Raw genomic sequence first — 56731 nt, 5'->3', positions numbered from 1 at the left:
ACGGCTCGCAGTCGGTCGAGGGCCTGGTCGTGGACACCGAGCTGCGCTGGGCGTTCGTCCAGCGGCTGGCGGCGGTCGGCCGGTTCGACGAGACGGAGATCGCGGGCGAGTACGAGCGCGACAGGACGGCCGCCGGTGAGCGGCACGCCGCGACCGCGCGGGCGGCGCGCCCGACCGAGGAGGCCAAGGCGGAGGCCTGGGCGTCGGTGGTCGACTCCGACAAGCTGCCCAACGCCCTTCAGGAGGCCGTGATCGTCGGCTTCGTGCAGACCGACCAGCGTGAGCTGCTCGCCGCCTACGCCGAGCGGTTCTTCGACTCGGTGAAGGGCGTGTGGGACTCCCGTTCGCACGAGATGGCCCAGCAGATCGCGGTCGGCCTCTACCCGTCGCTCCAGGTCTCCCGGGACACCCTGGACCGTACGGACGCCTGGCTGGCCTCCGCCGAGCCGGGCGCGGCACTGCGCCGTCTGGTCTCGGAGTCCCGCTCGGGTGTCGAGCGGGCGCTGAAGGCGCAGGCCGCGGACGCCGCCGCGTCCGTCTGACGCACGCCGGACAGCCGCCGAGGGGCGGGCGACCGACACGGTCGCCCGCCCCTCGCGCGTGTCCTCACGCGTGTGCCCTCCCTGCCGCCCGCGCCCCTCGCGCGTGACCTCACGGCCGCTCGGCGCACACCCGTCGGCCGATGTCGAGCATCGTGCGCACATGCAGGCCCGTCTGGGCCGACACCGGCACCCAGCGGGGGCTGTAGGCCTTCTCCAGTTCCCGGCACCACTCGCGGACCAGGTCGCCGAGCGCCTCGGCGGTGCCGGGGTCGGTGCCGGCCAGGGCGCGGCGCATCATGGCCGCCGCGCGCAGCGGGATGCGGCGGGCGGCGATGCCGAGGGTGGCGTAGTGGCCCCGGGACCCGGAGCGTTCCTCCGCGGCCCAGGTGGCGGCGACCGAGGGCGCCACGTCGACCAGTTCCAGGGCGGCGTCCCGCAGCGGGGCCAGTCCCTCCGGCACGGCCCGGGTGTCCGCCCGCCCGTCCAGTACGGCGGCCAGCTCGCGGTTGCGGGCCAGCAGGAGCCCGCCGATCCCGGCGACGGCCCGCTCGGGGTCGGTGGCGGGGCGGGGATCGGCGACCGCGGCGACACCCCAGGCGGGTGCCTCGATCAGGGTGGTGAGGGTGCCGTGGCGGCGCGGGTACAGCCAGGTGCTCTCGGCGACGAAGCCGCTCGGGTCGCGCTCGCTGCCCGCCCGGCCGTCGGGCAGCAGCAGCAGGCCCGGCCGGTCCGGCCGCCAGTCGGGGCCGTCGCAGGGGTGGTCGTCGAGGGGCACGTCCAGCAGGGCGGCGCTGCGGCGGAAGGCCTCTCCGGCGCCGGGCAGCGGGCGCGTCATCATCGCGAAGGCGCCGCCGAACTCGATGCCGTGCAGCGTGAACTGGGCGGCCGGGCGCAGCTCGTCGAGCAGCCGGACCAGGGTCGCCGACTCGGGCATCGGCGGGCGGCCCTCGCCGAGGGCGGGCAGGGATTCGGGCTGCCGGGCGAACGCGGGCCGGTACAGCCGCAGATGGCACTCCTCCAGGGACGGCGCCGGCTCCTCGGGCTGCCAGCCCTCGTTCAGCCGGGCGCCGTCGGGGTCGAGGCAGAGCAGGAAGTGCCAGGCGCAGCCGAGCCGGCGCAGCAGCTGGGGCCGGCGCGCGAACACGGTGGCCAGGCGGAGCGCGGAGGCGCCGCCCACGGGCTCGTTGGCGTGCGCGCCCGCGACGGTGAGCATGTGCCGGTCGCCGTGGCCGGCGCTCAGCAGCCACAGCGGGCGGCCGGCGCGGCTCGCTCCGGCCGCCCGCAGGCTGATCGCCCCGGGCGCCGCGGCGGCCAGCGCGCGGGCCTGCCGCTCCAGGTCGACGACGGTGGGATACGACGAGGTCCGCACGCCGGGGCTCCGCTCAGGCACCCTGGGAGTTGCTGTCCCCCGTGGTCTCCTTCTTGTCCAGCGGGCGGATGACGATCTTCTCGGCCATGTGAGACTCCCCTCCATCAACGCGCGGACGACACAACGGACTTGGCTGAACAAAAGCCTCTACACGGGCTTCTTGCCAAGAGTCACGCGGGTGAACAACAGTGTCAAGGGCAGGTGTTCACGCCAGTCCGGCGCATACGACCACGGGGGTGGTGACCGCGTGACATCCGAGACGGCGTCCTTACGGCGGCCCCGCGTCAAACCCGAGCACCGGCCCTACCGCACCGTCGACGGCCATGTCCGGATCGGCGGTGTCGTGTTCGGCATCGGGGCGGAGATCGCCGATCCGCACGGCTGGGTCTGGCGGCTGATGGAGGTGATGGACGGCTCCCGGGACCCCTCCGGGGTGGTCGCCGAGGTGGTGGCCGGGCATCCGGGGGTGAGCGGGGACGACGTGTTCCGGGCGATGGCCGATCTGCGGGCGGCCGGGTTCGTGGAGGACGCGGCCGCGCCGGTGCCGGTGTCCGACCGGGAGCGCGAGCGCTACAGCCGGGGCGTGCCGCTGCTGCGCTGGATGGACCTGGGGCCGCGGGCCAGCGCCTGGGACGCGCAACTGGCCCTCGGCCGGGCCCGGGTGCTGCTGCTGGGCGTGGGCGGCACCGGCGGGCACGCGGCGCAGTGTCTGGTCGCCTCCGGGGTGGGGCACGTGCACTGCGTCGACCCGGACGTGGTGGAGCTGTCCAACCTCAACCGGCAGCCGCTGTTCCGGGAGGCGGACATCGGCCGGCCCAAGGTGGACGCGGCGCTGGCCGCCCTGCGGGCGCTGAACTCGGACGTGACGGTGACGGGCGAGCGCGCCGAGGTGCGCGGCCCGGACGGGCTGCGGGTGCTGCTCGGCCGGGCCCGTCCCGATCTGCTGGTGCTGGCCGCCGACCGCCCGGCCGATCTGCGCCGCTGGGCCAACCGGGGCTGTCTCGCGCTGGGCCTGCCCTGGGTGGACGCCGGCTACCGCGGCCCGCTGGTGACGGCCGGGGTGTACGCCCCCGGGCGGGGCGCCTGCTGGGAGTGTCTGCGCGAGGGCGAGGCGGCCCGGCGTGACCTCCGGCTCGCGCCGGGCCAGGACGAGGAGGTGGCCTCGCCGCGGATGCCCTGGAACCCGGCCACCGCGGTCACCGCGAGCCTGTCGGGGGCCCTGCTCGCCCATGCCGCGCTGGCCCTGCTGACCGGGGTGCCCGTGCTGGAGCCCGGCGTCCGCTTCGGCCTGAACCTGATGGTCCCCGGCGACCCGCTCGTCCAGCGCCACCCCCGCCGCCCGGACTGTCCGGCCTGCGGCGGAGTGTGAGGAACGGAGAGGTGAGGTGCCCGTGTGAGCCGGGTCCGGCTGCGTGAACTGGCCGCGCGGGCCGACGGACCGGAGTGGATCGTGGGGCGCATGGCCACCGGCCGCTTCGTCGCCCTGCCCGAGTCCGGCAAGCGCGCCCTGGACCTGCTCGGCGAGGGGCTGGACAGCGAGGAGGCGGCGCGGCGGCTGCTGGCGGAGACCGGGCAGGACCTCGACGTGGCGGACTTCGTCGACGCGCTCGTCGGCCTCGGCTTCGTCGCCGAGCTGGACGGCCGCCCGGTGCCGGAGCCCGGCCCGCCGAAACCGACGCTGGCCCGGCTGCGGCCCCGCCATGTGCGCTTCACGCTCAGCCCGGTCCTGCCCGTACTGGTCGGGCTGCTGATCGGCGCCGCCCTGCTGGCCCGGCCCGATGTCGCCCTCGGCTACCGCACGCTGCTGTGGAGCGGCCACGGCAGTCTGGTCGTCGCGTTCGGGGCGGCCGCGGGCTGGGCGCTGCTGTTCCTCCACGAGTGCGCGCATCTGGTCACCGCGCGGGCGACCGGGGTACCTGCCCGGATGCGGCTGGGCACCCGGCTGCAGTTCCTGGTGATGCAGACCGACATCAGCGGCATCGAACTGGCACCCCGCCGCCACCGTCTGACGGCGTATCTGGCGGGCATCGCCACCAACCTCTCCGTCGCCGCGGCGGCCGCACTCGCCGCGGGCACGCTGCACGGCACCCCGCACCGGCTGCTGGCCGCTCTGACCGTCCTCGCGCTGCTGCCGCTGCCCTTCCAGCTGATGGTCTTCATGCGCACCGACGTCTACTTCGTCCTCCAGGACCTGCTGCGCTGCCGCGACCTGTACGGCGACGGCAGGGCCTACGCCCGCCACGCCGCCCGGCGGCTGCTGGGCCGCGCGGGCACGGACCCCAGCCGCGCGCTCCCCGCGCACGAGCGGCGCGCGGTCCGGGTCTACGCCGTCGTCCTCGTCACCGGCACCGCGCTGTGCCTGGCCTTCCTCGCCACGGTGACCCTGCCCGCGGACATCACCCTCCTCGCCCGCGCAGCCGACGCGCTCAACCGCCCCGACGCCTCACCGGCGGAACGCCTGGACGCCACTGCGGTCGCCCTCGCGCTGGGCGGCGTACACGTGCTGTGGGCCCGGACGTGGTGGCGGGGGAGACGGGCAAGGCAGGGGGGACGGGCGGGGCGGGGGAAGTGACGGGAGGCGAGAGCCCGAGCGGCGGCGGATCTACCGCCGCACCGCGGAACCCGTCACCTCCGCCGACGCCTTCTCCCCCTTCCCTTCGGCGGACCCGACCGACCGGGTCCTCTCCGGCCCGCGGCCTGCGCCCAGCTGCCCCGCCACCGTCGCGCCGAACGCCAGCGTCATGCCCGCCAGTTGGACCGGGCTCAGCGTCTGGCCGAGCGCGGCCCAGCCGATGACCGCCGCGGTGAGCGGGGAGAGCGGGCCGAGGAAGGTGACCTGGGTGGCGGAGAGCCGGCCGATACCGCGGAACCACAGCCAGTACGACACCGCCGTGTTGCCGAGCGCGAGGTAGAGGTAGCCGCCGACCGCCGGGGCGTCCAGGGCGGGCGGCGCACCCTCGACCAGCAGGGCGAGCGGGGCGATCAGCAGACCGCCCGCGGTGAGCTGCCAGCCGGTCAGGGCGAGCGGGCCGACGCCCTCGGGGCGGCCCCACTTCTTGGTGAGGACCGTGCCCGTGGACATCGACGCCGTGGAGGCGACGGCCGCCAGCACCCCGACGAGGTCCAGCGACCCGGCCGCCTTCAGTACGACCAAGGTGACCCCGGACGCCGCCGCGATCCCGGCGAGCACCGAGCGCAGTGTGGCCCGCTGCCCCAGCAGCAGCGCCGACAGCCCGACCACGAACAGCGGGCCCGCCGAGCCGACCACCGCGGCCGTACCGCCGGGCAGCCGGTACGCCGACAGGAACAGCAGCGGGAAGAACGCCCCGATGTTCAGCGCGCCCAGCACCGCCGACTTCCACCACCAGGCGCCGCGCGGCAGCACCCGGGCGAGGGCCAGCAGGAGCAGCCCGGCGGGCAGCGCCCGCACCAGCCCGGTGAACAGCGGCCGCTCGGCCGGGAGGAACTCGGTGGTGACGGCGTAGGTGGTGCCCCAGGAGACCGGGGCGAGGGCGGTGAGCAGGACGGTCGCGGACCGCTTCATGGCTGGGCCTTTCGCGAAGCCGGGAGGGCGGGAGGAGGCGTGGGGGGGGCGGGCCGCCGGGGTCAGGCCGCCGCGGTGGCGGGCCTGGCGGTCCCGGTGGACTCGGCGGTCGCGTCGGACTCGACGCCGTCGCCGGGCTCCGCGCCGCGGGCGACGGTGACCGGCAGGGGACGTACCGCCTCGGCGGGCAGCCGGTGCTCGACGCGGAGCAGCAGGGCGGCCGCGACGGCGGAGGTGACGATGAGGACGGCCCAGGGCGCGCGGCCGTCGAGCGCGAGCAGCCCGGTGAACAGGGAGGGCGCGACGGCCTTCGCCAGTGACCAGGACATCTGGTACGCCGCCATGTACCGGCCGCGCACCGCCTCGGGCGCCGCGGAGACCGCCAGCACCTCGGCGGCGGGGCTGTGGATCAGCTCGCCGACGGTGTAGAGGACGACGACGGCGATCAGGGCGCCGCCCAGCACCGTGTCGTTCTGCGGCCGGAGCGTGCCCAGCACGATCTGCGCGGCGAACGCGGCGGCGAACAGCGCCCCGCCCAGTGCCGCGGCCCGGGTGCGCCGGGCTCCGGCCCGCCGGACGCGGGAGCCGACGTACACCCCGGCGACCGCGCACAGCACCGTGTTGACGGTGAAGGCGGAGCCGGTCAGAACGGCCGGCCCGGCCAGCCACTGGACGATGAACAGCGGGAACAGCACCGACAGCGCGGAGTAGCTGAGCGCGTTGAGGAAGTTGGCGCCGGTGACGACCAGGAAGGGCCGGTCGGCGAGGACGAGCCGGTATCCGGCCCCGGCCCGGCGCGCGGGGCCCGGCTCGGCGGACCGCACCGGCTTCAGCGGGCGCACCAGCAGCGCGGCGAGTGCGAAGGACAGGGCGTTGCCCCAGGCGGCGTAGGTGTAGCCGGCCGGTCCGGCGAGGGCGAGGACCAGGGTGGCGAGCAGGGCGCCGGCGCCGTTGCCGCCGTTCTGGAGGGCGCGGGTGGCCGCCTGGAGGCGGTCACGGCCCTCACCGCGGGCCACCTCGGCGATCAGCGTCTGGTTCACCGCGGGGAAGGCCCGGTCGGCGGCCGCGGTGACCAGGGCGACCGCGGCGAAGGCGGCGAGCGACTGGGCGAAGGGGTAGAGCGCGAAGCCGACCACCCGGACGCCGTACAGCACGTACAGCACCCGCTTGGCGCCGTACCGGTCGATCGCCGTGCCCGCCACCGGCAGGGCAGCGAGTCCGGCGAGCCCGGTGACCGTGAGGACCACGCCCACGACGGCGAAGGACAGCCCGGTGACGTAGTGGAAGAACACCAGCGTGAACGGGACGTACATGCCCATGCCCACGCCGTTGACGGCGGCGGCGACGGGCAGCGCCCACTCCCCCGGTACGCGCTGGTCCTTCTGACGCATGACGGCCCCCCTGTTGTTTCCGGTGCCCCTCCGGTGGGACGGCTCGCCGGGTGGCGGCGATGGCTCACCAGGAAGTGACTTGGTAGAAAGTAGCTTAGCGTTAAGCAACTTTCCGTCAAGCCACTTTCTTGCGGCCGACCGAACGGAGGCGGATACTCCTGCCATGAACCCCAACCCCGAGTCCCGGGACCGCCAGGGCGATCAGCTGGACCAGGCCGGTCAGGAGCGTCCGGACGCGGTCGACGCGATCATCGGCCAGTGGGCGGACGTGCGGCCCGACCTCGACACCCTGCCGATGGAGGTCTTCGGCCGGATCTACCGGCTCGCCCGTGCGATGGGCGACCGGATGGAGCGGACGTACGGCCGGTTCGGGATCTCCCGCGGCGAGTTCGACGTCCTCGCGACCCTGCGCCGCGCCGGAGAGCCCTACACCCTCTCCCCGCGCCAGCTGTCCTCCACCCTCATGCTCACCACCGGCGGCATGACCGGCCGGCTGGACAAGCTGGAACGGGCGGGCCTGCTGCGCCGCTCCCCCGACCCGCACGACCGCCGCGGCCTCCACGTCACCCTCACCGACGAGGGTCTCGCCCTCATCGACGAGGCGGTCGGCGCCGGGGTGGCCGTCCAGACCGACGGCCTGTCCGAGCTCACCGAGGAGCAGTCCGGACAACTGGCCGACCTGCTGCGCAAGTTGCTCGCGGGCACGTCCGAGCCGGGTCGCTGAGGCCGCGCGCGGGAGGGAGATCATGGCGGACTGGGAGATACGGCGGGCCACGACGGCCGACGTCGGGCCGGTGGCGGAACTGCGGGCCGTCGTCATGCGGCCGGACCTGGAACGGCTCGGGCGTTACGACGACCGACGCGTCCGGCAGCGCCTGCGCGACGCGTTCGAGCCCGCGCACACCTGGGTGATCGAGGTGGCCGGCGCCTTCGCGGGCTGCGTCGCCCTGCGCCCGGCCGACGACGACGCCCACTGGCTGGAGCACTTCTACCTCGACCCCGCCCTGCACGGCCGGGGCGTCGGCACGTCCGTCCTGGCCGCCCTGCTGGAACGCTGCGACACCGACGGAGTCCGGGTCCGGCTGAACGTCCTCAACGGCAGTGCCGCCCGTCGGCTCTACGGGCGGCACGGTTTCGTGGTGGAGAGCGAGGACCCGGTGGACGTCTTCATGGTCCGCGAGCCGGCGGGGGCGGCCGGAGGCTGATCCGGGCGGTCTGGCATCGGCCGGGGCGGGTCGGGGCGGGCACCGGCCCGGGGCGGGGCAGGGCAGGTCGGGGCGGGGCAGGGCAGGTCGCGGGCTCACCCGACGTGGGCGGCGAGGGCGGCCTCGGTCACGGCGGGCGTGGCACCCTCGGCGGCCCAGGCCACATAGCCGTCGGGGCGCACCAGCAGGGTCGTGCGCCGGTCGCCCGCCCAGCGGACGGCGGTGAGGCGGTCCCCGCGCCCGGCGCCCGGGTCGTACGATCCCGGGGCGACCAGCACGAACCGCCCGCCGCGCAGGGCCTCGTAGAGCCGGCCGCCGCCCGCGAGCGCGAGGTCCGGGACGCGGGTGCCGGTCAGCCGGTGGGCACCCTTGGGGGCCGCGTAGCGGTAGCCGACGCCGGTGATCTGCCCGAGGGCCCTGCGGCGGGCCGGGGCGGCCGCACCGAGGAGGGTGGTCAGCCCGGCGCGCAGGGCGAGGGTCCAGGGCCGCTTGGCCATGGCGAGCCGGACGATGCCGCCGCTGCTGCGCAGCACCGCCTTCCCGACGGGGTGGCGCTCGGCCTCGTAGGTGTCGAGGAGTTCGTCGCCCGCGCGCCCGGCGAGGACCTGGGCCAGCTTCCAGCTCAGGTTGGCCGCGTCCTGGAGGCCGGTGTTCATGCCCTGACCGCCTGCCGGGGTGTGCACATGGGCGGCGTCCCCGGCGAGGAAGACCCGGCCGACGCGGTAGTGGGGCGCCTGGCGCTCGTCGCTGTGGAAGCGGGACATCCAGCGGGGGTCGTGCATCCCGAAGTCCCGGCCGAGCGCGAGCCGGGTGATCTCCTCCACCTCCGCCAGCTCCAGCGGCTCGTGGTCGGGGACGTCGCGCCGGCGGTCCCAGCCGATGACGCGGTAGTAGCCGTCCCCGAAGGGCGCGATGAAGGCGAAGACGTCCCCGGCGGTGTTGACGGTGAGCAGCGTCTCCGGCCGCTCGGCCAGCCTGACGTCCGCGAGCACCACGGAACGGATCACCGAGTGCCCCGGGAACGGCAGCCCCACCGCCTCCCGCACCACGCTGCGCATCCCGTCCGCCCCGACGACGTACGCCGCCCGCAGCTCCCCCTCCCCCGCGGCCGTCCGCAGCCGCACGGTCACCCCGTCCGCGTCCTGCTCCAGCCCCGTCACCTCGGTCTCGAACCGGAAGTCGACCCCGGCCTCCTCCGCCCGCCGCCGCAACGACGTCTCGACCTCGTACTGCGGGATCACCAGCAGGTGGTTGAACCGCGAGGGCAGCGTCGACAGGTCCAGCGTCAGCCGGCTGAACAGCCGCAGCCGCTCCAGCCGCTGTCCGGCCTCCTCCAGCTCGTCGGCGAGCCCGCGGGCGTCGAGCTGCTCCAGCGAACGGGCGTGCAGCGCGAAGGCCCGGGACAGATTGCTGATCTTCTCGGGGCGCTTCTCGAGGAGCGTGACGGGGACGCCGGCGGTGGCCAGGTCACCGGCGAGCAGGAGGCCGGTGGGGCCGGAGCCGACGACGACCACGGCGGGGCGCGTGTGACGGGCGGGGCGGGCAGGGCGGATGGGGCCAGTGGTTCCGGTGCCGGTCATGGGAGGCCTCCTGGATGCCTACGCTGGTTGGCCAACATGTGTTGACCAACGCTTGTTGACAAAGGTAGGGAGTGGGGGTGGGGGTTGTCAACGAGTGTTGGCAAACAAGTGTGGACCGATGCGCCGGGCGGGTGGCATGCGGCGGCAAACGAGTGTGAACCGATGCGCGGGCGGCCCGCAGCGGGCAAACGGGCGTGGGCCAACGGGCGTGGACCCTCAAGCGCGAGGGGTCGACCTGCGGGAGCCGGCACAGGTAGGCCGACACGCATAGGCCAACACACGTAGGCCAACAGACCGAGGCCGCCGACAGTCGCGGACCGCCCGACAACCCCGCCAACACCCGTCAACACCCGTAGGCCAACACTTGTAGACCCACACTCGTTGGCCTACGCTCGTTGACATGAACCACGGCACCGCACAGACACCCGACACCACCACGACCGGCAGCGGCAGCGGCGACGGCACCGACGACCCCGCCCCCGCCCGCCGCTCCGACGCCACCCGCGCCGCCATCCTCGAAGCCGCGCGCGAACGCTTCGCGACGGACGGGTACGAGCGGGCCACCATCCGCGCCATCGCCCGTGACGCACGGATCGACCCCTCGATGGTGATGCGCTACTACGGCAACAAGGAGGGCCTGTTCGCCGCGGTCGTCTCGGTCGATCTGCGGCTGCCCGACGTGGGCGCGCTGCCCCGGGAGGACGTCGGCCGGGCCCTGGTGACGCACTTCCTCGGCATGTGGGAGGAGAACGAGGTGCTCACCGCGCTGCTGCGGGTCGGTGCCACGAGCCAGGCGGGGGCGGAGCGGGTGCAGGGCGTGTTCCGCGACCAGTTGCTGCCCGTCGCACGCGCGGTGTGCCCGGACGCCGAGCAGGTGCCCGCCAGGGCCGCCCTCTGCGCCACGCAGTTGCTGGGGCTGGCCCTCACCCGGTACGTCCTGCGGCTGCCGCCGGCCGTGGCGCTGCGTCCGGAGGAGGTCGTGGCGTGGCTGGCGCCGACGGTTCAGCGGTATCTGACGGCCGCGCATCCCTGAACCGGGCCGGTGAAACGCCGAGGGCGCCGGTCCCTGCCGTGTACGGCGGGAGCGGCGCCCTCGGGGAAGAGCCGGGTTCGGGCCGTCAGGCGCCGGCCTTGGCCTTGGGCTTGGTCACCCGGTACGAGGACCGGTCGAGGACCATCACCAGACCGGCGGTGACGGCGAACAGGGCGATCGGGGCGAGCACGAACAGACCCAGCGTCTCGATGACGCTCAGGCCCGTGCCGGGGTCGTCACCGTCGTCGCGGGTCAGCGCGAGGGCGGGGGACGACATGAGCAGCATCATCAGCGTCGTACCGGCGGCCAGGGCGCCGACGCGCAGGGCGTTCTTCTTGTCCACGGTGCAAAAGTAGCGAACGCCGGTCGGGGCCGCGCGCCCGGGGGTCCGTTATGGCGATACCGCACGTCAGCGGGGTCGCTCACGGGCGCCGGCGGACCTGCCGTCCCGCCCCTCCCCGATCCCCGGCCCGCCCTGCCACCAGCGGCCGCGCGGCGGCGGCCCGACGCACGGCACCCCGGCACCCGCTGCCCGGCCCTCAGGGGCCGCCCTCCCGTGTCCCCTCCCGCAGCACCTCCGCCAGCGCCCGCAGCCTGGCGGACGACGTCAGCTCCTCCAGGGTGACGGGCCGGCCCTCGGCGTCGGCGACGGGCAGACGCCAGTTCGGGTACTCGTCCCAGGTGCCGGGGAGGTTCTGCGGGCGGCGGTCTCCGACCGCGTCCGGGAGCCAGGCCCCGACGAGGCGGGCGGGCGTACGCAGCAGAAAGCGATGGACGGCGAGGACCTCCGCCACTTCGGCCACCTCTGCCGCCTCGGCCACCTCGGCCCCGTCGGCCCCGTCGGCCCCAGCCTCGGCCCCGGCCGCTCCGGGCCCCGCGACCCCGTCGAAGGCCCCATCCACCCCCTCGGAGGCCCCAGCCACCTCCTCCGACTCCCCCGCCGTGAAGCCCGTCCCGTCCAGCAGTCCCAGCCGGTGGAGAAGGGCCAGCCATTCGGCTGTGTCGGCGGCGGCCGAGGCGCGTTCCTCGGCGAGCGGACGGGTCAGCAGGCCCAGCCGGTCGCGGAGTTCGACATGCTCGCCGGTGAGCCGGGCCGCGGTGGGCGGGAGGTCGTGGGTGGTGGCCGTGGCCAGACAGTCCGGGCGCCAGGCCGCGGGCGGCAGGGGCAGGCCGTCCCCGTCCCAGTCTCGTTCGAACCACAGCACCGACGTCCCCAGCACCCCGCGCTCGCGCAGCGCCTCGCGGACGCCGGGCTCGACCGTACCGAGGTCCTCCCCGATGACGATCGCGCCCGCCCGCGAGGCCTCCAGGACGAGCACGGCGAGCATGGCCTCGGCGTCGTGGCGGACGTAGGTGCCGTCGGTGGGCGGCAGGCCCTGCGGGACCCACCAGAGCCGGAACAGCCCCATGACATGGTCGATGCGCAGGGCTCCGGCGCTGCGGAACAGGGCCTGGAGCAGGGCCCGGTAGGGTGCGTAACCGGACTCGGCGAGCCGGTCGGGGCGCCAGGGCGGCAGGCCCCAGTCCTGGCCGCGGGCGTTGAAGGCGTCGGGCGGGGCGCCGACCGACATGCCGGTGGCGAAGTGGTCCCGCCCGGCCCAGGCGTCGGCGCCACCGGGGTGCACGCCGACGGCCAGGTCGTGGACGATGCCCACCGGCATCCCGGCCTCGCGGGCGGTGCGCTGCACGGCGACGAGCTGGCTGTCGGTGAGCCAGGCGAGCCAGGTGTGGAAGTCCACACGGTCCGTCAGTCCGGCCCTCGCGCGGGCGGTCTCGGCCGACCGGGGGTCCCGCAGCGGGTCGGGCCACTGCTCCACGTCGCCGCCGTACACCTCGGCGAGCGCGTTCCAGGTGGCGTGGTCCTGAAGGGCGCTGCCGTGGGCGGCGAGGAAGTCCTCGTAGGCCGCGCGGCGTCCGGGGCCGAGCGGTACGGCGCGGACGAGTTCCAGTGCCTCGCGCTTGAGTTCCCACACGGCGTCCCGGTCGATGAGGGCGCCCTTGTCGAGCACGGACTCCCGGAGCCGGGCGGCGCGTTCGAGGAGCCCGGCGACGCGCTCGCGGTCCTCGACGTGGGCGAACTCGGGGACGTTCTCCACGCGCAGATGCACGGGGTCGGGGAAGCGGCGGGAGGAGGGGCGGTAGGGCGAGGGGTCCGTGGGCGTGCCGGGCACCGCGGCGTGCAGTGGGTTGACCTGGACGAACCCGGCGCCGAGCACCCGACCGGCCCAGGCGGCCAGTTCGCCGAGGTCCCCGAGGTCGCCCATGCCCCAGGAGCGGTGGGAGAGCAGGGAGTAGAGCTGGACGAGGAAGCCGTACGACCGCCCGGTCGGGGCGGGCAGCCGGGCGGGGGCCACGACGAGGTGGGCCTCGGCGGTGCGTCCGCCGGGTGCGGTCGCGGTCAGCCGGTGCACTCCGGGCGGCAGGCCCTCGACGGTGGTGCGGGTCGCACCCTGCTCGGTCTCGACGTGCAGCCGGGTCCCCGCGGGCAGTGCGCCCAGCGCGGCCGGCTCGGTCCCCTGCCAGGCCACGACGGTCGGCGGCAGAAGCCGTGCGCCGAGTTCCCGTTCTCGGGCGGCGAGGGCGGCGCGGATCGTCTCGGGCGTGCTCGCGTCGACGCCGAGGGCGGCCAGGACGCGGGTGACGGCGACGGGCGAGGCCGTGACGGTGCGGTCGGGGGCGGGGCGGTAGGACGTGGCGACGCCGTGCAGTTCGGCGAGGCGGGCCAGGTCCGCGGTCGGGGGCCGGTCCGGGCGGGGTGCGGTCATCTACGGCCTCGTCGTGTCGGCGTCCGGGGCGGCGAGCGGCGGCTCGCTGGTGAGGGGTTCGGCGTACGGCAGCGGGGGTTCGCTGGTCAGCGGGGTCTGGGCGTAGGCGCTCTCGGCGGAGCACACGCGCACGCACTCGGCGGTGGGCTCCGCCGGGCGTTTGGAGGGGGCGGGGATCAGCGGGCGGGTCGAGGCGGCCATGAGGGCTCCTTCGTCGGTGGCGGGACGGCCGGACGGCTGGCACGGGACAACACAGCCCTACCCAGTGGGCACGGCGGCAGACGTATCGGAAGACGAATACCGCGTGTCGCCACAATCTCCGTCGACTCCGCACCCGGTCACGCAAGATTCTCCGGCGAGCCGCCGGGCTCCCATGCGACCGCCCGCCGGCCACGCGAGCCGCCTCCAGCGGCGGCCCACCCGCGCCCGCCCGCCAGGTGAGTCACCGGCCCTCCGGCAGCGGGCCCGTCCGCCGCGCGAAGATTCCCGGCGCCGACTATTCGCTCAGCACATGTACTCAGTACATAATGATCGCCATGAGCACCCGCCACATCCTGCTCGGGCTGCTCGCCACGGGTCCCAGCCACGGCTACGACCTCAAGCGACGGCACGACGAACGCTTCCCGCAGGCCCGTCCGCTCGCCTACGGGCAGGTCTACACGACCCTTCAGCGCCTGGTCCGGGACGGACTCGCCGAGGTCGACGGCACCGGCTCCGAGGGCGGACCGGAACGCACCCTGTACCGGGCCACCGAGGACGGCGCCCGCGAACTGACGCGCTGGGCGGCCGAGGTCACCCCGCCCGCGCCCTTCGTGGCCAACGAGATCTTCGCGAAGGTCGTCGTGTCGATCCTGACGTCCGGCGACCCCGAGGCGTATCTGCGCGACCAGCGCGCCGCGCACATCGGCCGTATGCGCGAGCTCACGGCGGTGAAGACCGCCCCCGGCGCGGATCTGTCGACGGTCCTGTCGGCGGACTACGCCCTGACCCATCTCGACGCCGACCTGCGCTGGATGACGACGACCGGCGCCCGGCTCGCCCCCCTCGCCGCGGAGGTGGACACGGTATGACCACCGACACGAGTCCGGACCCGCCGCTCACGGCGTCCGGCCTGGTCAAGACGCACGGCCGGACATGGCCCTGCGCGGCGCCTCGGTCCGGCTCGCGGCCGGGGAGGAGCCGCGGCCCGGCGAGATGAGCGGCGGCCAGGCGCAGCGGGCCGCCCTGCCCGCCCCGCGCAGGCCGGATCACCCGTGGGACCGGGGTGGACGGGGGTCTCCCCGGTCCCCTACGGGGAATGCGAAGGCCCGGATCGTCAGGCTGAGATGCCGTCGATCCGGGCCAGGGCGTCGTCCGCGCCGTACGGCTGGAGGTACGGCAGCCAGCGCGGGTCCCTATGGCCGGTGCCGATGATGCGCCAGGCCAGTCCGGTGGGCGGGGCGGGTTTGTGGCGCAGCCGCCAGCCGATCTCACCGAGGTGACGGTCGGCCTTCACGTGGTTGCAGCGGCGGCAGGACGCCACCACGTTGTCCCAGACGTGCTTGCCCCCGCGGCTGCGCGGGATGACGTGGTCGACGCTGGTTGCGACGCCACCGCAGTACATGCACCGGCCCCCGTCGCGCGCGAACAGCGCCCGGCGGGTAAGAGGAACGGGCCCCCGATAGGGAACCCGGACGAATCGCTTGAGCCGGACCACGCTGGGTGCGGGGACTGTGACGGTCGCGCTGTGCAGAAAGGCGCCGGACTCCTCAAGGCATACGGCCTTGTTCTCCAGGACGAGGACGAGCGCGCGGCGGAGCGGTACGACGCCGAGGGGCTCGTACGACGCGTTGAGGACCAGGACATGCGGCACGGATGCCTCCTTGTACGCCGGCGGCGCGTGGCTCGCGCCGGGACGATCTGCAGTCAGTCTCCCCTCATGCCTGGTGAACGCGCCACCATGTCCCGGTAACGGGCTGGGAGTGTTTTCGACCACATCTCATTCATCCCCGGGATGACGAAGCCGTGATCCCCCCTGTTCATCCCCGGGTTCGTGTCCTTTCTCCCTCTGACACCGCAACGATCCACACACGATGCCCCGATAGTGTGGTGAACCCGCCCTCCGGTGACCCTTTCGTGACCTTGGAATACTTGACCGCCGGCCGGAGGGCGGACCGCACCTGGAGGTACCCGACGTGACGTCCCTGTCCGCCCTGCTCGCCGCCGCGAGCCCGTCCCCGTCGCCGTCGGAGACCGCGCCCGCGGTGCCGTCGATCCAGGACGCCCAGGAGAGCGCGACCCAGGCCGCGAGCTGGGTCGAGCAGAACTGGTCGACCTGGCTGGCGATCGGGCTGCGCGTCCTGCTGATCCTGGTGGTCGCGGCGGTCCTCAGGGTGTTCGTGCGGCGGGCGATCACCAAGCTGATCGACCGGATGAGCCGCACCGCGCAGTCGGTGGACGGGACCGCGATAGGCGGACTGCTGGTCAACGTGGAGCGCCGTCGGCAGCGTTCGCAGGCGATCGGCTCGGTGCTGCGGTCGGTGGCGAGCTTCCTGATCCTCGGCACGGCCGCGCTGATGATCCTGTCGACCTTCGCCATCAACCTGGCCCCGCTGCTGGCCTCGGCGGGTGTCGCGGGTGTGGCGATCGGTTTCGGCGCGCGGAACCTGGTGACCGACTTCCTCTCCGGCGTCTTCATGATCCTCGAGGACCAGTACGGCGTGGGCGACCAGATCGACGCGGGGGTCGCCTCCGGCGAGGTCATCGAGGTGGGCCTGCGGGTGACGAAGCTGCGCGGCGACAACGGCGAGATCTGGTACGTCCGCAACGGCGAGGTCAAGCGGGTCGGCAACCTCTCCCAGGGCTGGGCGACGGCCGGCGTCGACGTCACGGTCCGGCCGAACGAGGACCTGGACCGGGTGAAGACGGTGCTCACCGAGGCCGCCGACCGGATGAGCAAGGAGGAGCCCTGGAACGAGCTGCTGTGGGGCCCGGTGGAGGTCCTCGGCCTCGACAGCGTGCTGCTCGAGTCCATGGTGGTGCGGGTCTCCGCCAAGACGATGCCCGGCAAGGCCCTGAAGATCGAGCGCGAGCTGCGCTGGCGGATCAAGCAGGCCCTGGACGCCGAGGGCATCCGTATCGTCGGCGGTCTGCCGGCCCAGCCCGCGGCCGCGTCGGAGGACGACCCGACGGCCGGCATGGCGGCCCCGTCCGTCTACGCCAACAGCTCGTCCCCGCAGTCGGCGGCGGCGTCCCCGCTGACGCCCCCGAGCACCACGAAGTAGACGCGACCGGAGCGGAACGGTTCAGCACACTCGTTCGAGTGAAGAGACGGGGCATCGGACGCCGACCCGGCGTCGGGTGCCCCGTCGTCACACCGGGGCACCCGACGCGGGCTTAGCCTGGCAGCAGCGTGGCGAGGAGAACGAGCGATGAGCATGCCGCTCCCCTATTGACGCCCCCTTCACGCCCGGCATACGGTCCCAGCATTGATAGGAAACCTTCCTAACAGTGACCCTCCGCGGCAGTGCGCCGCGTGAGAGGCCGGGCGCCCGAAAGGCAGGTGTCGACCATGGCGGGTACAGCCGGTACGCCGGGTACTCCGCGCGTACTGCGTGCCATGAACGACCGGGCCGCCCTGGATCTGCTGCTGGAGCACGGGCCCCTCACCCGGACCCGGATCGGCAAGCTGACCGGGCTGTCGAAGCCGACCGCCTCGCAGCTGCTGGCCCGGCTGGAGGCCGCAGGCCTGGTGCGGGTGACCGGCACCAGCGAGGGCCGCCCGGGCCCCAGCGCCCAGCTGTACGCCGTGAACCCGGCCGCCGCCCACGCCGCCGGGCTGGACGTCACCCCCGAACGCATCCGCGCCGCCGTCGCCGACATCACCGGCCGTACGGTCGGCGAGTTCGAACTGGCCACCCCCCGCCGCTCCGCCCAGGGCGCCGCCCAGCAGGTCACCGCCGCGCTGGACGGGGCCGTGAAGGCGGCCGGGCTGACCCGCGACGACGTCCACCGGCTGGTCGTCGGCACCCCCGGCGCCTTCGACCCCTCCACCGGACGGCTGCGCTACGCCTCCCACCTGCCCGGCTGGCACTCCCCCACGCTGCTCGACGAGATCGCCGCGGCACTGCCGATGCCGCTGGAGTACGAGAACGACGTCAACCTCGCCGCCGTCGCCGAGCAGCGCGGCGGCGCGGCCCGCGGCCACGGCGACTTCGTGCTGCTGTGGAACCAGGAGGGCCTCGGTGCCGCCCTGGTGATCGGCGGCCGGCTGCACCGCGGCTGGACCGGCGGCGCCGGCGAGGTCGGCTTCCTGCCGGTGCCGGGCACCCCTCTGGTCCGCCAGGTCACCAAGGCCAACAGCGGTGGCTACCAGGAGCTGGCCGGTTCCCAGGCGGTTCCGCGGCTCGCCCGCGAGCTCGGCGTCGAGGACGTCCCCGCCGGGCCGCACGCCGACGCCGCCGCGGAGCTTCTCGCCCGCGCGGCCGATCACCCGGGCGGCCCCTACCGACGGCTGCTGGAGACGTACGCGACCCGGCTCGCGACCGGTCTCGCCTCGCTGGTCTCCGTCCTCGACCCCGAGCTCGTCGTCCTCAGCGGCTCCTGTCTGACCGCGGGCGGCGAGGTGCTGCGCGGCCTGGTCCAGACGGAGCTGGCCGAACTGGCCGCCGCCCGGCCCCGGCTGGTCGTCGGCGACGTGACCGAACACCCGGTTCTGCGCGGCGCGCTGGAGAGCGCGCTCGCGACCACCCGCGACGAGGTCTTCGACACCTCTCGCTGACCCCTCGGCCACCCTTTCCGACCGCTTCCCTCCCCCGCACCCTCCCCGCCCCGACCGCCCTTTGGGAGCCTCGCCATGCCCGGAATACCCAGAAGAGTCGCGCTCGCGATGGCCGCGTCCGCGTCCCTCGTCCTTCTCGCCACCGCCTGTACCGGTTCCCCGGACACGGGAGCCTCCGACGACCCCGCGCAGGAGACCACCCTCAACTTCTGGCACGCCTGGAGCGCGCCGTCCGAGGTGAAGGCCGTCAACGACCTGGTGGCCGGCTTCGAGAAGGCGCACCCGAACATCCACGTCAAGGTCACCGGCAACATGACCGACGACAAGATCAACCAGGCGCTGCGGGCGGGGGGTTCCAAGGCGCCCGACGTCATCTCGTCGTTCACCACGAACAACGTGGGCAGGTTCTGCTCCTCGGGCGCGCTGGTCGACCTCGACCCGTTCTTCGAGAAGTCGGACATCGACCCGGCGGCGACGTTCCCGAAGGCCATGAACGAGTACACCCAGTTCGAGGGCAACCGCTGCGCGGTCCCGCTGCTCGGCGACGCCTACGGCCTCTACTACAACAGGACGGCGTTCGAGAAGGCCGGCATCACCGCGCCGCCGAAGACCTGGACCGAGTTCGCGCGGGTCGCCAAGAAGCTGACGATCCCCCGGGGCGGCTCGTACAAGCAGCTCGGCTTCATGCCGAACTACCACGGCTGGGAGACCACCACCGAGCACTACTTCGGGCAGTTCTCCCCCACCTACTTCACCGCCGACGGCAAGTCCAACCTGGCCGGCGACCCCGCCTTCGAGGCCGGGTTCACCATGCAGAAGAAGCTGGTCGACGACCTCGGCGGCTTCGCGAAACTGGAGAAGTACCGCACCGGCCTCGGCGACGAGTGGGGCCCCAAGCACCCCTTCCACACCGGCCAGGTCGCCATGCAGCTCGACGGCGAGTGGCGCCTCGCCATGGCCCTGGACGCGAAGCCCGGCTTCGAGATCGGGGTGGCCCCGCTGCCCGTCCCGGACGACCAGGCCGACCAGTACGGCAAGGGCTACCTCAGCGGCACCATCGCCGGCATCGCCGCCACCAGCCGGAAGCAGAACGCGGCCTGGGAGCTGGTGAAGTACATGACCACCGACACCGACGCGGTGGTGGACTTCTCCAACAACATCCACAACGTGCCCTCCACGCTGGAGGCGCTGAAGTCCCCGAAGCTGAAGTACGACCCGCGCTTCAAGACCTTCCTGGACATCGCCGCGCACCCCGATTCCAGCACCACACCCGCCTCCGTCAACGGCGGTGTGTACCTGGTGACCGTCCAGCAGCTCGGCTACGACTACGAGAGCGGCAGGGTCACCGATCTGAAGGCCGGTCTGAGGAAGGCCGCCGAGCAGATCGACACGGACATCGCGCAGGCGAAGTAAGGGATGAGCACGTACACCCCGGGGGCGAGGCGCCGCCGCGCGGCGCTGCGCACCGCCGCGTTCATGTCGCCCTGGATCATCGGGTTCTCGGTGTTCTTCGCCTACCCGATGATCTCCACGGTCTACTTCTCCTTCATGCGCTACGACGGCTTCCGGCCGCCGGTGTGGAGCGGCACCAAGAACTGGGTCTACGTCTTCGAGCACTACCCGCTGTTCTGGCCCGCCCTGCGCAACACCCTGTGGCTGGTGCTGGTCATGGTGGCTCTGCGGGTCGTGTTCGGGCTGGGCGTCGGCCTGCTGATCACGAGGATCAAGACCGGCACAGGGGTCTTCCGCACCCTGTTCTACCTGCCCTACCTCGCCCCGCCGGTCGCGGCCACGATGGCCTTCGCCTTCCTGCTCAACCCCGGCACCGGGCCGGTCAACTCGGTCCTGGAGGGCATCGGCCTCCCGGCTCCCGGCTGGTTCGGCGACCCCGACTGGTCCAAACCCGCCCTGACCCTGCTGGCGCTGTGGGGCGTCGGCGACCTGATGGTCATCTTCATGGCCGCCCTGCTCGACGTACCGAAGGAGCAGTACGAGGCCGCGGAGCTGGACGGGGCCTCCGCCTGGCAGCGGTTCCGGTTCGTGACGCTGCCGAACATCTCCCCGATCGTGATGTTCGCGGTGGTCACGGGCGTGATCCAGACGATGCAGTACTACACGCAGCCGCTGGTGGCCGGGAAGGTCGCCTCCGGTGTGATCCAGGGCGCGGGCACCCAGTTCGAGCCCGGCTTCCCCGACAAGTCCACCCTCACCCTCCCCCAGCTCGTCTACAACCTCGGCTTCCAGCGCTTCGACTACGGCTCGGCGTGTGTGGTGGCCCTGGTGCTGTTCGCGCTGTCGATGGCGTTCACCGCGCTGCTGATGCGCCGCCGGGGCGGTCTGATCCAGGCAGGTGACCGATGACCCAGGTCCTCGAGAAGACCGTCGGCCCGGCACCCGTCGCGGCGGACGGACGCGTCGCGCGCCGCCGGGCCGCGCTGGAATGGGTGGCGGTGCACTCCCTCGGGGTGGCGGTCGCGCTGTTCTTCACGCTGCCGTTCGTGTTCGTGCTGCTGACCTCGCTGATGAGCGACAGCCAGGCGCTCAGCCGCGACCTCGTCCCGGACACCTGGGAGTGGGCCAACTACCGGAAGGTCCTCGACACCCCCGGCTTCCTGACCTGGTGGCGCAACACCCTGCTGTACGCCGGCCTCGGCACGGTCCTCACCGTCGCCTCGTCCCTCCCGGTGGCCTACGCGCTCGCCAAGTTCCGCTTCCGGGGCCGGAGTCTGTCGCTGATGCTGGTCATCGCGATGATGATGCTGCCCCCGCAGGTCGTGGTGATCCCGATGTACCTGTTCTGGGCGAAGCAGCTCGATCTGTCGGGCACGTTGTGGCCGCTGCTGATCCCGATGGCGTTCGGCGACGCGTTCTCGATCTTCCTGCTGCGGCAGTTCCTGCTGACCATCCCCGACGAGTACCTGGACGCCGCCCGGGTGGACGGCTGCGGCGAACTGCGCACGCTGGTACGGGTGGTGCTGCCGATGGCGAAGCCGGGCATCGCGGCCGTGGCGCTGTTCCAGTTCTTCTACGCCTGGAACGACTACTTCGGGCCGCAGATCTACGCCTCCGAGAACCCCGGCGCCTGGACGCTGTCCTACGGCCTGGAGTCCTTCAAGGGGGCGCACCACACCGACTGGAATCTCACCATGGCCGCCACCGTCCTGGTCATGGCCCCCGTGATCCTCGTGTTCTTCTTCGCCCAGAAGGCGTTCGTCGAGGGTGTCACGCTCACCGGAGTGAAGGGTTAGACACGTGAAACTCACCGTGGTCGGCGGCGGTTCGACCTACACACCCGAACTGATCGACGGCTTCGCCCGTCTGCGCGACACCCTGCCCGTCGAGGAACTGGTGCTGGTCGACCCCGACACCGAACGCCTCGCGCTGGTCGGCGGGCTGGCCGCGCGGATCCTCGCCCGGCAGGGCCACCCCGGCCGGATCGTCACCACCTCCGACCTGGACGCGGGCGTGGACGGCGCGGACGCCGTGCTGCTGCAGCTGCGCGTCGGCGGACAGGCCGCCCGCGAGCGGGACGAGACCTGGCCGCTGGAGTGCGGCTGCGTCGGCCAGGAGACCACTGGCGCGGGCGGCCTCGCCAAGGCGCTGCGCACCGTGCCGGTCGTCCTGGACATCGCCGAGCGGGTTCGCCGCGCCAACCCGGGCGCGTGGATCATCGACTTCACCAACCCGGTCGGCATCGTCACCCGCGCGCTCCTGCAGGCGGGCCACAAGGCGGTCGGGCTGTGCAACGTGGCGATCGGCCTCCAGCGCAAGTTCGCCGCGCTGCTGGAGACCGACCCGGGTGAGATCCACCTCGACCACGTCGGCCTCAACCACCTCACCTGGGAGACCGGGGTGCGCCTCGGCGGGCCCGAGGGCGAGGACGTGCTGCCCCGGCTGCTGGCCGAGCACGGCGGGACCGTCGCCGCCGACCTGCGGCTGCCGCGCCCGCTGCTGGAGCGGCTCGGCGTCGTCCCGTCGTACTACCTGCGCTACTACTACGCGCACGACGAGGTCGTGGAGGAACTGCGCACCAAGCCCTCGCGGGCCGCGGAGGTCGCCGAGATGGAACGGCGGTTGCTGACGATGTACGGCGACCCGCAGCTGGACACCAAGCCGGAGCTGCTGGCGCAGCGGGGCGGCGCCTTCTACTCGGAGGCCGCCGTGGACCTCGCGGCCTCCCTGCTGGGCGGGGGAGGCAGCCCCTACCAGGTGGTCAACACGCTCAACCGGGGCACGCTGCCGTTCCTGCCGGACGACGCGGTGATCGAGGTGCAGGCGGCCGTCGGACCCAAGGGCGCGGCACCGCTGCCGGTCGCCCCCGTGGACCCGCTGTACGCGGGCCTGATGGCGAACGTGACGGCGTACGAGGACCTCGCGCTGACGGCGGCCCTGCGCGGCGGCCGCGAGCGGGTGTTCCGGGCGCTGCTCGCGCATCCGCTGGTCGGCCAGTACGCGTACGCCGAGCGGCTCACCGACTCGCTGCTCGCGCACAACCGGGAGCACCTCGCGTGGGCATGAGAGCGGCCGTGCTCGCCGTCGACGCGGGCAACAGCAAGACCGATGTCGCCGTCGTGACCGCCGCGGGGGAGGTGCTCGCCACCGCACGCGGCGGCGGCTTCCGGCCGCCCGTGGTGGGGGTGCGGGCGGCGGTGGACGAGGTCGCCGGGGCGGTGGCGCGGGCCTTCGCCGAGGCCGGTGTGGACCGGGTGGAGCATGTCTCCGCGTGCCTGGCGAACGCCGACTTCCCCGTGGAGGAGCGCGATCTGGCGGAGGCGCTGCGGGCGCGCGACTGGGGCGCGTCCGTCGAGGTGCGCAACGACACCTTCGCGATCCTGCGCGCCGGGGTGGCGGAGCCGCGCGGGGTGGCGGTGGTGTGCGGGGCGGGCATCAACTGCGTCGGGATGCGCCCCGACGGGCGTACCGCGCGCTTCCCGGCGATCGGCAGAATGTCCGGCGACTGGGGCGGCGGCTGGGGCCTCGCGGAGGAGGCCCTGTACCACGCGGCGCGCGCGGAGGACGGGCGCGGCGGCCCGACCGAACTGGCGTTCACGCTGCCCGCGCACTTCGGGCTGGACAGCATGTACGCGCTGATCGAGGCGCTGCATCTGGAGCACATCGCACAGGCCCGTCGGCACGAGCTGGCACCGGTGCTGTTCGCGACCGCCGCCGCCGGCGACCCGGTCGCCCGCTCGCTGGTCGACCGGCTCGCCGAGGAGGTCGTCGCGATGGCCGCGGTGGCGCTGACCCGGCTGGAACTCCTCGACGAGGAGACGCCCGTGGTCCTCGGCGGCAGCGTCCTGGCCGCCCGGCACGCCCTGCTGGACGACCGGGTGCGCGAACTGCTCGCCGCCCGCGCCCCCAAGGCGGTCGCGCACCTCGTCACGGCACGCCCGGTCCTCGGCGCGGCACTGCTGGGCCTGGACCGCACCGGAGTGACCGCCGAGGCGCAGGTGAGACTGCGGACGCACTTCGGCTGAACCCCCGGCGCCACGCCCCGCGAACGCCGCGTACGGCACTCCCGCATCGAGGGAACCGAACCGGCTCGCGGGGCGTATTCATGAGCAAGGGGTGGTGCGGGATCGGAGCCGTGCTGCGATCCGATCAAGATCCAGCAAGGCCGGTGCGAATGCCGGTCCCGGCAGCGATACTTGCGGCGACGGATGACCAGGGGGAGGTCACGGTGACACACCCGCCGAAGAGCAGCGCGGCGCCACCGGTGCGCCCCGGCACGGTCACGGCCGCCGTCGTGCCGCCGCAGGCGGGGCATGGCGGCGGTGGCGCGGCCCCGGCCCCGGCGGTCCCCGGTCCGGCGCGGCGGACCGCGTTCGCCGAGGGTGTCGACCGGGTGCGGGCCGCCGCCACGACCGAGCCGGGCCGGCTGCGCGTCATCGGCGCGGTGCTGGCCGCCCTGGTCGTCGCGTTCGGCGCCGTCACCGCCGTGCAGACCAGCGACCGCGCGGCCGCCGCCGACGCCGTGCTGCACGAGAGCCAGCCGCTCAGCTCCGCCGCCGCCGACATCTACCGCTCGCTCGCCGACGCCAACACCGCGGCCTCCAGCGGCTTCCTGGCGGGCGGCCAGGAGACCGGGGCCTCCCGCGAGCGCTACGAGAAGGACATCCGCACCGCCGCGGCCGGCCTGGTCCAGGCCGCCGAGAACTCCGAGCCCGACTCCCCCGCGGCCGCGACGATCGCCGAACTGAACCAGCTGCTGCCCGAGTACAAGGGCCTGATCGAGCGCGCCCGCGCCAACAACCGGCTGGGCTACCCGCTGGGCGGCGCCTATCTGCGGTACGCGAACGACACCATGCAGACGAAGATGCTCCCGGCGGCCGAGAAGCTGTACGTCTCGCAGAACGCGCGGCTGCGCGCCGACTACGCGGACGCCACCCCCTACCCGTGGATCGCGATAGCCGTCGGCGTGGCCGCGCTCGGCGCCCTCGGCTGGGCCCAGCGCCGCAACTACCGGCGCACCCACCGCGTCCTCAACCACGGCCTGGTCGCCGGCACGGCCGCCACCACGTGCGTGCTGCTGTGGCTGGTGATCGGCCACAGCGTGGCGCGCGCGGACCTGAACGACTCCTACGACCACGGCGTGCGCTCGCTGAACGTCCTCAACGACGCCCGGATCGCCTCCCTCAAGGCCCGCGGCAACGAGAACCTGACGCTGGTCAACCGTGGCGCCGAGACCGTCGAGGTCGAACCGGGCCGGTTCCAGGACAAGTTCGACGTCGCCTTCAAGGACTCCATGAAGGACCTCGCCGCCGGTCTGGCCGCGGCCGGGGACCTCGCCGACGACGCGGCGGGCCGGGAGCCCGTCGAGTCGGCGGGCGGCAACATGAAGGTGTGGCAGGAGCGCCACAAGGAGGCCCGGGACGCCGACGACTCGGGCGACTACCAGACCGCGCTGGACCGGATCATCGGCGCCAAGGCCGACAAGCCGACCGGGGAGTGCTTCGACTCGGTCGACCACAACCTGGACGTGGCCCTGAAGCACGAGCAGGGCGAGTTCCGGCAGGCCGCGGGAGACGGCCTCGGTGCCATGACGGGGCTGACGGTCGGCGCGGCCGTGCTCGCCGTGCTGGGCGCGGCCGGCGCGCTCCTGGGCATCGGGCGCAGGCTGTCGGAGTACCGGTGAGAGGGGGCGTGACGATGCGGGCACGACGGTTGCGGGCCGGCCTGAGGGGCTGGGGCGGTGTGGGCGCGATGGCGGTCGTGTGCGCCCTCGCGGCGCTGTTCGCGCTGCTGCTGCCGCTCACCCAGGGCGACGGCGACGGCAGCACCGGCGTCGGCGGACCGGGCCTGGCCGACGGCACCCGGGTGCGGGCCGAGGAGTGTGAGGACCCCCAGGACCTGAGCCTCGCCCCGTCGGCCGCCGAGGGCGCGTCCGTCGCGGCGATACGCAAGCGCGGCTATCTCTCGGTCGGCGTCGACCAGAACAGCTACCGCTGGGGCTACCGCAACCCCAACAGCACGGAGAAGGACGTGCAGTTGGAGGGCTTCGACATCGACCTGGCCCGCCGTATAGCCGACGACCTGCTCGGCTCCCCCGACAAGATCCGCTTCAAGGCGATCCCCACCAACCAGCGCGTCCCGGCGATCCAGAGCGGCCGCGTCGACATGGTGGTGCGCACGATGACCATCACCTGCTCCCGGCTGGAGCAGGTGGCGTTCTCCGCCCCCTACTTCCTCACCGGCCAGCAGGTCCTCGCCCCGGTCAGCTCCACCGTCGAGGGGTACGACGACACGCTCGCGGGCACGCGCGTCTGCTCGGCGGCCGGCTCCACGGCGTACGACAAGCTGGACGCGGACCGCAGGTCGGGCGAGCTGGACGCCTCCGCCGACATCTCCACCACCGTGCCCAACCAGCTGGACTGCCTGGTGCGGCTCCAGCTCGGCCTGGTGGACGCGGTGGTGACCGACGGCGCGCTCGCCGCCAGCCAGGCCGCGCAGGACCCGACGGTGGAGCTCAAGGGCGAACGGTTCACGACCGAGTACTACGGCGTGGCGATGAACCGCAAGGCCACCGATCTGGTCCGCCGGGTCAACCGGATACTGGAGCGGTACCGCGTCGACCCGGACGGCTGGCGGGCCTCCTACGACAAGTGGCTCGGGCCCACCCTGGGCGCGGACTCCGAATCGGCGACCCCGCCCGTGCCGAAGTACAAGTGAGCTGCGGCGGGCCGACCTAGAGGGACGGCGGACGACAACACGGAAGCACGACAGCGACGAGAGGTGATCGATGGGCGCGGGACCCACCGGGCCGGTGCTGGACCGGGACGATGTGGACCGTGCGCTGGCGCGGCTCGGCGCGGAGCACGAGGCGATCGAGACCTCGCTCCTCGCCCTCCAGGACCACGCGGGCCGCAGACTCCTCGAAGGCGCGGAGCTCACCGGCACGACCAAGGAGCGCTGGCAGGCCACGGAGGCCTCGATAACCCTGCTGTGGGCGTACTTCGACGCCTACAGCGGCACGCTGCGCTCCGCGCGTGAGATCCGCTCGCGCCGCCGCTGGTCCAGCCGGGAGGACCTCGCGGAGCTCACCGAGCTGCTGCGCGGCGAGTCCGTCACCGTCGCGGGCTCCGCCGTGGCCGCGCCCGGCGCCGAGAACGCCGGACGGCTGAGCCACAGCTTCACCCTGGCCGCGCTGGTGGAGCGGATGAACGAGCTGTACGCGCGGTCCCTGGACATGGTCGTGACCGCCGACGCGGTGTGGTCGGCGCTGCCCGCCCGGATCGATTTACTGGCCGCGGAGCTCCAGCGCACCCGGCAGCTCGCGCACTCCGTGGGGGTGCGCCCCGGCGAGCACCCGTCCGGCGACGACCTGGAGCGCATCACACGGACGCTCACCGAACTGCGCGAGCAGGTGGTGTCGGATCCGCTGGCCCACTGGGTGCCGGCCGAGGGCAGTTCGGCGCCCGGCGGCGGCCGCCCGGACACGACGGTGTACGACCGTGAGGCACGTGCCCTGGAGGAGGTGCGCCGGGAGATCGACGCGGTGCTCACCGTCCGCCAGGACGCCGAGCAGCGGCTGATCCGGCTGCGGGACGTGCTCTCGCGCGCCGACCGCACGCTCGCCGAGGCGCGCACCGCGCGCGGCGAGGTCCTCGCGAAGATCGCGGCGACCGAGGTGCCGGTGGTCAGCGGCCCGCCGACCGTGCTCCAGGAGCAGCTCGCCGCGGCCGCCGAGTACCGCCGCCAGGCCCAGTGGCACCGGCTGTCGCCGCTGCTGGAGTCGCTGGAGGAGAAGGCGGAGGACGAACTGCTGCGCGCCCGCGAGTCGTTGACGGCGGTCACCGCGCCGCTGGCGGTGCGCGCGGAGCTGCGCGGCCGGCTGGACGCGTACAAGGCGAAGGTGGCCCGGCACGGCATGGCGGAGGACCCGGAGCTGATCGAGCGCTACGACGCGGCACGGCGGATGCTGTGGAGCGCCCCGTGCGATCTGCGCGTCGCCGAACAGGCGGTGCTGCGCTACCAGCACGCGGCCGCCGAACTGCTGGGCGGCGGACCGAGGGTGCCCGGGCAGGGCGGGCCCGAGGACCGCAGAGGGGGGTTGTCATGAGTCAGGCGCAGCGCACCTGCCAGCGGCCGGGGTGCGACGGGACGTACGAGGACGTGGGCGGCGGGGAGCTGTACTGCGACACCTGCGGGCTGGCGCCGGTGGTGTCGGGGCGCGGCCGGGCGGGCTCGGTGCCGACCGGGCAGACCGGCGGCGGCAGGGACTCGGCGGGCAGCGGGGGCGCCCGCTCCGGCAGCCGGGGCAGTTCGCGTACGTCCTCGCAGTCGTCGAAGTCCCGGCGTTCGGTGTCGGGGCGGCTGTCGCGCTCGCTGTCGGGCGTGTCCACGGGCCGTTCGGTGTCCGTGCGCAGCTCCGGGTCGGCCTCGGGCTCCTCGACCCGGGGGCGGCTGGGCGCGGGCCTCGTGCAGGTGCCGCCGATCCCGCGGCCCGACCCGCGCGAGATGGTGCTGGACAACCCCGAGGTGCCCGAGCGCAAGAGGTTCTGCTCGCGTTCGGACTGCGGGGCGCCGGTCGGCCGGTCCCGCGGCGACCGGCCGGGCCGCACGGAGGGCTTCTGCACCAAGTGCGGCCACCCGTACTCCTTCGTGCCGAAGCTGAAGGCCAAGGACGTGGTGCACGGCCAGTACGAGGTCGCGGGCTGTCTGGCGCACGGCGGCCTCGGCTGGATCTACCTGGCGGTGGACCGGGCGGTCTCCGACCGCTGGGTGGTGCTCAAGGGCCTGCTGGACACGGGCGACCAGGACGCGATGGAGGCGGCGATCTCCGAGCGGCGGTTCCTCGCGGAGATCGAGCACGCCAACATCGTGCGGATCTACAACTTCGTCGAGCACCTCGACCAGCGCACCGGCTCCCTGGACGGCTACATCGTCATGGAGTACGTGGGCGGCAAGGCGCTCAAGGAGATCGCCAACTCTCGGCGCACACCGGACGGCAGGCGCGACCCGCTGCCGGTGGAGCAGGCCTGCGCCTACGGCATCGAGGCGCTGGAGGCGCTCGGCCATCTGCACAGCCGCAATCTGCTGTACTGCGACTTCAAGGTCGACAACGCCATCCAGACCGAGGACCAGCTCAAGCTGATCGACATGGGCGCGGTGCGCCGTATGGACGACGAGGAGTCCGCGATCTACGGCACGGTCGGCTACCAGGCTCCGGAGGTGGCCGACGTCGGCCCGTCGGTGGCCAGCGACCTGTACACCGTGGGCCGCACCCTCGCCGTGCTCACCTTCGACTTCCAGGGCTACACCGGTGTCTACGCCGACTCGCTGCCCGACCCGGACACCATCGAGGTGTTCCGGCAGTACGAGTCGTTCTACCGGCTGCTGGTCCGCGCCACCGACCCGGACCCGGCGCGCCGCTTCGCCTCCGCGCAGGAGATGAGCGAGCAGCTGACCGGTGTGCTGCGCGAGGTCGTCTCGCTCCAGACGGGCCGCGCCCGTCCGGCGCTCTCGACGCTGTTCGGGCCGGAACTGCGCGTCACGGACACCGAGTTGGTGCCGGGGCTGACGGGCGAGGTGTCACGGCTCGGGGCGCGGGACGTCCGCGGCCGGCGGGCGGCGCCGGACCGGGCCGCCGCACCCGCGCCCGCGTTCACCCCCGCCGGCGGGGCGCCCGGCGCCACCCTCGGCTCGCCCGCCCTGCCCACCGGGCTGGTCAAGCCGGTCGACAGTCCGGCCGCCGCGCTGGCGCTGCCCGTGCCCCGGGTCGATCCCGCCGACCCCAACGCCGGTTTCCTGGCGGGTCTGCTGGCGACGGCGCCCGCGGAACTGCTGGGGGCGCTGGCGGGCGCTCCGGCCCCGTCGGTCGAGACCCGGCTGCGGCAGATCCGCGCCCTGCTGGAGAACGGCGACGCGGCGGCCGCGCTGAACGCCCTCGCCGGGCTGGAGGCCGAACGGCCCGACGACTGGCGGGTGGTGTGGTACCGCGGCGTGGCCGCGCTGGTGACCGGCGACCTGGAGGGCGCGGCCCCGGCCTTCGACGCGCTGTACGACGCCTTCCCCGGGGAGACCGCCCCGAAGCTGGCGCTCGGCCTGTGCGCGGAGCTGCTGGGGCAGGCGGACAACGCCGCCGAGTACTACCGGCTGGTGTGGACGACCGACCCGGGCCATGTGAGCGCGGCGTTCGGGCTGGCCCGGGTGCAGCTCGCGACGGGTGACCGCAGAGCGGCCGTGGCCACGCTGGAGTCGGTGCCGGAGTCGTCCATCCACTACACGGCGGCCCGGGTCGCGGCCGTGCGCGCGCGGCTGCGCCAGCGGACGGTGACGGCCTCCGACACGCCGTCGCTGGACGATCTGACGGCCGCCGCGGGGCAGGTCGAGGCGCTGGACGCCTACGGTCTGGACCCGACGCGGCGGGAGCAGTTGTCCGCCGAAGTCCTCGGCCGCGCCCTGGACTGGATACTCTCCGGTGGCCAGGGTTCCGCCCCGCACGCCGCCGGGGGCCGGACGCTGCTGGGCAGTGAACTGGACGAGCGGGGCCTCAGGTTCGGCCTCGAACGCTCGTACCGCGCGCTGGCCCGGCTGGCGCGGGGCGGCGAGGAGAGGATCGACCTGGTGGAACGTGCCAACCGTTACCGCCCCCGGACGTGGGTGTAATTGATGTCGCAGATGTCCCAGCAGGCCTCGTTGTCGAGGTGTCCGAGCTGCGCGGAGCCGCTGGAGTCGGGTGACCGTTTCTGCGGCGCGTGCGGTTACGACCTGTCCGCCGTGCCCGGGCGGCCGGAGGACCACCCGACGCTGACCATGAACGGTGCGCCGGCCGCGCCGGCCGCCGCACCGGGCTGGCCGTCGGCCGCCGTCCCGGACTCCTCCGACACGCCACCGGGGGTGCATGTGCCCGCCGACATCCAGGGCACCGACTCGGGAGGCGGTCCGCTGCACCCGGCACCGCAGCCGGAGAGTCCCGTCGTACCGGCGCCGCAGGGCCCTGTCGCGGCGGGTCCGCGGAGTCCCGCCGGTCCTGTCGTACCGGCGCCGCACGTCCCGGAGGGTGCCTCGCAGGTGCCCGCCGAGGCGCCTGCGGCCCCGGCGGCCGCGGCGCCCGCCGAGGGGGTGCGGTTCGACCACCGGGCCGAGCCCGACGAGTACCCCCTCCAGGCCCCCGACCCCCGGGTGGCCGAGCCGGGCACTCCCGGCGGCGAGCCCACGCTGTGCGTGGCGTGCCGGGCCGGCCGGGTCGACGGGGACGGGTACTGCGAGAACTGCGGGCACGCGCAGCCGCGCGAGCGCGACCACATGGAGCAGGAGTGCGGTCCGCTCGCCGCGGTGAGCGACCGCGGTCTGCGCCACCACCGCAACGAGGACGCCTTCGCGGTCGCCGCCACCGCGCTGCCCGACGGCTCCCCGGCCGTGCTGGCGATCGTCTGCGACGGCGTCTCCTCGGCCACCCGCCCCGACGAGGCCTCGGCGGCCGCCTCGCAGGCGGCGAGCAAGGCCCTGCTGGCGGCGCTGCCGCGCGGCACGCACCCGCAGACCGCGATGCACGAGGCGATCCTGGCGGCCTCCCGCGCGGTCAACTCCCTCGCCGACGAGCCCGAGCCCGGCCACAAGCACGCCCCGCACCAGAACGCCCCGGCCTGCACCCTGGTCGGCTCCGTGGTGACGGCCGGTCTGCTGGTCGTCGGCTGGGTCGGCGACAGCCGCGCCTACTGGGTGCCGCTGGACCGCTCCGCGCCCGCGGCCCGGCTCACCGAGGACGACTCCTGGGCCGCGCAGATGGTCGCGGCGGGCCTGATGAACGAGGCCGAGGCGTACGCCGACGAGCGCGCCCACGCGATCACCGGGTGGCTCGGCGCCGACGCCTACGAACTGGAGCCGCACACCGCCTCGTTCAAGCCGGACCGGCCCGGCGTGGTCATCGTGTGCACCGACGGCCTGTGGAACTACGCCGAGGCGGCCGAGGAGATGGCCGCCGCAGTCCCGCTCGACGCCGCCGTACGCCCGCTGCACAGTGCCCGGGTCCTGGTCGGCCACGCCCTGGACGGCGGGGGCCACGACAACGTAACAGTGGCCGTCGTGCCGTTCCCGGCACCGCCCCAGGGGGCAGGATCGGCCTGAGGCCGGCACACGGCCGGACACACGACAGCGCACACGGCCGCACACGGCCGGACACATCGGGGAAGCGAGGCGGGCCGGAGGGGACCGGTCCGCCCACAGTCATCGCCCCGCCGCGGCGGGGTCGTCGAGGGGGATGTGACAGGCATGGCCATTTTCTCGAAACCGAACGTGCCGCAGTTCTCGGTGGACGTGTACCAGAACGAGTACCTGCCGCAGGGCGGCCGTGAGGTCAACGCGATCGTCACCGTCACCGCCACCGGCGGCGGCACCATCGGCAGCGCGGTCACCGCGCCGCACGTCTACACGCCCGGCCAGGGCCCGTCGGCGGCGGTGGCGGTGATGGTCGACTGCTCGGGCTCGATGGACTACCCGCCGGCCAAGATGCGCAACGCCCGCGACGCCACGGCCGCCGCGGTCGACACCCTGCGCGACGGCGTGCACTTCGCGGTGATCGGCGGCACGCACGTCGCCAAGGAGGTGTACCCGGGCGGCGGGCGGCTCGCGGTCGCCGACGCCGGCACCCGCGCCGAGGCCAAGGAGGCGCTGCGCCGGCTGAGCGCGGGCGGCGGCACCGCGATCGGCACCTGGCTCCGGCTCGCCGACCGTCTGCTGTCCTCGGCGGACGTCGCCATCCGGCACGGCATCCTGCTCACCGACGGCCGCAACGAACACGAGTCACCCGAGGATCTGCGCGCCGCGCTGGACGACTGCGCCGGCCGGTTCACCTGTGACGCGCGGGGCGTGGGCACCGACTGGGAAGTGAAAGAAGTCACAGGGATCGCCTCGGCGCTGCTCGGCACCGCCGACATCGTCGCCGACCCGGCCGCGCTCGCCGCCGACTTCACGGGGATGATGGAGACGGCGATGGGCAAGGAGGTCGCCGACGTGGCCCTGCGGTTGTGGACGCCGGTCGGCACGACGATCCGGTTCGTCAAGCAGGTCGCGCCCACCGTCGAGGAGTTGACGGGCCGGCGCACCGAGGCGGGGCCGCGCGCGGGCGACTATCCCACCGGTTCCTGGGGCGACGAGTCCCGTGACTACCACGTCTGTGTCGAGGTCCCGGCCGCGAACGTCGGCCAGGAGATGCTGGCCGCCCGGGTCTCGCTGGTGATCCCGGAGCCCGACGGCAGTGTCCGCAACCTCGGCGCGCAGGGCCTGGTGCGGGCCGTGTGGACCGACGACATGGCCGCCTCCACGTCGATCAACCCTCAGGTCGCCCACTACACCGGCCAGGCCGAACTGGCACAGGTCATCCAGCAGGGCCTGGACGCACGCAAAGCGGGCGATATGGACGGAGCAACGGCCAAACTGGGCCGTGCCGTTCAGCTCGCGAGCGCCTCCGGAAACGCCGATACTGCGAAACTGCTTGCGAAGGTGGTGGACGTGGTCGACGCGGCGGCGGGTACTGTGCGACTGAAGGCGAAGGTCGCGGAGGCCGACGAGATGACTCTCGAGACCCGGTCCACCAAGACCGTTCGTGTCAAGAAGTGACGCAGTACGACCGCTGCAGGACTGTGAAGGAAAGGGGGACGCGCCGACATGCCGACCTGCCCGAACGGACACCAGTCGGGTTCCGACGACTGGTGCGAGGTGTGCGGTCACCGCATGGCCGGTGCCGTACCTCCGCCGCCGCCCCCGCCGCCCCCGGCGCCCGGCGGCTACGGCTTCCCGTCACCGCCCCCCGCGCCCGGCGGCCCGGGTGCCCCGCATCTGTCCGGTGTACCGGACCGGCAGCCGGAGCTGTGCCCGCAGTGCCGTACGCCCCGTGAGGGCGGCGCGCCGTTCTGCGAGGAGTGCCGGTGGAACTTCCTGACCAACACGGCGACCTCGTACACCCCGGCCGCCCCGCGTCCGCCGGCCGGCGGGCAGGGCGCGCCGTACCAGCGGCCGCCCGCGGGGCCGTCGTTCGGCGGCACGGACTCCTTCGACTACCGCGACTCGCGGCCGTCGCAGATGAACCGCCCCGCCGAGCCGATCCCGCCCTACGGCGCCGATCCGTCCCGCCCGGTCCCGCCCCCGCCGGGGCCGACCCCGGGCATGCCCGGCATGGGTCCCGGCGGCCCGGGTGTGCCCGGCGCCCCGCAGGCGTTCCAGCAGCCGGCCCCGCCCCCGCCCGCCCCCGGGTTCCCGCAGGGCCCGGCGACCGGCGGTGACGACGACTGGGTGCTCTCGCCGCCGTCGGCCGGCGCTCCGGGCGGTCCCGGCGGCCACGGTGGTCCGGGCATGCCCGGACCCGGTGGCCACGGCGCTCCCGGCATGCCCGGCGGCTACGGCTACCCGCAGCCCGGCGGCCCCGGACAGGGCGCCCCGCCCGCACCTCCGCGCCCGGCGACCTGGACGGCGACGATCGGCCCGGACCGCGAGTACTTCATGGCGATGATGCACCGCTCAGGTCCCGAGGCCGCGGGGCTGAACCTGCCCGCGTACTCGCCGGAGCAGCAGCGCACGCTGACCGGCAACCAGGTCACCATCGGCCGCCGCCGTCACTCCACCGGCGAGACCCCCGACATCGACCTGTCGGTACCGCCGGAGGACCCGGGCGTCTCGCACCAGCACGCGGTGCTGGTCCAGCAGCCCGACGGCAACTGGGCGATCGTCGACCAGAACTCCACCAACGGCACGACGGTCAACGGCTCGGAGGAGCCGATCCAGCCGTTCGTCCCGATCCCGCTCCAGGACGGCGACCGGGTCCACGTGGGGGCGTGGACGACGATCACCGTCCGCCGGGGCTGACCGGAGTTCCGCCGGAGGGGCCCGTGTCGCGGGTCCCTCCGGAGGGAGCCGTGCCCCGGGCCGGTCCTAGGCCTTGAGTCCTCCGTCCCCCTGTCTGAGAGCATGGGGGCGTGAGAGAGATTCGGCGCGGCACGCTTCAGGAGCAGACCTTCTACGAGCAGGTCGGCGGGGAGGAGACCTTCCGCCGCCTGGTGCACCGGTTCTACGAGGGGGTCGCCGAGGACCCGCTCCTGCGGCCGATGTACCCCGAGGAGGACCTGGGCCCGGCCGAGGAGCGCCTGGCGCTGTTCCTCATGCAGTACTGGGGCGGGCCGACCACGTACAGCGAGAACCGCGGCCACCCCCGGCTGCGGATGCGCCACGCCCCCTTCACCGTGGACCGCGCGGCGCACGACGCCTGGCTGAGGCACATGCGCGTGGCCGTGGACGAGCTCGGCCTCTCCGAGGAGCACGAGCACACGCTCTGGAACTACCTGGAGTACGCGGCCGCCTCGATGGTCAACACCGCCGACTGACCCCCGCCGGCCGGGCGCTCCCCGGCCGACGTCCCGGCGCTCGCCCGTCCCGCCGCGCGGCTGCGGGGCGCGGTCGGCCGTCTGTCCCCCGCCCGTGCGGGCCGAACCACGGTCTCCGCGGTGCTGCCGCTGCTGGCGCTGTCGACCGCGCCGACCACGGCCGCGTTCGGCTGCTCGGTCCTGGCCGGCGTGGCCGATGCCCGGGACGAGGCCGCCCTGCTCTCCGTCGGCGCCGGCGCCCGCGTCGAGTCGGTCGAGCCCCTTCCGGACCGGCTGCCCGGCCAGGCCCGAAGGGTGCCCGGGACGACCGATCTGAACATCGCCCACCAGGCCCGCCCGCACGACCAGCAGACCGGACCTCGCCCCGCTCACCGCCGACGCCGTGCCGGTCCCGGCCGAACTGCGCACCGACCCGGTCGCACCCACCGAGCCAGCCCCCTGGAACCCCGGAAACCGGACCCCGGAACCCCCGCAGGCGCACTACCGCACGCTCACACCCAACGCCCCGAGCCCACCCCTCCGCAGAGCCACCGACCCGTACGGCGTACGCAACCGAAGCCACCCCCCGGAGGAGAACAGCACGGGATCCCCACCCCGCAGAAACCCAAGCGCCTGCGCGGCATGCACCACCCGCACAGGCACTCCCGTGTCACCCACGGTCCGCGACCAGATCTCCCGCCCGATCCGGTCGAGTTCCCCCCGCGTACGCCCCTCCGCGCCCAACTCCTCGCTCCGGGAACGGAACTCGGCGACCCCCGCCGCCACCAGACCCCGCAACGCGTCGGCCCCAGGCAGCCCGCTCACCGGCTCCCACCCGCCCCGGGGCGGCAGCACCCCGGCCCAGGCGGGCCCGGTCACCGCCCCCGGCACGGTCACCGTGGCGGCCGACTCGTCGACCCCCTCCAGGAGTTCACCCACGGAGACGGTCACGTCGAGCGTGACGTCGAGCCCGTTCTCGTACGGCTTGGCCAGCCGCACCGCGCGGATCGCCAGCACCTCGAAGGACGGCGGCCGCCCGAAGACGGCCAGCGCCGTGCCCGCGGCCTGAAGTCGCACCGCGGCGGCACGGTCGTAGTGCAGCAGCCGCGAGAGGAAGGCCGCGAGATCCGCCGCCTCCCCCTCGTCGGCGAGGTGGAGCACCGTCATGCGGCGACGGCCTCCTCCTTGTCACCGGAACCGGACCCGGAGCCGACGGAGACGGCGTCCGCCGAGACGCCGTCGTCCATGTACTCCTCGAGGAACTCCCGCTCCTCCGCGGTGATCCGGCGCGGCCGCTGGGCCTCGAAGTCGAACGGCACGATGACCGTCGAGGCCCGCACGTACACCTGGTCGTCGTCCTTCACCTCGTAGGTGAGGGTGAAGGACGCCGCCCGTATCTGCGTGACCCACAGCTCGATGTCCACGGGACTGTGCCGGTGGACGAGCTGCCGTTTGTAGTCGATCTCGTGGCGCGCCACCACGGACCCCTGCTGGAAGTCCTTCTCCGGACGGAACAGGAAGTCGATCCGGGCTTCCTCCAGATAGCGAAGGAACACCACGTTGTTGACGTGGCCGTACGCGTCCATGTCCGCCCAGCGCAGCGGGCAGCGGTAGTGGTGGCGCAAGAGGTCAGCCCCGGGTCAGCTTCTTGTAGGTGGCACGGTGCGGACGCGCCGCGTCCGGGCCGAGCCGCTCGATCTTGTTCTTCTCGTACGACTCGAAGTTGCCCTCGAACCAGAACCACTTGGACTCGCCCTCGTAGGCGAGGATGTGCGTGGCGACCCGGTCGAGGAACCAGCGGTCGTGGGAGACGACCACGGCGCAGCCGGGGAACTCCAGCAGCGCGTTCTCCAGGCTGCTGAGGGTCTCGACGTCGAGGTCGTTGGTCGGCTCGTCGAGGAGCAGCAGGTTGCCGCCCTGCTTGAGGGTGAGTGCCAGGTTGAGGCGGTTGCGCTCACCGCCGGAGAGCACGCCGGCCGGCTTCTGCTGGTCCGGGCCCTTGAAGCCGAACGCGGAGACGTACGCCCGCGAGGGCATCTCGACCTGGCCGACGTTGATGTAGTCCAGCTCGTCGGAGACGACGGCCCACAGCGTCTTCTTCGGGTCGATGTTCTCGCGGCTCTGGTCGACGTACGAGATCTTGACGGTCTCGCCGACCTTGATCGCGCCGGAGTCCGGGGTCTCGAGGCCCTGGATCATCTTGAAGAGCGTGGTCTTGCCGGCGCCGTTCGGGCCGATGACGCCGACGATGCCGTTGCGCGGGAGCGTGAAGCTGAGGTCGTCGATGAGGACCTTCTCGCCGAAGGACTTCGAGAGGTTGCTGACCTCGACGACGATGGAGCCCAGGCGCGGGCCCGGCGGGATCTGGATCTCCTCGAAGTCCAGCTTCCGCATCTTGTCGGCCTCGGCGGCCATCTCCTCGTAACGCGCCAGACGGGCCTTGGACTTGGCCTGCCGCCCCTTGGCGTTGGAGCGCACCCACTCCAGCTCTTCCTTGAGGCGCTTCTGCCGCTTGGCGTCCTTCTGGCCCTCGACCTTGAGGCGGGTGGCCTTGGTGTCGAGGTAGGTGGAGTAGTTGCCCTCGTAGGGGTGGGCGCGGCCGCGGTCCAGCTCGAGGATCCACTCGGCGACGTTGTCGAGGAAGTACCGGTCGTGGGTGACGGCGACGACGGTGCCGGGGTACTTCGCGAGGTGCTGCTCCAGCCACTGCACGGACTCGGCGTCCAGGTGGTTGGTGGGCTCGTCGAGGAGCAGCAGGTCGGGGGCCTCGAGCAGCAGCTTGCACAGCGCGACGCGGCGGCGCTCACCACCGGAGAGGTTGGTGACGGGCCAGTCGCCGGGCGGGCAGCCCAGGGCGTCCATGGCCTGCTCCAGCTGTGTGTCCAGGTCCCACGCGTTCGCGTGGTCGAGGTCCTCCTGGAGCTTGCCCATCTCGTCGAGCAGCGCGTCCGAGTAGTCGGTCGCCATCAGCTCGGCGACCTCGTTGAAGCGCTTGAGCTTGGTCATGACCTCGGCGGCGCCGTCCTGCACGTTCTCCAGAACGGTCTTGGACTCGTCGAGCGGCGGCTCCTGGAGCAGCATGCCGACGCTGTAGCCGGGCGACAGGAACGCGTCACCGTTGGAGGGGTGCTCGAGCCCCGCCATGATCTTCAGAACGGTGGACTTACCGGCACCGTTCGGTCCGACCACACCGATCTTCGCGCCGGGCAGGAAGCTCAGCGTTACGTCGTCAAGGATGACCTTGTCGCCGTGTGCCTTGCGCGTCTTGCGCATGGTGTAGATGTACTCAGCCAAGAGAAACCGTCCGGCAGCTTGAAATCTGGCAGTGGGCAGATACACCCCATCTTGCCGGACGGCTACCCCTCGGGGGAAATACGTATGGTTGGGAGCCCCTGACCTGCCGGTTTGCTGGTTGTCGCTGTCGGGTCGACCGCCACTGCCGGTCGTCGCCGGATGACCTCGGGGGGCCTCGGACGGCCCACAGACGGCCCAGGGTCGATCACCACGGACCGACTGGTTGACCGACTTCGGGCACTTCCTCCCCACCGCAACCTGACCGCTGAAGCGCATGGATCAAGGTCCACATGCCTCGACTCACGCCAGGTTGATGTCAGCCGTGGATGTCAGAACCTTCCGACCCGTAGCCCTAGCCAGTTGGCCGGCGGCCACCCTCAGGCGGAAATACGTAACCCTGTGACCCCATGACCTGCGCTTTCCCTCAGGACGCCGGGCCGTCGCGGGCCGTTCTCGCCCCCGGCGGCCGGCCCGGGGCCAGGGTCAGGCGTCCGGGTCCGGCTGGCGGTCGCGGAGGAGGACGAGGACCGCGCCGCCGATGAGGACGAGGGCGATGGCCGCGCCGCCGATGAGGGGGGTGACGTCGGTGCTGCCGGTGCTGGCGAGGTTGACGTCGGCGGGGGTGCCGCCGACCGTGGCCGGGCTCGGCTCGGTCATCAGCTGGGTGCGTTCGTCGGCGCTGGTGTCGCCCTGGGTGCGGCAGTCGAGGACGCCGCTGAAGCGCTTGGCGTGGCCGTCCGGGCCGGTGATCGTGAAGTCGTAGGCCTGGTCCTCCTGGAGCGGGACGGTCACCGTGCGTGTGGTCCCGGCCGGGATGGTGTGCTCGATGCCCATCAGCTCGAAGGTGAACGGCTCGTCGCCGGTGTTGGCGGCGGTGAGGTCGACCCCGCCCTCGGCGCAGTTCTCACGGGCCGACAGGGCGGGTATCGCCCCGCTGTCCGCCCAGGTCGCGCTCGCCGTGGCCGAGACGGTCGACTCGCTGGACCCGGCCAGGATCTGCGTCTGGCTGCGGCTTTCGGCGGCGAAGACACGGCCGACCGGCACGGTGGTGGAGGCCTGCACGGTCAGCTCGGCCGAGCCGGGCGCCGTGTCCTCGGGCACCTCGAAGAACAGCTGGCTTCCGTTGCGCGCGGTGGTGACGGGCTCGCCGTCCTTGCCGACGATCCGCACCCCGCCGGCCACCGAGTCCGCGGGCGGCGTCAGCGTCACGCTCCGTGCGTTGGTGTGCACGGTCACCGGGCCGAGCAGCCCCCCGGGCCGCCCGGACACCGCGGGCGGGTCCAGCGTCAGCGAGGCGTTCGGCTCCGCCAGGGAACGGGCGCTCTTCTCCAGATGGTCGGCCAGCCGCTCCGCCTGCGGGTCGAGGGCCACCACGTCGGCGCCGTCGGACCAGCGCCAGATCGCCACCTGGGTGCCGGCCGCCGCGTCCTGCTCGGTCAGGCCCCCGCCGATGCCCGCCTGCCGGGCCAGCTCCGCGAGGTCGTTCACCTGCGGATAGGAGTTCTGGAGAATCCAGCGGATCTTGCCCGCGTTCCTGTTGGCCCCCAGCGAGGTCCCGCTCCAGGACGCCTCGCGGTACTTCGCCTCCCGCTGCGTCGGGTGGTAGAGGTCCACGCAGTACGTGCGCAGCGTGCCGCCGCCCTCGACGGACATCTCGAACAGGCCCGCCGGGACCTCCTGGTCCCCGGCCTCGCCGTGGATGACCGCCGTGCCGTAGGTCTCCATGCCGCCCATGGTGGCGACGGCCCCGCCCTGTCCTCGCTGCGGCGCCTCGTCGGCGGCGGCCGGCTGCGCGGCGGCCAGCACACCGGCGGCGACGAGCCCGGACACCAGCGTCGCGGCGGCCAGGCGCACCGCGCCCCGCCCGCGCACGGACACCGCGACGGGCGCGGTGAGCGAAGACATCACGCGATTCCCCTTCTCGCGGGGCCAGTTGGGCCGGCGGTCGCACCGGCCCCGGGTCCCACCAGCAGCATCAGCAGCCCCGAGAGCTGCTCTCGGCATCCTAGGTAGGCCGCGCGCCCCCTCCGCCCCGTCATATCGTCGGACCGGTGATCCGACTCGCAATCGTTATCGCCGGAACCGGCCCACGAGCAGGGCTTATCGACAAATCCACCAGTTCGTTCACCGCGCGCCGACCGTGCGTTCGGCGTCACGTCCGGTGTCACGTCCGGTGTCACGTCCGGCGTGGCGCACGGCGTTCCGGCCGGTGGGTCGGGGTTCGGACCGGGTCCGTCCCAGGCGGCTGACGTCATGTCACCGCTGCCGGTTCGCGTGTCCGTTGGGCCGAGCGGGAGGCGTCCCCGGCCTCCGGCCCGACTGCCCCGTCCGGACCGTCCGGCCCCTGCGCGGAATCCGCCACCGGTGTCTCCCAGTTGGGCTCGGGCCGCCCCGCCGCGCCTTCCTCCCCCGCCTCCGCCTTCGCGCCGCCCCGCCGGAAGGCCGACGTCCCCCACCCCAGATCGTGGCCGATCGCCACCGCGTCGATGTCGGCCGAGGTCCAGTTCTGCCCCTCGCGCACGTCCTGGCGCACCTTCAGCCGGCCCTGCACCAGCACCGGATCGCCCACGTTCAGCGACGCCGCCGCGTTGGTGGCCAGCTGGCGCCTGGCCCACACCGTGAAGAAGTTGGTGTGCCCGTCGGTCCACACGCTCTTCTCGCGGTCCCAGTACCGCGCGGTCACGGCCAGCCGGAACCGCGCCGACGGCCCCGTCGCCGGCTCCCGGTACACCGGCTGGGTGGCCACCCGGCCGACCGCGCAGATCATCGTCTCGTTCATCGCGAACCCCTCCCGCGCCCGGTCGTCTCCCACCGGGCGGACTCCCGTACGGGCCGCTCCCGTACGGCTGCGATGCCAGACTGCCCGCCCGGCACGAGGCCCGCCACGCCCTGTGGACCCTCCCCCGGCCTGTGGAAAACCCCGCCACCCGCCCGGGTGACCCACGCCCCCGCAGACCCTCAAGCCCTCAGCCAACGGCCCACGCCCACGGCCCACGCAGACTCCCAAGCCCTCAGGACCTCGCCCCACACCCCAGCGGCCTCTCAGGCATCAAGCCCTCACCCCACCCCCACAACCCTCCCGTACTGCTCCCGCACCTCCCGGTACCGCAGCAGCTCCGCCGCCACGGGATCCAGCACCCGTGCCCGCCCGCACCCCGCGGCCGCCTCCCGCAGTCTGCGCTCGGCCTCCTGCCCGTAGCGCCGGGCGGGCCCCCTCGCGGCCATCCGGCAGCCCCACTCGACCAGCGGTCCGCCGACGATCCCGAGGACCATCAGCAGCACCGGCACACCCAGGTTCGGCGACATGACCCCGACGATCTGCGCGACCAGCCACAGCCCGCCGACCACCTGAAGGATCGTCATCGCCGCCTGGGACAGCACGGCCACCGGCCACCAGCCCGGCCGCGGCGGCCTCCCGGACGGCAGCCCCGCACGGGCCGCCAGCTCGTCCAGCGCCTCGGGCAGCCCGTGGGCGCCGCGCGCCGCCGCCTCCCGGACCGCCTGCGCCCAGGGCGCGGGCATCCCGACGGCCGCCCGCTCGGCGACGATCCGCACGGCCTGCTCCACCCGCTGCCGCGCGGTCGCCTCCTCGTCCGCCGGGGAACGCTGCGCCAGCCGCCCGGTCACCGGGTCGTACCGGTCCTGGTACCACCGCCACAGCCGCAGCCACGGCGTCCCGCAGGCCCGGTTGGCGTTGCGCAGCCAGGCCCGTTCGGCGGCCTCGCCGGCCGCGGTCGCGCCCACGGCGTCCGCGAGCCGGGCGGCGAACTCGTCGCGCGCCTCCTCGCTCAGCCCCGTCCGCAGCCCGGTCGCGTACACGGGCCGCAGTCCCGCCGCGGCGCAGTCCAGATCGGCGGCGATCCGCCGCGCCGGGGCAGCCCGCTCGGCCAGGAACTGACCGAGGGCCTCGCGCAGTTCCCCGACCCCGTCCCCGGTGAGCGCGGACAGCGCGAGCACGTGCGCGCCGGGTTCGCCGTACTCGCCGAGCGCGATCCCGTCCTCGTCGAGCAGTCTGCGCAGATCGTCGAGGACCTGTTCGGCGGCCTCCCCGGGCAGCCGGTCGACCTGGTTGAGGACGACGAACATCACCTCCGCGTGCCCGGCCATCGGCCGCAGATAGCGCTCGTGCAGCACGGCGTCGGCGTACTTCTCCGGGTCCACGACCCAGATCACCGCGTCGACCAGCGCGAGCACCCGTTCCGCGTGTTCGCGGTGCTGCACGGCGGCGGAGTCGAGGTCGGGCAGGTCGACCAGGACCAGCCCGCGCAGCTGCTCCTCCGCCTCCGGGCTCTGCACCGGCCGCCGGCGCAGCCGGCCCGGGATGCCGATCCGGTCGATGAGGGCCGCCGCCCCGTCGCTCCAGGTGCAGGCGATCGGCAGGGCCGTGGTGGGCCGTCGTACGCCGGTCTCCGAGATCGCCACCCCGGCGAGCGCGTTGAACAGCTGCGACTTGCCGCTGCCGGTGGCGCCCGCGACGGCGACGACCGTGTGCTGCCCGGAGAGCCTGCGCCGCGCTGCCGCCTCGTCGAGCACGCGGCCGGCCTCGGCGAGCGTGCGGCTGTCCAGCCGGGTGCGGGAGAGCCCCACCAGTTCGCGCAGCGCGTCGAGACGGGACCGCAGTGCGCCGTCGTACGCCAGTGGGGCCGAGGTCAGCGGCGCGGACACCCGGCTCTCCGCCGCGGCGGCCGCCGGCTGCTCGTCCTCGTTGACGCGCCGCGCGATCAGCCCGTCGTCCCAGCCGCCCGCGCCCTCCTCGGGCCGCGCCTCACCACCGTCGGCACGCCGTGGGTCGTCCGTACGCCGGGCGGGGCCGGCTCCCGCGGTCTCCTCTCCGGGCACGCGCGCGTGGGCGCCGTCCGCCGCCTTTCGAGGCGCCTCGCCGGGCGCCTGTGCGGTCTCCGCGGCGGCCGGCTCGCGCGGGGCCTCCCCCGCGGTGTCCCGGCCGTGCCCGCCCCGGTCCCCGTCGGCGGACTCGCCGGGGCCGCCGGTGGGAGCGTCGTGCTCCGCGGGACCCGTCCGGTCCGAGCGGTCCGTCCGGTCCGAGCGGTCCGAGCGGTCCGAGCGGTCCGAGCGATCCGAGCGATCCGAGCGATCCGAGTGGTCCGTGTGGTCCTGGTCAGCGACGGCGGTCACCGGTCACCTCTCCTTCTGAAGTACGGACAGCGCGGCGATGAGCTCGGCCTGCGGCTCGGGATGCACGTCGAGGCCGTCGAGAGGGGCGAGGCGCCGCTCGCGCTCGGTGTGCAGGACGCGGTCGACGTGCTCGGCGAGCAGCCGTCCGCCCCGGTCGCGCAGCCGCAGCGCCCCGTGCGCCCCGAGCCGCTCGGCGAGCCGCTCGCCCGCGGAGCGCGCCCGGCGTCCGCCGAGCAGCGCGGTGGCGACCAGCGCGGCGATCGCCTCGGGGTCGGGGGCCTGGCTCCGCTCGACGCCCCGGATCTCCTCCTCGGCGAACTCCTCCAGCTCGCGCCGCCACCGCCGTACGGCCATCCCGATGCGGTGCTCGGCGCTCTCCGCCTGCAGCTCGCGGGCGGCGAGCAGCTCCGGGGCGCCCGAGGCGGGCTCGCGGCGCCAGGCGTCGTCGGAACGCTCGTCGGCGGCGGTGACGGCGCACAGCAGCAGGGCGCCGAGGCTGTCCACGAGCGCGTCGAGCAGTTCGGCGGGGGTGCAGTCGAGGGGGAAGGCCCGCCAGCGTTTGAGGGCGCCTCCGGCGAGCACGGCTCCGGCCTGGAGCCGGCTGCGCACGCGCGTGTGCTCGCTGTCGTAGGCGGAGTCGACGGCGGCGGTGAGCCGCAGGGCGGCGGCGTACTGCGCGGCGGCGGCACCGGCCAGCTCGGGCATCCGGGTCTTGAGCGAGTCGAGGACGCCGTACGCCGTGCGGGCCATGGCGTACTGGCGGGCGCCCGGGTCCTGGGCCTGGTGCACCAGCCAGGCGCGCAGCTGGGCCACCGCGCTGGCGGGCAGCAATCCGCCGCCCCAGGCGGACTCGGGGAGTTCGGGCACGGTGAACCGGGGCACCTCGCCGAGGCCGGCCTTGGTGAGCAGGGCGCCGTACTGCCGGGACACCTCGGAGACGACCTGGTGGGGAACCCGGTCGAGGACGGTCACCAGGGTCGCCTTGTACTCCTTGGCGGTGCGCAGCAGGTGCCAGGGCACGGCGTCGGCGTAGCGGGCGGCGGTGGTGACCATGATCCAGATGTCGGCGGCGCAGATCAGTTCGGCGGCCAGGACCCGGTTGTCGGCGACGAGGGAGTCGATGTCGGGGGCGTCGAGGAGGGCGAGGCCGCGCGGGAGGGAGTCGGCGGTCTCGATGCGCAGCACGCGCGCGGGATGCTCGCCGGGCAGCAGCAGGTCCTCGGGCTCCTGGTGGGGCACCCAGACGCGGGTGAGGTCGGGCAGCACCCGCATGCCGCTGAACCAGTGATGGTCCTCCGGGTGGCACACCAGCACCGGTGTCCGGGTCGTCGGCCGCAGTACGCCCGCCTCGCTGACCCGCCGTCCCACGAGGGAGTTGACCAGGGTGGACTTGCCCGCCCCGGTGGATCCGCCGACGACGGCGAGCAGGGGTGCTTCAGGGTCTCTGAGCCTGGGCACCAGATAGTCGTCCAGTTGCGCGAGCAGTTCGTCGCGGTTGGCACGCGCGCGTGGGGCCCCCGCCAGGGGCAGCGGAAAGCGTGCGGCGGCGACACGGTCGCGCAGGGCGGAGAGTGCGTCGAGCAGCTGAGGCCGTACGTCCAAGGTCACCACATGCGAAGAATGCCCAATTTCAGGGGAATTCTGAAGCATATAGGCATCTCTGCGTGCCGACGGGACAGAAGGGGCGGAAGGGGCGTCCGGGACACCCGTCGAGTCCAGGCATAACGAGTGCACAACACCCGTGGTCCGAGACGTCAAAAGCGATGCACGATTCGTCACTGCCTGCGATTATCAGGACCGCTTCACCGAACCTCCACATCGAGCCACGGAGGCGAGGCGGCAGGGACACGGATCGGGGAGCCCTATCCTTGTCCCCGGCGACGTCGGGGTTCAGTCCGCACCCGGGCACCACGACCGAGGCCACACCCGGCCCCCGTAGCTCAGTGGATAGAGCAGGCGCCTTCTAAGCGCTTGGCCGCAGGTTCGAGTCCTGCCGGGGGCGCAAGTTCCCTTCGACCAGCGAAGACGCCGGTCTTCTCGCCTGTACGGGGCGAGGCACAACGTTGTCAGGCCAAGCGCCTGTACACACCCTCGCTGCGGCTCAGCTGCCGCAGATCGACCAGATATCGCCGCAGGGTCACATGGTCGACGTCGCCGTCCTCGCACCAGGCGCGCAGCTTCTCGTCGACCACGCGCTCCGGATAGGCGATGCCCGGCACGAAGCTCTGCTCGGCGATGTGCCGCAGGACGAGCTCCCGGCGGTTCCAGCGGGCCGGGAGCCGTACCAGCCGGCCCTCGCGGACGAAGGTGCGCAGGACCATGTCGGTGCGCGTGTCCCCCGTGCCGGGGCCGTCGGCGGGCCTGGGCCGTCCCGCGCGGGCCAGGTCGCGGAAGACGTCGTACGCGACGCCCAGCTCCCCGTCGGGTCCGCTGGTCACCGCGCCGTGCTCCCGCAGCCGCGCCAGGGCCGTGGCCGCACCCCTGGCGGTCAGCCCGGCCCGCTCGGCCACCTCCGCGGGGCTCGCCGCCCCGAGGGCCACCGCCGCGAAGGCCCGTACCCGGCTCTCCTCGGCGAACAGCCCGATCAGCCGCTCGGGGGAACGCTCCCCGGGCAGGCCGGTGCCGGGTCCTGGGCCCGCTGTCTCGTCCTCGTCCTGCGCCGTCCGCGTGCTCGTCGTCATCCCGCGAGGCTAGTGCAGGCCGCCGCCAGGCCGGAGGTGAATTACCGGGACCACGTGGGGGCGTGGCGCACGCCCCCACGCCCGCTCCCGCGTCCGCCCGAAGCCTCCCCGAAGGGGGCGTCCCTCGCCGTCCGGCCCGCGCGGAGCCCCGCGCGTCCGCTCGCGCGGAACGGTCCGCGCTGTTCGGAAAGAGTGATCCGGCCGTCTCCACCGTGACCCGCCCCCACCCCCCGCGTTGAAGGGGAAGTGCGGCGGCGAGACCTGCCGTCGCCCTCTTCAGTCGAGCAAGAAGGAGAACGTGATGTCTCGCATCGCGAAGGCGGCCGTGGTGGCCCTCGGCACGGGTGCCATGGCCATCGGCGGGGCCGGCCTGGCCCTGGCGGACGCCGGCGCCGCCGGCGAGGCCGTCGGGTCGCCCGGCGTGCTCTCGGGCAACCTCGTCCAGGTCCCCGTCCACGTGCCGCTCAACGTGTGCGGCAACACGATCGACGTGGTCGGTCTGCTGAACCCCGCGTTCGGCAACACCTGCGCCAACGTGGACGGCCACGAGGCCGAGGACGACTACGGCTACGGCGGCTGACGGTTCGTCCACGACCGCTCACGAGAGCCCCGGCACTCCGTGCGCCGGGGCTCTCGCCTGTTCCCGCGGAGGACGTCACCGCCGCTCAGGCGTAGCGGTAGATCCGGCTGACGTCCTCCAGCCGGTCCGGTGTCACGTCCCACGGCGGCAGCTTCTCCAGCCGCGCCACGACCCGGCCCCGCTGCGGATCGCCCGAGCCCGGCGGACGGGCGGGCAGATAGCGGTGCACGCTGTGCCGCCGCTGCCAGCGCTGCCACAGCAGGTCGATGAAGGCGTGGTGCAGCCAGAAGACCGGGTCGTTCACCGAGGCCCCGCCGACCATCACCCCGCCGACCCAGCGGTGCACCCGGTTGTGGTTGCGCCAGGCCGCGCTGCCCGAGCCGGTCCCCCAGCCCTCCAGTTTGTTGCGGAAGCCCCGGGCGGACGTGGAGTTCCATGGCGCCACGTCGTACACCGGGTCCTTCACCGCCCACTCCACGTCGCTCGCCGTCGGCAGCGCGATCGGGGCGCGGGCCCGGCCCAGGTCCCGGGTGAGGAACTCGGCGTCCGTCACCCCCTCCTTGAGTGTCCAGGCCCCCGTCCGGTACGCGAACGGCCCCGTGGTCACCTGCCGGTCCCAGCTGCGCCCGTTGCCGCCGAGCAGGTCCGACGTCCACGGCACGGAGTTCGCGGCGCGGTTGCGCGTCCAGTCCCAGTACGGCAGCGTCACGGACGGGTCGACGCGCCGCAGCGCCTTCTCCAGGTCCAGCAGGAACTGCCGGTGCCAGGGCAGGAAGGACGGGGCCATGTGGGCGGTGCGCAGACCGCCCTCCCCGTCGGCGACGTAGTACTCGATGTGCATCCGTACGAACTCGTCGTACTCGCCGCGCCGTTTGAGCTCCAGCATCGCCTTGACGAACCGGCGCCGCTCGGCGCTCGTCAGGGTGCTGACGTCCTTACGGACGTACGCCATGGCCGTGTCCCCCCTGCTGTGTGCCGTGCTGGTGGTGGCGGGTCGTCTCCCGCAGTTTCTGGGCCGGGCCGAGTTCCTCGACGGCGGCACGGGCCGCCTCCAGCGGGGTGGCGTAGGAGGCGTAGTGGTCGACCATGGTCAGCCAGGTGCCGTCGGCGCGCCGCATCAGCTGGAGCGGCCGGCCGTCGACGGTGACGTGCCACTCGCCGTCGCCGAAGGTGCGGCCCGGCAGCGTCTTGATCCCGCGGATGTGGTGGCCGAGGTAGACCTCGTCGAACGCCTCCTCGCCCGGGCGGCCGTCGGCCGGCTCCGCGCGCACCGGCCGGGAGGCGGCGACCACCGGCGCGAGCGCCAGCGCGCCCGCCGACGCGGCCAGCCCGCGCAGCATGTCGCGCCGGGTTCCGCTCGCCCGTCTCGCGGGACCCTGCTCCGCCCCGACCGCCACTCCGCCGACACCAACGACCATCGCGCTCTCCTCGTCCGGTTCGGTGTGCCGTGTGCACCCCGCACCGGTAACCGCCGTCCGGCCCGCGCGGTCACCTTCCGTAGGTCCATAGGAGGAACGGCGCACGTGCGGGGCCCGGACGGTGTCTCCCGTCCGGGCCCCGCACGCCGACCGTTCGTACGCCGCGTTCGCGGGGACGTCAGCTCGTCCAGAAATCCCACCAGCGCGTCAGCACGAGCATGCCGATCACTCCCAGGTGCAGCACCGGCGGCACCCAGGCGAACTCGTCGAGGAACGTACGGGCCCAGGCCGGCGCGGGCAGGAAGCCCTGGCGGACGGTGTGCGCGAGGACGTACCAGAACAGGACGGTCGTGGCGATCCACGCCAGACAGCACCACAGGCACAGCGCGTTGATCCGGTACAGCGACTCGAACTGGAGCCAGGAGACGAAGCCGATGCCGAACAGGCAGCCGGCCAGGAAGGTCAGCCAGTACCAGCGCGGGAAGACCGCCCCGGCCAGCAGGCCGACACCGACGCAGATCACGATGCCGTAGGCGACCAGGCCCAGCATCGGGTTGGGGAACCCGAACGCCTCGGCCTGGTCACTCTCCATGACGCTGCCGCAGGACACGACCGGGTTCAGGCTGCACCCCGGCGTGAAGTCGGGGTCCTCCAGGAGCTTGAACTTGTCGATGGTGATGACCCAGGCGGCCAGCAGTCCGGCCGCGCCGGTGATCACCAGCAGCAGGGCGAAGCCGCGGCCGGAGCCCGCCGTGTGCCGCACCCGCTGTCCCGCGGCGGCGGTCACCCCGGCTCAGACGCGCAGGCTGCGCGCGGGCAGGACGACGTGCGCGGCGGCGGTGAGGGTCTCCTCCGCGCCCGCGAACGCGGCCAGCGCCTCGGGCTCGACCGGACGGCCGGGCGCGGCCTCGGGCCAGGGGCGCGTGGTGAACACCAGGTAGGCGTAGCCGCGTTCGCCGACGGCGGCGAGCCACTCGGGCGGGGCGGGGCACTGGGCGTTGAGCGGCGGCAGGGTGAGCACGGCCTGGCCGGCCTCGACCAGCAGGCTGGCGGGCACGTTGGACGTGACGTTGCCGTCGACGAGGTCTCCGCCGACGGGCAGTCCCTTGTCGGCGAGCAGTCGGGCCACGGCCTCGCTGGTCGCCTCGGGGCCGCCGGGGCCGTCGCCGAGGCAGTAGGCGAGCAGGTAGGGCATGTCGCCGCCGTCGGGGGCCTCGCCGCTCCACGCCATGACGACGAGGGTGCCGAGATCGGCGGGGTGGAAGGGGCGGGTTGCGCTGGGGGTTGAGGTCACCGCGCGACCATACCGACGGGGCGGAACACCGCCGGGCGGGTTCTCACCCGACCGGGGGACCCCGCGGGCGGGCTCCACACGATCGGGGGACGGCCTCTCGAACAGCGCGGGGACGGAGATGGAGAGAGCCGACACCGTGCGTCGCGCCCCACGCACCCGGAAAGGCGTGGGACACGGCACGGTGTCGGCTCTCCGCGCTTTCCCGGGCCCCGGAATCGCGGAAAAGGGCCCGGAATTCGTCAGCCCTGGAGCGGCAGGCCGCCGAGCAGACCGCCCGCGGAGTTCAGCGCGGTGGTCGCGCCCTTGACCGTGTTCAGCACGGACTCGGGGTTCTCGGTGTTCAGCGCGTCCGACTGGTGCTGGAGCGGCATCGCGTCGGCGACACCGGGCTGGAGGCGGCCACTGGTGACGTTGTTGACGGCGCCGGTGAGGCTGGTGGGCGTGAGGTCGGCGGAGCTGGCGGCGAACGCGGGTGCGGCGGCACCGGCGAGGGCCAGGGAACCGGCAACGACAGCGGCAGCCTTCAGGGACTTCATCGTGTTCCTTTCTTCGGCAACTCGTGTCACCGGGGGGAATTCTGACGCCGTGCACAACGAGATGACGCCGGAGCGGAAACTCCGAAGGCGGGGGAAATTTCCGTGATCCCGGTTCCGCATGCGGAATTCGGTACGCAGGGAGGCGATCGGTACGCAGGGAGGGGATCGGTTACGCAGGGAGGGGATCGGTTACGCAGGGAGGGGATCGGTTACGCAGGGAGGAGAGCCGGAGCGGGACCGGTCGCAGGGAGGAGAAGGGAGGAGAGCCGGAGGGCGACCGGAGCGGGACCGGTCGCAGGGAGGAGAAGGGAGGAGAGCCGGAGGGCGACCGGAGCGAGGCCGGTCGCAGGGAGGAGAGCCGGAGGGCGACCGGAGCGAGGCCGGTCGCAGGGAGGAGAGCCGGAGGGCGACCGGAGCGAGGCCGGTCGCCGGGAGGGGCCACCTCGCCGACTGCGGGGGAGGGACCGCCTGAACGGCCGTCCCCCGCCGACACGCGCGAGGGGCCGTCCCAACGGCAGCCACAACGGCAGCCACAACGTCCGTCGCCGCCGGCCCGCGCGCGCTGCGGAACCGGCGGTGACGGCCGCGGTGCCGTGTCAGACGAGCGGCGGCAGCCCCGAGGCGGGCAGCGCGGGCGCGTCCACCGGGAGCGGCGGCGCGTCCGCCGGGACGGAGGGCACCTCCACCGGGACGGACGGTGCCTCCGCCGGGACCGAGGGCGCCTCCGGCACCGCGGGTGCCACCGGCAGCTCCGGAGTGCTCGCGGGCAGTTCCGGAGCGCCCGGCGGCAGCTCCGGCGGGCTCACCGGCGGGCCGGGCAGCTGGGGCAGCCCCGGCAGGCTCGGCGCGGGCAGTCCGCCGCCCGGCAGTGCCGAGGCGATCAGGTCGACCAGGCCGGTGACGAGGGCGGTGGCCGCCGGGAGCACACCGGCGACGTTCCCCGAGGTGACGGCCGCGAGCAGTGACTCGACCGCCTTCTGGAGGCCGGCGAGCGCGTCGTCCGGCAGGTCGGCGGACGGCGCCCGGTCGGCGCCGCGGGTGAGGGCGGGCAGCCCCGGCTCGGCGGGGACGGCGGGTGCCGTGGCCGTGTCCGGAGCCATGGGCACCGTGGGCGCGGCGGGTGTCTGAGGAAGCGTCGGGCGGGAGGGGTCCGCGGCCACCGCCTGGGCGACGGCCGCCCGGGCGGCTTCGCCCAGGCGGGTGGCCTGCTCCGCGGTGAGCCGGCCGTTCTCCGCCTTGAGCGCGGTGTCGACGAGGTCGGTGACAGGGGTGAGGGTGCCTATGTCGCCCAGGTTCTCGACCTGGGCGAGGAGCGAGTCGGCCCCGGGGACGGGCGCTCGGGACGCCGCCCGGGTGCGCTCCTGACCGGAACCGCTGCCGGCCGCGGCCGGACCGGCGATCCCGAGAACGAGGGCGGCGCACAGGGCGGTGGTACCGATACGCCTTACGGGCAGACCGCGCATACGTGTTCCTTTCGGTGGTGCGTCAGATCTCGTGTCCACCATGGGAGTGACGTTCGCTCTCCGCAACCGATCGATCACGTCACGCCTCCCACCCGTCGGACCCGATCACCACCCGCGCGGGCATCACCCCAGGCCGAAGGGCCTGTCGAGAGCGATCCGCACCCTCTGCACGGAACCCCCGTTCGGAGCAGGGAACCGTGCACACCCGCAACGACGAGCCGGCCGCCCTCCCTGGGGCGGGAGGACGGCCGGCTTCGCGAGAACGCGTCAGGCGTTGACGCAGGTGTTGCCGAACGCCGGGTTCAGCAGGCCGATCACGTTGACGGTGTTGCCGCAGACGTTGACCGGGACGTGGATCGGAGCCTGGACGACGTTGCCGGACAGCACACCCGGGGAGTGGGCGGCGCCGCCCACCGCGTCGGAGTCGGCGGCGGCCACACCGGCACCGCCGGCGACGGCAGCGACAGCGGCAGAGGTCAGGACCAGGCCCTTCGCGATACGCGACATGGAGAGGAGCTCCTTGGAGATTGACACAAGACACCAGGGCGGGGATGCCCGGCGTTGTGAAAACGCATGGCACGCCGATGAGTTGTGCCGCCAATGGGGTGATCTCACCGAAGGCCAGACTTCACGATTCCGACACACATGCCCATTTTCGGAGGATTAGTACGGATAACGGCTACAGTTGCGGACCTCCCGACCCGCCCTTATAGCCAGCAAATCGCACGAAAGGGAAAGCCGGTCATGCGCATTCCCCCGGGTCCCCCGCGGAACGCCGTCGCCGAACCTCCGGACGACGTGCCGATTTCGACGGCCGGCGGGGCGGCGGGGGCGCGCGAACCGGCGTACGCACACGGCCCGGCCCCCGGCCCGGAGGCGTTCGAACGGACCGCGGGTCTGCGGCGCGGCGGTGACCAGCCGGGCTCCCGACTCGTTCCCTCACGGGACGCGGCATGGGCCGGCGTGCTCTCCGTCGCCGTCGGCGCCCAGCAGTGAAGCGCGTTCCCGCACGTCCCCAGCGTCATCCGTGAGCGAGGAAACCGCGCATGCACCAGTCAGCAACCGACCCCCCGCCGCGGGTCCTGCACGTCACGCAGCCGGTGGACGGCGGGGTGGCCCGGGTGGTCGTCCAGCTGGTCGGCGCCCAGCTCGCGGCCGGGCTGCGGGTGAGCGTGGCCTGCCCCGACGGGCCGCTGACCGGCCTGCTGCACCAGGCCGGCGCCGAGGTGCTGCACTGGCCGGCGACCCGCTCGCCCGGCCCCGCGCTGGCCCGGGAGGTGCGCTCCCTCGGCCGTCTGGCCGGGGAGGTACGGCCCGAACTGGTGCACGCGCACAGCGCGAAGGCGGGTCTGGCGGCACGGCTCGCGCTGCGCGGGCGGATCCCGACGGTGTTCCAGCCGCACGCCTGGTCGTTCGAGGCGGTCGGCGGCGCCACCGCCGCGCTCGCCCTCAACTGGGAACGGTTCGGAGCGCGTTGGGCGCGGCGAACGGTGTGTGTCAGCGAGGCCGAGCGGCGGCGGGGGGTGCGCGCGGGGATCGCCGCGCGGTGGAGCGTCGTCCCGAACGGCGTCGACACCGAGGCCTTCCACCCGGCCGCCGTGGACACCGTACGGGCGTCCCTGCTGCCGGACTGCGACCCCGCCGCCCCGCTGGTGGTGTGCGTCGGGCGGCTGTGCGAACAGAAGGGGCAGGACGTCCTGCTCGAGGCCTGGCGCAGGGTGCTGCGGCGGGTGCCCCGGGCGCGGCTCGCGCTCGTCGGGGACGGCCCCCTGCGCGAGCAACTCGCCGCGGTGGCACCGGAGTCGGTGCTGTTCGCCGGTGCGGTGGCCGACCCCGTGCCCTGGTACCAGGCCGCCGATCTGGTGGTGCTGCCCTCGCGCTGGGAGGGCATGGCGCTGGCGCCGCTGGAGGCGATGGCGTGCGGGCGCCCGGTGCTGCTGACGGACGTGGACGGCTCCCGGGAGAGCCTGCCGTCCGGGCTGGCGCCCCGCTGCCTGGTGCCCCCGATGGCCCCGGCCGCGCTCGCCGAGGCCCTCGCCGCGCTGCTGCTCGACCCGATGCAGCGCGAGTCCCTCGGCCACCAGGGACGCCGCCACGTCCTCGCCTCGCACGACGTACGGCACACCACGGGCGCGGTCACGGACCTGTACCGCGAACTGCTCGGCGGCGCACGGCGAACGGCCTGCCCGGCGGCGGATCTCCCGCCCACCGGGGACCCCGGCCCGGCCGAGGCCCCCGCGCCCCGCCCCACGCTCACCGAGGACCCTGCGGCGCGTCCCGCGCCCACCGAGGACAGGGAGCACATCCACTCGTGACCGCGGAAAGCACCGTCCCCTCGCCCGGCACGCAGGCACGGGACCACGGACCGACGCCCCTCACCCTGGTACCGCGCAGCCATCGCCGCGCCTCGGGCTTCCTGTTCCCCGCGCGCAGACCCAGAGCCCGCCCCGCGTCCCCGCTGCCACTGATCGCCGCCGACACCACGGCCGCGCTGCTGGGCACCCTGGCCCTGACCGACCGGCACCCGGTGCTGGTGGGGCTGCTGGTGGCCGCGGCGTTGCTGCTGCGCCCGCACCGGACCGTGCGGATGCCGGGCGTACTCGACGAACTCCCCGCCGTCTGCGGGCGGATCGTGGTCGTCTGGCTGGGCCTGGCCGCAACTCTCGCGGCGTACTCCCCGCACGCCGCGCTGTCCGCCCGCACCCTGGCCCTCGGCGTCCTGACGCAGTCGGCGACGGCCATGACCGGGCGGGCCCTCGTGCACCGGCGGCGCCGGACCGCGCTGCTGCGCCGCCCCCGCGCGGCTCTCGTCGTCGGCCCGGCGCCCACCGCGCAGCGGGTGGCCGCGGCCGTGCTGCGCCACCCGCGCTGCGGGGTGCGGCCGGTCGGTGTCGTCGCGGCCCACCACGAGGGCGTCGAAGGACTGCCCGTGCTGACCACCGGCGGGGAGGTGCAGCGGGCGCTCATCCAGAACGCCGTACGGGACATCCTCGTCGTGCACCCCTCGGCGCGGGTGCAGCAGGCGCCGCTGCTGCGGGCGCTCGCCGAGTCGGGGTGCGCGGTGTGGGAGCTGGACGCCGACTCGCCCGCCCACGAGGCGCGTGAACTGCTCGCCGGGTTCTCCTGCCGCAGGCTGCGGCTCGGCTCGGGCCTGCGCGGCAGCGCCGGCAAGCGGGTGCTGGACGTGGTGGTGTCCGGAGCGCTGCTGGTGGCGGTCAGCCCGCTGCTGCTGGTGTGCGCGACGGCGCTGCGGTGCATCTCGGGGCCGGGGGTGGTGTTCCGCCAGGAGCGCATCGGCAAGGACGGGCGCCCCTTCACCCTGCTGAAGCTGCGCACCTACCGCCCGATGGACGCGCACGAGGCCGCCACCCGCTGGAGCGTGGCGAACCAGCGGGACATGCCGTGGTTCTGCCGCTTCCTGCGCCGCACCTCGCTGGACGAACTGCTCCAGCTGTGGAACGTCTTCCGCGGCGACATGAGCCTGGTCGGCCCGCGCCCCGAACGGCCCTACTTCGTAGGCCAGTTCAGCCAGACCCATCCCGGTTACGCGGCCCGCCACCGGATGCGCACCGGCATCACCGGGCTGGCCCAGATCAACGGGCTGCGCGGCGACACCTCCATCGAGGACCGGGCCCGCTTCGACAACGCCTACATCGACAACTGGTCGCTGTGGCAGGACGTCTGCATCCTGGCCCGCACCGCGTCCACGCTCGTCCGCCCGACGGGGAGCTGACCCGATGAGCCTCGCCCTGCCGCCGACACCCCGCCGGACACCGTCGCCGGTGTGGCCGGTGGTGGCCGTGGTCGCCCTGCTCGGCCTGCCGATCGCCCCCGGCGGGGAGGGCGGCGCGGGCCCCGCCGACGCGCTGTCCGCGCTGGTCGTCGGCTTCTGCGCGGTCCGTCTGCTGCGGCAGCGGCGCCGTCCGCTGAGCCGGACGGCGGCGATCGTGCTGGCCCTGCCGGTGGTGGGGCTGACGCTGGCCGCGGTCGGCGCGTCCTCGCCGGGGGCCGGGCTGGCCGGACTCGGCCGCTATCTCCAGGTGTTCGTGCTGGTCCCGGCGGCGGTGCTGCTGCTGGTCCGGGACCGGGCCGACTTCCGGCTGCTGGCCTGGGCGTTCGTGGCCCTGGCCGGCTGGGAGGGCGCGGTCGGCGTCCACCAGTACGTCACCGGCACCGGCGCCTCCTACCAGGGCCGGACGCTGCGGGCGGTGGGCACCTTCGGCGCGCAGGACGTGATGGGCATGGCGACCGTGGTGTCGTTCGGCCTGGTCTGCGCGGTCGGACTCGCCCTCGGGCGCGGGCCGTTCAGGCAGCGCGCCATCGCCCTGGCCTGCGCCCTCGCGCTGCTGGTGCCGCTCGCGCTGTCGTTCAGCCGGGGCGCCTGGATCGCCACGGCCGTGACCTGCGTGGTGCAACTGTGCCTGGCCGGGCCGCGGCGGGCGCTGAAGGCGGCCGCGGCCGCCCTGGCCGCCGGTGTGCTGCTGGTCGGCGGCCTCGGGTTCGGCACGGCCATGCTCCAGGAGCGCATCGCCAGCATCACCCAGGTCACCGACGCGCCCGACCAGTCGGTCACCGACCGGTACAGCCTGTGGGCGGCGGCGACCGGGATGTGGCGCGAGCGGCCGCTGACGGGAGTGGGTCTCAAGGGCTTCCCCGAGCACCGCGACGCGCACGCCTCGCTCGCCCTGTCCTCGGGCAGCGACACCGAGGGCGCGGGGGCCGCCTTTCGCAGGCAGCCGCTGCTGTCCCCGCACAACATGTATCTGCTGGTCCTCGCCGAGCAGGGGCTGATCGGACTGCTCGCCCTCGCCGGGAGCTGGCTGGCCCTGCTGGTCTGCGCCCTGCGCCGGCTGCCCCGCGCCCACCGCACGGGCACCGGCCTCGACTGCGCGCTGGTCTCCTGCGGCCTGCTGACCTGGCAGCTGACCGACTTCTTCTACGCCGACATCGGCGGCCCCTCGACCGTGCTGACGGCCGTGTCCTTCGGGCTCGCGGCGTGGTGGGCACTGGCGAGCGGAGCGGACGCGGCGCCCGGCGGCCCGGCCCGCGCGCAGGGGGTCGCGGCGCCCGGCGGTCCGGCGTCCGCCGAGGAGGTCGCGGCGCGATGACCGTGACGCCCTCACGGCCGCCCCGGGCCGAGGACGCGGCGGGCCTGCCGCCGGCCCGTCCCGGCGAGCGGGCCGGGGAGGAGCCCGGGTATCCCCTGGGCGCGGCGGGCCCCACCGCCCCCACCGGCCGCGCGACCGGCAGGCTGTACGCCTCGGACGTGGCTGCCGTACGGACCGGACAACCGACGGCGAACGAAGCCGCCGTACCGACCGGACAACCGACGGCGAACGAAGCCGCCG

Annotated in this window: 50 protein-coding genes and 1 tRNA gene (1 of these 51 running past the window's edge); 28 read left to right on the top strand and 23 right to left on the bottom strand. The window is 73.9% G+C overall.

The genetic code is table 11. The features are described from left to right. Positions 1-542: the end of an aminopeptidase N gene (gene pepN / locus ACFYR0_RS01685; RefSeq protein WP_389320542.1), read on the top strand. The gene continues 2032 nt to the left of window position 1, outside the view; the window shows 542 of its 2574 coding nt (coding positions 2033-2574); its start codon lies beyond the left edge, outside the window; its stop codon occupies positions 540-542. A 109-nt stretch (positions 543-651) separates the two neighbouring features. Here the strand turns inward: pepN and ACFYR0_RS01680 are convergent, their stop codons facing one another. Then, the gene (locus ACFYR0_RS01680) at positions 652-1911 is read right to left on the bottom strand and encodes a M14 family zinc carboxypeptidase (RefSeq protein ID WP_389320539.1); all 1260 of its coding nucleotides are present in this window, start codon (positions 1909-1911) and stop codon (positions 652-654) included. 247 nt (positions 1912-2158) lie between these two features. On the opposite strand from ACFYR0_RS01680, the gene ACFYR0_RS01675 reads away from it, so the two are divergent. Continuing rightward, positions 2159-3280 (top strand): HesA/MoeB/ThiF family protein, encoded by a 1122-nt coding sequence (locus ACFYR0_RS01675; protein WP_389320536.1) that lies wholly within the window; start codon positions 2159-2161, stop codon positions 3278-3280. 24 nt (positions 3281-3304) lie between these two features. Next, positions 3305-4483: a hypothetical protein gene (locus tag ACFYR0_RS01670; protein WP_389320534.1), complete on the top strand. Its 1179-nt coding sequence runs from the start codon at positions 3305-3307 to the stop codon at positions 4481-4483. A gap of 30 nt (positions 4484-4513) precedes the next feature. Here the strand turns inward: ACFYR0_RS01670 and ACFYR0_RS01665 are convergent, their stop codons facing one another. Both ACFYR0_RS01665 and ACFYR0_RS01660 read right to left on the bottom strand, forming a co-directional pair. Next, positions 4514-5455: an EamA family transporter gene (locus ACFYR0_RS01665; protein ID WP_389320531.1), complete on the bottom strand. Its 942-nt coding sequence runs from the start codon at positions 5453-5455 to the stop codon at positions 4514-4516. Positions 5456-5517: 62 nt separating this feature from the next. Continuing rightward, positions 5518-6846, bottom strand: a complete 1329-nt coding sequence (locus ACFYR0_RS01660) for an MFS transporter (protein WP_389320528.1) — start codon at positions 6844-6846, stop codon at positions 5518-5520. Positions 6847-7009: 163 nt separating this feature from the next. On the opposite strand from ACFYR0_RS01660, the gene ACFYR0_RS01655 reads away from it, so the two are divergent. Beyond that, positions 7010-7570: a MarR family winged helix-turn-helix transcriptional regulator gene (locus ACFYR0_RS01655; RefSeq protein ID WP_389320525.1), complete on the top strand. Its 561-nt coding sequence runs from the start codon at positions 7010-7012 to the stop codon at positions 7568-7570. Positions 7571-7592: 22 nt separating this feature from the next. After that, a complete protein-coding gene (locus tag ACFYR0_RS01650) occupies positions 7593-8051 on the top strand; it encodes a GNAT family N-acetyltransferase (RefSeq protein WP_389320523.1) in 459 nt (152 codons plus the stop codon). A gap of 95 nt (positions 8052-8146) precedes the next feature. Here the strand turns inward: ACFYR0_RS01650 and ACFYR0_RS01645 are convergent, their stop codons facing one another. Further along, positions 8147-9631 (bottom strand): FAD-dependent oxidoreductase, encoded by a 1485-nt coding sequence (locus tag ACFYR0_RS01645; protein WP_389320520.1) that lies wholly within the window; start codon positions 9629-9631, stop codon positions 8147-8149. Positions 9632-10031: 400 nt separating this feature from the next. Here ACFYR0_RS01645 and ACFYR0_RS01640 point away from each other — a divergent pair, with 400 nt between their 5' ends. Then, on the top strand, positions 10032-10664 hold the full coding sequence (locus tag ACFYR0_RS01640; protein ID WP_389320518.1) for a TetR family transcriptional regulator: 633 nt from the start codon (positions 10032-10034) through the stop codon (positions 10662-10664). Between the two features lie 85 nt (positions 10665-10749). Here the strand turns inward: ACFYR0_RS01640 and ACFYR0_RS01635 are convergent, their stop codons facing one another. The 3 genes from ACFYR0_RS01635 to ACFYR0_RS01625 form a co-directional block, all read right to left on the bottom strand. Next, positions 10750-11007 (bottom strand): hypothetical protein, encoded by a 258-nt coding sequence (locus ACFYR0_RS01635; RefSeq protein WP_386385487.1) that lies wholly within the window; start codon positions 11005-11007, stop codon positions 10750-10752. A gap of 196 nt (positions 11008-11203) precedes the next feature. Then, positions 11204-13429, bottom strand: a complete 2226-nt coding sequence (gene malQ, locus ACFYR0_RS01630) for a 4-alpha-glucanotransferase (protein ID WP_389320515.1) — start codon at positions 13427-13429, stop codon at positions 11204-11206. Beyond that, positions 13430-13630 carry a hypothetical protein gene (locus ACFYR0_RS01625; protein WP_386385483.1) on the bottom strand — a complete coding sequence of 67 codons (201 nt, stop codon included), beginning with the start codon at positions 13628-13630 and terminating at the stop codon, positions 13430-13432. It lies immediately after the preceding gene. Between the two features lie 335 nt (positions 13631-13965). Between ACFYR0_RS01625 and ACFYR0_RS01620 the strand changes: the two genes are divergently transcribed. After that, positions 13966-14499: a PadR family transcriptional regulator gene (locus tag ACFYR0_RS01620; protein WP_389320512.1), complete on the top strand. Its 534-nt coding sequence runs from the start codon at positions 13966-13968 to the stop codon at positions 14497-14499. Between the two features lie 245 nt (positions 14500-14744). Here ACFYR0_RS01620 and ACFYR0_RS01615 read toward each other — a convergent pair whose 3' ends face one another. After that, positions 14745-15281, bottom strand: coding sequence for an HNH endonuclease (locus ACFYR0_RS01615; RefSeq protein ID WP_360213324.1), 537 nt, complete (start codon positions 15279-15281; stop codon positions 14745-14747). A gap of 322 nt (positions 15282-15603) precedes the next feature. Between ACFYR0_RS01615 and ACFYR0_RS01610 the strand changes: the two genes are divergently transcribed. From ACFYR0_RS01610 to ACFYR0_RS01540, 15 genes are all read left to right on the top strand, one after another. Beyond that, a complete protein-coding gene (locus ACFYR0_RS01610; protein WP_389320509.1) occupies positions 15604-16692 on the top strand; it encodes a mechanosensitive ion channel family protein in 1089 nt (362 codons plus the stop codon). 287 nt (positions 16693-16979) lie between these two features. Next, positions 16980-18188 carry an ROK family protein gene (locus ACFYR0_RS01605; RefSeq protein WP_389320506.1) on the top strand — a complete coding sequence of 403 codons (1209 nt, stop codon included), beginning with the start codon at positions 16980-16982 and terminating at the stop codon, positions 18186-18188. 75 nt (positions 18189-18263) lie between these two features. After that, positions 18264-19601 (top strand): ABC transporter substrate-binding protein, encoded by a 1338-nt coding sequence (locus tag ACFYR0_RS01600; protein WP_389320503.1) that lies wholly within the window; start codon positions 18264-18266, stop codon positions 19599-19601. A gap of 3 nt (positions 19602-19604) precedes the next feature. Then, positions 19605-20549, top strand: a complete 945-nt coding sequence (locus ACFYR0_RS01595) for a carbohydrate ABC transporter permease (protein WP_386385471.1) — start codon at positions 19605-19607, stop codon at positions 20547-20549. Beyond that, positions 20546-21436, top strand: a complete 891-nt coding sequence (locus tag ACFYR0_RS01590; RefSeq protein ID WP_389320499.1) for a carbohydrate ABC transporter permease — start codon at positions 20546-20548, stop codon at positions 21434-21436. Before ACFYR0_RS01595 ends, ACFYR0_RS01590 begins: the two co-directional genes overlap by 4 nt. Positions 21437-21440: 4 nt before the next feature. Further along, positions 21441-22706 (top strand): 6-phospho-beta-glucosidase, encoded by a 1266-nt coding sequence (locus ACFYR0_RS01585; RefSeq protein WP_389320496.1) that lies wholly within the window; start codon positions 21441-21443, stop codon positions 22704-22706. Further along, positions 22703-23665: an N-acetylglucosamine kinase gene (locus ACFYR0_RS01580; protein ID WP_389321104.1), complete on the top strand. Its 963-nt coding sequence runs from the start codon at positions 22703-22705 to the stop codon at positions 23663-23665. Before ACFYR0_RS01585 ends, ACFYR0_RS01580 begins: the two co-directional genes overlap by 4 nt. 203 nt (positions 23666-23868) lie before the next feature. After that, positions 23869-25323 carry a hypothetical protein gene (locus tag ACFYR0_RS01575; RefSeq protein ID WP_389320493.1) on the top strand — a complete coding sequence of 485 codons (1455 nt, stop codon included), beginning with the start codon at positions 23869-23871 and terminating at the stop codon, positions 25321-25323. Positions 25324-25337: 14 nt separating this feature from the next. After that, positions 25338-26357, top strand: a complete 1020-nt coding sequence (locus tag ACFYR0_RS01570) for a glutamate ABC transporter substrate-binding protein (protein ID WP_389320490.1) — start codon at positions 25338-25340, stop codon at positions 26355-26357. A gap of 70 nt (positions 26358-26427) precedes the next feature. Further along, positions 26428-27747 carry a hypothetical protein gene (locus ACFYR0_RS01565; protein ID WP_389320487.1) on the top strand — a complete coding sequence of 440 codons (1320 nt, stop codon included), beginning with the start codon at positions 26428-26430 and terminating at the stop codon, positions 27745-27747. Continuing rightward, a complete protein-coding gene (locus ACFYR0_RS01560) occupies positions 27744-30296 on the top strand; it encodes a tetratricopeptide repeat protein (protein ID WP_389320484.1) in 2553 nt (850 codons plus the stop codon). The genes ACFYR0_RS01565 and ACFYR0_RS01560 overlap by 4 nt, the downstream gene beginning before the upstream one ends. Positions 30297-30299: 3 nt before the next feature. Further along, positions 30300-31757 carry a protein phosphatase 2C domain-containing protein gene (locus ACFYR0_RS01555; RefSeq protein ID WP_389320481.1) on the top strand — a complete coding sequence of 486 codons (1458 nt, stop codon included), beginning with the start codon at positions 30300-30302 and terminating at the stop codon, positions 31755-31757. Positions 31758-31901: 144 nt separating this feature from the next. Then, positions 31902-33248, top strand: a complete 1347-nt coding sequence (locus ACFYR0_RS01550) for a VWA domain-containing protein (protein WP_389320478.1) — start codon at positions 31902-31904, stop codon at positions 33246-33248. 48 nt (positions 33249-33296) lie between these two features. Next, a complete protein-coding gene (locus tag ACFYR0_RS01545) occupies positions 33297-34490 on the top strand; it encodes an FHA domain-containing protein (protein ID WP_389320475.1) in 1194 nt (397 codons plus the stop codon). A gap of 110 nt (positions 34491-34600) precedes the next feature. Then, on the top strand, positions 34601-35005 hold the full coding sequence (locus ACFYR0_RS01540; RefSeq protein WP_386385452.1) for a globin: 405 nt from the start codon (positions 34601-34603) through the stop codon (positions 35003-35005). 480 nt (positions 35006-35485) lie between these two features. Here the strand turns inward: ACFYR0_RS01540 and ACFYR0_RS01535 are convergent, their stop codons facing one another. The 7 genes from ACFYR0_RS01535 to ACFYR0_RS01505 all read right to left on the bottom strand — a co-directional run bounded on the left by ACFYR0_RS01535 (position 35486) and on the right by ACFYR0_RS01505 (position 45022). Then, the gene (locus ACFYR0_RS01535) at positions 35486-36151 is read right to left on the bottom strand and encodes a hypothetical protein (protein WP_389320472.1); all 666 of its coding nucleotides are present in this window, start codon (positions 36149-36151) and stop codon (positions 35486-35488) included. Further along, positions 36148-36609 (bottom strand): acyl-CoA thioesterase, encoded by a 462-nt coding sequence (locus ACFYR0_RS01530; RefSeq protein WP_389320469.1) that lies wholly within the window; start codon positions 36607-36609, stop codon positions 36148-36150. Before ACFYR0_RS01530 ends, ACFYR0_RS01535 begins: the two co-directional genes overlap by 4 nt. A gap of 4 nt (positions 36610-36613) precedes the next feature. Further along, positions 36614-38278 (bottom strand): energy-dependent translational throttle protein EttA, encoded by a 1665-nt coding sequence (gene ettA / locus ACFYR0_RS01525; protein WP_389320466.1) that lies wholly within the window; start codon positions 38276-38278, stop codon positions 36614-36616. A gap of 483 nt (positions 38279-38761) precedes the next feature. Further along, positions 38762-40183, bottom strand: a complete 1422-nt coding sequence (locus ACFYR0_RS01520) for a Cys-Gln thioester bond-forming surface protein (protein WP_389320463.1) — start codon at positions 40181-40183, stop codon at positions 38762-38764. Between the two features lie 346 nt (positions 40184-40529). Then, positions 40530-41057: a single-stranded DNA-binding protein gene (locus ACFYR0_RS01515; RefSeq protein WP_389320460.1), complete on the bottom strand. Its 528-nt coding sequence runs from the start codon at positions 41055-41057 to the stop codon at positions 40530-40532. Positions 41058-41335: 278 nt separating this feature from the next. Further along, the gene (locus tag ACFYR0_RS01510; protein WP_389320457.1) at positions 41336-43411 is read right to left on the bottom strand and encodes a GTPase; all 2076 of its coding nucleotides are present in this window, start codon (positions 43409-43411) and stop codon (positions 41336-41338) included. Between the two features lie 3 nt (positions 43412-43414). Then, a complete protein-coding gene (locus ACFYR0_RS01505; RefSeq protein ID WP_389320453.1) occupies positions 43415-45022 on the bottom strand; it encodes a dynamin family protein in 1608 nt (535 codons plus the stop codon). A gap of 318 nt (positions 45023-45340) precedes the next feature. Between ACFYR0_RS01505 and ACFYR0_RS01500 the strand changes: the two genes are divergently transcribed. Then, positions 45341-45413, top strand: a tRNA-Arg gene (locus tag ACFYR0_RS01500). Positions 45414-45477: 64 nt separating this feature from the next. On the opposite strand, the gene ACFYR0_RS01495 is transcribed toward ACFYR0_RS01500, so the two are convergent. Next, complete coding sequence (locus ACFYR0_RS01495) at positions 45478-46092, bottom strand: DUF2087 domain-containing protein (RefSeq protein ID WP_389320450.1); 615 nt, start codon at positions 46090-46092, stop codon at positions 45478-45480. Positions 46093-46393: 301 nt separating this feature from the next. Between ACFYR0_RS01495 and ACFYR0_RS01490 the strand changes: the two genes are divergently transcribed. Further along, positions 46394-46672: a chaplin gene (locus tag ACFYR0_RS01490; RefSeq protein WP_389320447.1), complete on the top strand. Its 279-nt coding sequence runs from the start codon at positions 46394-46396 to the stop codon at positions 46670-46672. Between the two features lie 85 nt (positions 46673-46757). On the opposite strand, the gene ACFYR0_RS01485 is transcribed toward ACFYR0_RS01490, so the two are convergent. The 7 genes from ACFYR0_RS01485 to ACFYR0_RS01455 form a co-directional block, all read right to left on the bottom strand. After that, positions 46758-47624 carry a tyrosinase family protein gene (locus ACFYR0_RS01485; protein ID WP_386385425.1) on the bottom strand — a complete coding sequence of 289 codons (867 nt, stop codon included), beginning with the start codon at positions 47622-47624 and terminating at the stop codon, positions 46758-46760. Then, positions 47608-48090 carry a tyrosinase family oxidase copper chaperone gene (locus ACFYR0_RS01480; protein ID WP_389320444.1) on the bottom strand — a complete coding sequence of 161 codons (483 nt, stop codon included), beginning with the start codon at positions 48088-48090 and terminating at the stop codon, positions 47608-47610. Before ACFYR0_RS01480 ends, ACFYR0_RS01485 begins: the two co-directional genes overlap by 17 nt. A gap of 178 nt (positions 48091-48268) precedes the next feature. After that, the gene (locus tag ACFYR0_RS01475; protein ID WP_389320441.1) at positions 48269-48877 is read right to left on the bottom strand and encodes a vitamin K epoxide reductase family protein; all 609 of its coding nucleotides are present in this window, start codon (positions 48875-48877) and stop codon (positions 48269-48271) included. Positions 48878-48883: 6 nt separating this feature from the next. Continuing rightward, positions 48884-49384: a DUF5949 family protein gene (locus ACFYR0_RS01470; protein WP_389320438.1), complete on the bottom strand. Its 501-nt coding sequence runs from the start codon at positions 49382-49384 to the stop codon at positions 48884-48886. Positions 49385-49623: 239 nt separating this feature from the next. Beyond that, a complete protein-coding gene (locus ACFYR0_RS01465) occupies positions 49624-49920 on the bottom strand; it encodes a hypothetical protein (RefSeq protein ID WP_386385418.1) in 297 nt (98 codons plus the stop codon). Positions 49921-50516: 596 nt separating this feature from the next. Next, positions 50517-51383, bottom strand: coding sequence for a hypothetical protein (locus tag ACFYR0_RS01460; protein WP_389320435.1), 867 nt, complete (start codon positions 51381-51383; stop codon positions 50517-50519). A gap of 267 nt (positions 51384-51650) precedes the next feature. Further along, positions 51651-51890 (bottom strand): chaplin, encoded by a 240-nt coding sequence (locus ACFYR0_RS01455; protein WP_386387346.1) that lies wholly within the window; start codon positions 51888-51890, stop codon positions 51651-51653. Between the two features lie 237 nt (positions 51891-52127). Between ACFYR0_RS01455 and ACFYR0_RS01450 the strand changes: the two genes are divergently transcribed. From ACFYR0_RS01450 to ACFYR0_RS01435, 4 genes are read left to right on the top strand one after another with little or no spacing between them, the layout of a single operon-like run. Next, entirely contained in the window at positions 52128-52379 is a 252-nt protein-coding gene (locus tag ACFYR0_RS01450; protein WP_389320432.1) for a hypothetical protein, read from the top strand. A gap of 50 nt (positions 52380-52429) precedes the next feature. After that, positions 52430-53698, top strand: coding sequence for a glycosyltransferase (locus tag ACFYR0_RS01445; protein ID WP_389320429.1), 1269 nt, complete (start codon positions 52430-52432; stop codon positions 53696-53698). Further along, positions 53695-55116 (top strand): sugar transferase, encoded by a 1422-nt coding sequence (locus ACFYR0_RS01440; RefSeq protein WP_389320427.1) that lies wholly within the window; start codon positions 53695-53697, stop codon positions 55114-55116. The genes ACFYR0_RS01445 and ACFYR0_RS01440 overlap by 4 nt, the downstream gene beginning before the upstream one ends. A gap of 4 nt (positions 55117-55120) precedes the next feature. After that, positions 55121-56491: an O-antigen ligase family protein gene (locus ACFYR0_RS01435; RefSeq protein WP_389320424.1), complete on the top strand. Its 1371-nt coding sequence runs from the start codon at positions 55121-55123 to the stop codon at positions 56489-56491. The last annotated feature ends 240 nt before the right edge of the window (positions 56492-56731 follow it).

Origin of the sequence: Streptomyces sp. NPDC005017 (assembly GCF_042873115.1) — a bacterium.
In the GTDB taxonomy this organism is placed as follows: domain Bacteria; phylum Actinomycetota; class Actinomycetes; order Streptomycetales; family Streptomycetaceae; genus Streptomyces.
The sequence above is the reverse complement of the archived record's forward strand: the minus strand, read 5'-3'. Positions and strand labels throughout refer to the sequence as shown.

What these genes read in the sequence shown, in the direction of transcription:
- ACFYR0_RS01665 (WP_389320531.1), bottom strand. Translation starts at nt 5,455, where the DNA reads ATGAAGCGGTCCGCGACCGTCCTGCTCACCGCCCTCGCCCCGGTCTCC.
- ACFYR0_RS01660 (WP_389320528.1), bottom strand. Translation starts at nt 6,846, where the DNA reads ATGCGTCAGAAGGACCAGCGCGTACCGGGGGAGTGGGCGCTGCCCGTC.
- ACFYR0_RS01655 (WP_389320525.1), top strand. Translation starts at nt 7,010, where the DNA reads ATGAACCCCAACCCCGAGTCCCGGGACCGCCAGGGCGATCAGCTGGAC.
- ACFYR0_RS01650 (WP_389320523.1), top strand. Translation starts at nt 7,593, where the DNA reads ATGGCGGACTGGGAGATACGGCGGGCCACGACGGCCGACGTCGGGCCG.
- ACFYR0_RS01645 (WP_389320520.1), bottom strand. Translation starts at nt 9,631, where the DNA reads ATGACCGGCACCGGAACCACTGGCCCCATCCGCCCTGCCCGCCCCGCC.
- ACFYR0_RS01640 (WP_389320518.1), top strand. Translation starts at nt 10,032, where the DNA reads ATGAACCACGGCACCGCACAGACACCCGACACCACCACGACCGGCAGC.
- malQ (WP_389320515.1), bottom strand. Translation starts at nt 13,429, where the DNA reads ATGACCGCACCCCGCCCGGACCGGCCCCCGACCGCGGACCTGGCCCGC.
- ACFYR0_RS01625 (WP_386385483.1), bottom strand. Translation starts at nt 13,630, where the DNA reads ATGGCCGCCTCGACCCGCCCGCTGATCCCCGCCCCCTCCAAACGCCCG.
- ACFYR0_RS01620 (WP_389320512.1), top strand. Translation starts at nt 13,966, where the DNA reads ATGAGCACCCGCCACATCCTGCTCGGGCTGCTCGCCACGGGTCCCAGC.
- ACFYR0_RS01605 (WP_389320506.1), top strand. Translation starts at nt 16,980, where the DNA reads ATGGCGGGTACAGCCGGTACGCCGGGTACTCCGCGCGTACTGCGTGCC.
- ACFYR0_RS01600 (WP_389320503.1), top strand. Translation starts at nt 18,264, where the DNA reads ATGCCCGGAATACCCAGAAGAGTCGCGCTCGCGATGGCCGCGTCCGCG.
- ACFYR0_RS01595 (WP_386385471.1), top strand. Translation starts at nt 19,605, where the DNA reads ATGAGCACGTACACCCCGGGGGCGAGGCGCCGCCGCGCGGCGCTGCGC.
- ACFYR0_RS01590 (WP_389320499.1), top strand. Translation starts at nt 20,546, where the DNA reads ATGACCCAGGTCCTCGAGAAGACCGTCGGCCCGGCACCCGTCGCGGCG.
- ACFYR0_RS01580 (WP_389321104.1), top strand. Translation starts at nt 22,703, where the DNA reads ATGAGAGCGGCCGTGCTCGCCGTCGACGCGGGCAACAGCAAGACCGAT.
- ACFYR0_RS01570 (WP_389320490.1), top strand. Translation starts at nt 25,338, where the DNA reads ATGCGGGCACGACGGTTGCGGGCCGGCCTGAGGGGCTGGGGCGGTGTG.
- ACFYR0_RS01565 (WP_389320487.1), top strand. Translation starts at nt 26,428, where the DNA reads ATGGGCGCGGGACCCACCGGGCCGGTGCTGGACCGGGACGATGTGGAC.
- ACFYR0_RS01560 (WP_389320484.1), top strand. Translation starts at nt 27,744, where the DNA reads ATGAGTCAGGCGCAGCGCACCTGCCAGCGGCCGGGGTGCGACGGGACG.
- ACFYR0_RS01555 (WP_389320481.1), top strand. Translation starts at nt 30,300, where the DNA reads ATGTCGCAGATGTCCCAGCAGGCCTCGTTGTCGAGGTGTCCGAGCTGC.
- ACFYR0_RS01550 (WP_389320478.1), top strand. Translation starts at nt 31,902, where the DNA reads ATGGCCATTTTCTCGAAACCGAACGTGCCGCAGTTCTCGGTGGACGTG.
- ACFYR0_RS01545 (WP_389320475.1), top strand. Translation starts at nt 33,297, where the DNA reads ATGCCGACCTGCCCGAACGGACACCAGTCGGGTTCCGACGACTGGTGC.
- ACFYR0_RS01535 (WP_389320472.1), bottom strand. Translation starts at nt 36,151, where the DNA reads ATGACGGTGCTCCACCTCGCCGACGAGGGGGAGGCGGCGGATCTCGCG.
- ACFYR0_RS01520 (WP_389320463.1), bottom strand. Translation starts at nt 40,183, where the DNA reads ATGTCTTCGCTCACCGCGCCCGTCGCGGTGTCCGTGCGCGGGCGGGGC.
- ACFYR0_RS01515 (WP_389320460.1), bottom strand. Translation starts at nt 41,057, where the DNA reads ATGAACGAGACGATGATCTGCGCGGTCGGCCGGGTGGCCACCCAGCCG.
- ACFYR0_RS01495 (WP_389320450.1), bottom strand. Translation starts at nt 46,092, where the DNA reads ATGACGACGAGCACGCGGACGGCGCAGGACGAGGACGAGACAGCGGGC.
- ACFYR0_RS01490 (WP_389320447.1), top strand. Translation starts at nt 46,394, where the DNA reads ATGTCTCGCATCGCGAAGGCGGCCGTGGTGGCCCTCGGCACGGGTGCC.
- ACFYR0_RS01485 (WP_386385425.1), bottom strand. Translation starts at nt 47,624, where the DNA reads ATGGCGTACGTCCGTAAGGACGTCAGCACCCTGACGAGCGCCGAGCGG.
- ACFYR0_RS01480 (WP_389320444.1), bottom strand. Translation starts at nt 48,090, where the DNA reads ATGGTCGTTGGTGTCGGCGGAGTGGCGGTCGGGGCGGAGCAGGGTCCC.
- ACFYR0_RS01465 (WP_386385418.1), bottom strand. Translation starts at nt 49,920, where the DNA reads ATGAAGTCCCTGAAGGCTGCCGCTGTCGTTGCCGGTTCCCTGGCCCTC.
- ACFYR0_RS01460 (WP_389320435.1), bottom strand. Translation starts at nt 51,383, where the DNA reads ATGCGCGGTCTGCCCGTAAGGCGTATCGGTACCACCGCCCTGTGCGCC.
- ACFYR0_RS01455 (WP_386387346.1), bottom strand. Translation starts at nt 51,890, where the DNA reads ATGTCGCGTATCGCGAAGGGCCTGGTCCTGACCTCTGCCGCTGTCGCT.
- ACFYR0_RS01450 (WP_389320432.1), top strand. Translation starts at nt 52,128, where the DNA reads ATGCGCATTCCCCCGGGTCCCCCGCGGAACGCCGTCGCCGAACCTCCG.
- ACFYR0_RS01445 (WP_389320429.1), top strand. Translation starts at nt 52,430, where the DNA reads ATGCACCAGTCAGCAACCGACCCCCCGCCGCGGGTCCTGCACGTCACG.
- ACFYR0_RS01435 (WP_389320424.1), top strand. Translation starts at nt 55,121, where the DNA reads ATGAGCCTCGCCCTGCCGCCGACACCCCGCCGGACACCGTCGCCGGTG.